The sequence below is a fragment of the Bradyrhizobium sp. LTSP849 genome, from assembly GCF_000938255.1.
Taxonomy (GTDB): domain Bacteria; phylum Pseudomonadota; class Alphaproteobacteria; order Rhizobiales; family Xanthobacteraceae; genus Bradyrhizobium.
In genome coordinates, this window is record NZ_JYMR01000045.1 from 168218 (window position 1) to 225014 (window position 56797).

Consider the following 56797-nt stretch of genomic DNA (forward strand, 5'->3'; position numbering starts at 1 on the left):
AGAATGACGAGACCGAATATCCGCAACCATGCATGCTGATCCGTCGTCTCGGCCCTCTGCTCAGTACCCACCACTTGCCCCATCACGCGCACTTCATCGGCGGCGCATCGTAGTGACACCCACGCCGAGCGCAACGCGCGCGCGAACCAGCTTCCATGGCAAAACGTCGGCTTGTGACGATCAAGTGAAAATCAGAGGCGCTGGTGCCGCAAGAGGGACTCGAACCCCCGACCCCGTCATTACGAATGACGTGCTCTACCAGCTGAGCTATTGCGGCGAACCTGCCGAGACCGGCGAGCCGGTCTCGATACGCGCGCTCCTGATATCGGGCATGGCCCGAATTGGCAAGAACAAGCCGGGTCCGAATTGCGTCTTACGCGCCCCAGCGCGACCAGAATCCGCGCCAGCCGCCAGCCTGGGCCTTTCCGTTGGCCCTGGACGAGTCGATTTGTTCCGTAAATTCATCGCTCGGGCCGTCGTCATCGATCCCGGGATCGTCCGGGGCGCGGACGATCGGGATGACGGCTGGGATCGGCGCAGGAATCGGTGCAGCTGTGGGCTTGCCGAGGTCGGCGCGGGTCCGGAACACGGGCGTTGCCGCCAGCGGCGTCGATTCGGCGGGCTCAGGGGCCGGTTGGACAGGCTCAGCGGGCGCTGCTTCGGGCTGCTCCGCGACCGGAGGTAAGTTGTCCTGCGCGGCCGGAACCGGTTCGGCGACGGCTGGTTCCGCCGGGCTGTTGCTGGCGACCGTCACCCGCTTCGGCGGCGGGGCGGCGAGCATGGCTTCCTCAAAGGCCGAGGAGTCGATCGTGGTGCCCCTGTCGGAGGGCAGGCTCGCGACAGGCGTCTGCCACTGAAAGGCGTCGAGCCGGCCGGTGACCGGGGAGACCGGACGCCAGCGGTCGCTGACATAGCCATCCGCGGTCCAGGCCGGATCGTGGCGGGCGCGCACCGCGCGCAAGGTCCAGGCACGGGCACGGCCGCCATCGCCATGCTCGGTGCGCTCGATCTCGGCCATCAACAGTGCGACACGCTGGGTCGGATCGTTGACGTAGGGCGCGAGAACTTCGCGCGCACGGGCGAATTCCGAGGCATCGATCGCGGCGCGCGCGATTGCGAGCTGGCCTTCGACGTGGCCGGGCCTGTCAGCCGGCGTCTTCGCCGCGAGCGTCTCGACCCGCTGCAGGCGTTGCCGCGCGGCATCGCCAAGCTTCACATGCGCGTAGGCGTCCGCGAGATCGGGATGCGGATTGGCGAGCCAGGCGGCCTCGACCAGCTTCATGGCGCGGCGCACCTGATGCGCCTCGCTCTCGAATTTCGCGGCGAGCACCGCGGCCGGCACCAGGGTCGGCGCGAGCTTGATGGCCTCCATCACGCTCTCGCGCGCGATGTCGCGGTCCATGGTTTCCAACTCCAGCGCGCGTGCGGTGAGCAGCACGCCGCGCTGGCGGCGATAGGCCTGCTTGTCGATCAGGCCCGCGGACAGATTCGAATCGAGGATCGCGAGCGCACCGCTCCAGTCACCGCGCGCGCAGCGGAAACCGAGCACCGCATGGGAGGCCCAGGTCGAGGACGGCGACAACTTGATCGCTTCCTCCGCGATCATCACGGCGCCGACTGCATCGTCGGCGCGTTGCGCCTCGATGAACAGGCCGCGCAGGCCGAGCAGCCGCGTATCCTCGCGCTCGGCCATGGCGCGGAAGGCGCGCTGCGCCTCGTCGCGATTACCATCCATCTGCGCCGATTGCGCGTGCAACAGCAGCGCGAGCGGATCATCCGGCGCGTGGCGCCGTGCTGCTTCGGCATGACGGCGGGCAAGCCCGGTGTCGCCATGGCCGATCGCGAGCAGGCCGTAGGTGATGGCGTGGCGGCCGCGCGCGTGGCGCTTCTCGTGGCGGCGGCGGCGCATCCGTCCAGGCATGCGCCAGATCACGGTCAGGATGCTCCAGAGCAAGACGATCGTGACTGCGAATATGCCGAGGCAGAGCACGAACACCGGAACGCTTGGCGAGGCCCGAAAACCGCCCCAGGTCATCACGACGTCGCCGGGCTGGTCGGCAACCCAGGCCGCGCCGGCGCCTGCAAGCGCAATCAGAACGAGGAAGAGCACGATGCGAAGCATGACGATCCCTATACGCGCAGATTGTTGCGCGAATCTTATTGAGCAGGCTTGACGAGATCGGGCTTGGCGAGACCAGCCATGGCATCATCGGCGAATTTGCGGGAGGCCGCGAGCGCGGCATCGCGGGCATCGGCCTTGTCGAGCCAGGCCTGCGCAGGCGCGCGATCGGCCTCTGGCAGTGTCTTCAGCTCGCGCCGCGCCTCGACGAAATCGTTGCGCAGCGCCGCCGCCGTGACCCGCGCCACGATGGCGCCGCGATCGTTGCCGACCCCATCGGTGCGCTCGATGCGAACGAGCTTTGACGCGCCTGCCTGAAGGCGCTCGACGATACCGGCGCTGCTGCTTGGGGCTTCGGCCGGCGGCGACAGCTTTGGCACGATGTTGAGAAGCTCGCGGCTCAACGCGACCGGCGTCGGGATGCCGGCGGCAGCAAATGCATCGAGCGGCTTCAGCACATCGGGCTTGGCTGCAAGCGACCGCGCGGCGGAAAGCTGCGCCTCATAGGGATCGTTGTGGCGAACGGCAACGTCGAGCAGGGAGGCGGCGACCACGTAGCGCAACGGCTTGTCGTCCATCACCTTTGCATCGGCAATCTTCTCGCCCTGCTGCGCGAGCTCGGCGCGTGCATTCGTGCTGGCGCGCTCGAGCTGGGAGATGCGGTCGCTGAGGGCGGCGAGGTCGGATGAGCCAGCTGCATCGCGCGGCGTGGATTTCGCGTCGTTCAACGCGCTCGCAGTCTTGTCGGACTGCGCGCGCAGATTGGCGATGTCGCTGCGCAGCGTGCCGGCAGATTTCTCCAGCGCATCGAGCCGCGTGACAATCGCCGGATCGGCGGCGGGCTTGCCGGCCTTGGCTTCGACCGCGGCAACGCGACCGCTCAGTGCGTCGACCGCAGCGCTTGTCACTTGCGGCGCGGCCGGCGGCGCCTGCACCGCGGGCCAACCCAGCAACCAGCCGACCCCGATCACAACCGCAGCAGCGACAGCACCGGAAAATGGCGCAATGACCCAGGGAGAAACGGCCGCAGGCGCAACGGCGGTCTGCGCCTCGGCACGCTCCGGCTCAGCCTTTACGTCCTCGAACTTGGTTTCCTCAGACTTGGTGTCCGCGGACTTGGCTTCCTCGACACTGGGCTGCTCGGATTTTGCCTGCTCGGCCGTTGGCTGCGCCTCCGGCTCGCCCGCCAAATCCTGCGGCTGGGTAGAGACTTCGGTCGCCTCAAGGTCGATGGTGGGCGGCGTGCGCTTGGCACGGCCAGACTCGGGGGCCAATCCTGCGTCTTCAGGCTTGTCGTCGGCCATCGTGACGGTTCCTCACACTTGCGTACCTTGCGCAGATCCCTTGCGCGAGCCCGATTGCGTCGGATTCGGCCCGACCTCTTACGCCAAACGGGTCCGCAAAGCACGCTCCAAGGTGTCAAATAAGGCATTTTCATCCGGCGCGGCGGCAACCGCAACCTGCGCGGCGCCGGCCTCGCGCAACACGGCGGCGACCGTCTCGGACAGGCAGCATTGCGGGATCGCCAGCGCGGAAATTTCAACGCCTTCGTCCCGCGCCGCCTCCAGAAAAGCCCGCGCGCTGCGCCGGGAGTAGTGCAGCACCGCTCTTATGCCATGGGCGGCAAAGCCTTCGCAGACCTCACGCGGCAGGTGCTTGACCGGCGCCATCCGATAGGTCGTCTGCGTCACCACACTAAAGCCTTCGGCGCCGAGCTCGCCGCCGAGATCGCGCGACAAATCCGCACCCGCCAGATAGAGCAACGTGCTTTTCTTCTTCACGCGCTTGTCGCGCGCGCCCTGCATCACCTTGTCGCGCAGGGCCGCGGCATCACCTCCGGCGACAATCACCTCGGCAAAGCCGGCGTCGCGCGCAGCAGTGGCGGTATGTTCCCCGACTGCGAACAGCGGCAGCTTCAACAGATCGAGGTCCGGCAATAGTGGCGCGACAGCGCGGATCGCATTCGCCGACGTGACGATGATGGCGCCGTAAGCCGCCTCGCTCTCGTCATGGAAGGCGACAGGCTCGAACTTGAGCAGCGGCGCCAGCAACACCACATGACCCCGTGCGCGCAAACTTTCTGCCGTCGCCTCGTTGTCCGGATGCGGCCGTGTGACAAGAATGGACATCGCTGTGTTCCCAGGGCCGAGTCGTGGGGACGCTTTCACCGCAATTGCGCAAGACGACCCCGGAATGCTACCGGACGTACCAGAACTCTGGTTTACATATGAGCGCAAGGGCGCAAATTGGACAACAATTCGCCAATGCTGGTACTGGGCATCGAAACCACCTGCGACGAGACCGCGGCGGCCGTGATCGAGCGCGCGCCCGACGGACGCGGCAAGATCCTGTCCAATATCGTGCGGTCGCAGGTCGAGGAGCATGCCCGTTTCGGCGGCGTCGTGCCGGAGATCGCCGCGCGCGCCCATGTCGACGTGCTCGACGGCATCATCGACCGCGCCATGCACGAGGCCGGCATCGACTATGCCCAGCTCGACGGCGTTGCGGCAGCCGCGGGCCCGGGCCTGATCGGCGGCGTCATCGTCGGGCTCACCACCGCAAAGGCGATCGCGATGGTGCATGACACGCCGCTGGTCGCGGTGAACCATCTTGAAGCCCACGCGCTGACGCCGCGGCTGACCGACGGAGTCGAATTTCCCTATTGCCTGTTTCTCGCCTCCGGCGGCCACACCCAGATCGTCGCAGTCACCGGCGTCGGCCAATATGTGCGGCTCGGCACCACCGTCGACGACGCGATTGGCGAGGCCTTCGACAAGGTCGCGAAGATGCTGGGCCTGCCCTATCCCGGCGGCCCGCAGGTCGAGCGCGCGGCGGCAAACGGTGACGCCACGCGTTTTGCCTTTCCAAGACCTATGCAAGGGCGCCCCGATGCCAACTTCTCCCTGTCGGGATTGAAGACGGCGGTGCGCAATGAAGCAAGCCGGATCACGGAGATCACGCCGCAGGACATCAACGATCTCTGCGCAAGCTTCCAGGCCGCTGTGCTGGACTCGACGGCGGATCGGCTGAGCGTGGGGCTCAAGCTTTTCCGCGAGCAGTTCGGAGCACCGCGCGCGCTGGTGGCCGCCGGCGGCGTCGCCGCCAATCAGGCGATCCGCGGCGCCCTGCTTGACGTTGCCACGAAAGCGCAGACGCAGCTGATCATGCCGCCGCCGTCGCTCTGCACCGACAACGGCGCAATGATCGCATGGGCCGGCGCCGAGCGCCTCGCGCTCGGCATGACGGATACGATGGAAGCCCAGCCCCGCGCGCGCTGGCTGCTGGATGCCAACGCAACGGCGCCGGCGGGCTACGGCAAGACGCGGGCGGGATTTTGACGATGGCGGAATTCCACTCCGTCGCGGTGATCGGCGCAGGCGCCTGGGGCACGGCGCTCGCGACCGTGGCCGCGCGGGCAGGACGCGCCGTGACGCTCTGGGCGCGCAATGCCGAGCATGCCGCCCGGATCGCGTCGTCCCGCGACAATCCGCGGTTGGCCGGCGTGCGGCTGGCGCCGGAGATCGTGGTGACGAGCGAGCTGGCCACGGCGGCGCGTGCGGACATGCTGCTGATCGCAACGCCTGCGCAGCATCTACGCGGCGCCGTCAACATGCTCGCCTCGCACATCACAAAGCCGACGCCGATCGTCGCCTGCGCCAAGGGCATCGAGCACGGCACCCACAAATTCATGACCGACGTGATCGCGGAAGCCGCGGCGCACGCCCAGCCCGCAATCCTGTCGGGCCCGAGCTTCGCCGATGACGTCGCGCGCGGCCTGCCGACGGCGGTGACGCTGGCGGCGCAGGATGAGGCACTCGCGAGCGCGCTCGTGCAGGCGCTGGGTTCGCCGACGTTCCGGCCCTATCACTCCACCGATATCCGCGGCGTCGAGATCGGCGGCGCGGCCAAGAACGTGCTCGCGATCGCGGTCGGCATTGCGGTCGGGCGCAAGCTCGGCGCCTCCGCCCAGGCTGCGCTCACCACCCGCGGCTTTGCCGAATTGACCCGCCTGGGCCGTGCGCTCGGCGCACGCAGTGAGACGCTCGTTGGCCTGTCAGGCCTCGGCGATCTGATCCTGACCTGCTCGAGCCCGCAATCGCGCAATTTTGCGCTCGGCCTCGCACTCGGCCGTGGCGAGCAGCCGCCTGCCGGTAAACTTGCCGAAGGCGAGTTCACCGCGCCGGTGCTGATCGAGCTCGCGGCTTCGCAGAACATCGAGATGCCGGTATCGGAAGCCGTTGCGGCGATCCTGAGCGGCAGGAGCACGATCGACGCCGCGATCTCGGGGCTGCTGACGCGCCCCTTCAAGGCCGAGGAGTGACATTTTCCGTCATGCCCGCGCTTGTCGCGGGCATCCACGTCTTGATATTGAACGATCGAAGAGGACGTGGATGGCCGGGTCTTCTCGTGGGAAGGCGCTTCGCGCTCTTGCCCGGCATGACAAACGGATGGGTCGCACGATGAATTACTGGCTGGTGAAATCCGAACCGTCGGTGTGGTCCTGGGACCAGCAGGTGGCAAAGGGCGCCAAGGGCGAGGCCTGGACCGGCGTACGCAATTTCACCGCGCGCCTGAATCTCGTGAACATGAAGAAGGGCGACAAGGCCTTTTTCTATCATTCCAACGAGGGCAAGGAGATCGTCGGCATCGCCGAGATCATCAAGGAGGCCTACCCCGATCCGACCGACAAGACCGCAAAATTCGTCTGCGTCGACATCAAGGCCGACAAGCCCTTGAAGACGCCGGTGACGATGGCGGCGGTCAAGGCCGAGAAGAAGCTCGCTGATATGGCGCTGGTGAAATATTCGCGCCTGTCGGTGCAGCCGGTGACGGCGGAGGAGTGGAAGCTCGTCTGCAAGATGGGCGGGATTTAGTTACAGCCGTAGCCCGGATTGAGCGAAGCGCAATCCGGGAAAGTCTTCATTTGGCGCGACCCCGGATTACGCTGCGCTCCATCCGGGCTACGAAATGAAGTCGCTCACACCGCCGCGGTCGCCACCACCTGCTGCAACAACTGCTCGCGCCTTGCCTGCGAACGCTGGCCCTTCATCGTCGCGGCGAAGCGTTCGAGGATGCCGTCCTCGAAGGCGGTGACGATGGTGTCGTGGACGTAGCTCTTGCGGCAGATCGCCGGCGTGTTGGAAAGCTGGTCGGCGGCGGCGCGGATCGCGTCGAGCACCTGCTTCTTGCGACCGCGCTGGCTGGTCGCCGGCGTGATGCGCGACAGCGATTCCACCACGACGGCGGACGCCATCAGCGTGCGAAAATCCTTCAGCGAAATCTTGATGCCGGCGATCTCACGCAGGAATGCGTTGACCTGCGTGGTATTGACCGCGCGCACGATGCCGTAGGCATCGCGATACTGGAACATGCGCTTGCCGGGAACGCCACGCAGGATGCCGATGGCGCGCACCAGCTTGGCCGCGTCGCATTCCTTGCGCACTGCCTTGCCGCCCTTCGCCTTGAAGGTCAGCACGAAGCTATCGTCTTCCAGCGTGACGTTGGACTTCAGCATCGTGGTGGCGCCGCGGGTGCCGTTGAGGCGGGCATAGGATTCATTGCCCGGACGGATCGCGGTGCGCGCGATCAGCTCAATCACGGCCGAGAGCGCGAACTCGCGCGTCGGCTCCTCGCCCGACAGGAACGCCGAGACCTTGCGCCGGATTTTTGGCAGCGCGCCGACGAGCTTTTCCAGGCGATGCGCCTTGCGATGCTCGCGGACCTTCTCCCAGTCGGCGTGATAGCGGTATTGCAGCCGGCCCGCGGCATCGCGTCCCACGGCCTGGAGATGCGAGCTCGGATCGGCCGAGTAGCGGACCTCGCGATAGGCCGGCGGCACCGCCATGGCATGCAGCCGGCGGATGGTGCGGGCGTCGCGGATATGTGCGCCGTTCGGGCGGACGAAGGAATAGCCCTTGCCGCGCTTGATGCGCCGGATTTTCAGCTCGTTCTGGTCGCCGAGCCGCAGGCCCAGTTCCCTTGCGATCGCCTCAACGGAGGTCGGAGGCGCTGTGTCGAAGGTCTTTTTCGGGTTGAGACGGTGAGATGCGGCCGGTTTCGGCCATTGTCCGAGGGCTTTGGCCAGCGCAATAGCGGCAGGATCGGCTGAAGCGGGCCGTATCGTCCCGAGATTCTGCTGATCCATCATAGTCTTACGCCTTAGCCCTGCCTGTTGTCCGTCAATGCCGCTGTTCTGATGTTTGTTCCAAGGGGTCTCTCTGGGCCCGGGTTGGCCATTTAGGGTGTTCCGAACAGCATTGCGAGTCCCGAATCAGTGAGAGGCGGTTTCTAAATACCTTCAACCGGCGCATGGGGCCCTGCGCGGCCTGTTCTGGAGATTTGGGTAAAGAGCGGAAAGCCCACTCTCGGCCTGTTTCAGACCTGCGACAGCCGGTCCGCGCAGCTTGATCCTCCGCATGGCGGGCCACTCACCGAAGGTCCAGCTTGTGCTCCTTGTCGGGCCCGGTTAGGCGGACGCATAATCGGTTCAACGATCAAGTCGCTTGCCAGTCGCTTGGGTTCGGCTTGCTGTATGTGGAGGGAAACATGTCCGAGAAGATTTACGACGTCCCCGCGGATTGGGCCAAGCGCGCCTGGGTCGACCAGACCAAGTACAAGGAAATGTACGCCCGCTCGATCTCGGACCCGAACGGCTTCTGGGCCGAACAGGCCAAGCGCGTCGACTGGATGAAGGCGCCGACCAAAATCGAGAACGTCTCGTTCGCGCCCGGCAACATCTCCATCAAATGGTTCGAGGACGGAATCCTCAACGTCGCCCATAATTGCATCGACCGTCATCTTCACAAGCGCGCCCACCAGACCGCGATCATCTGGGAAGGCGATGATCCCTCGCAATCAAAGCACATCACCTACCAGGAGCTGCACGACGAGGTCTGCCGGATGGCCAACATCCTGCGCACCCGTAACGTCAAGAAGGGCGACCGCGTCACCATCTATCTGCCGATGATTCCGGAAGCGGCCTACGCGATGCTGGCCTGCGCGAGGATCGGCGCCGTCCATTCCGTGGTGTTTGCGGGTTTCTCGCCGGATAGCCTCGCCCAGCGCATCAACGACTGCCAATCCAAGGTCATCATCACCGCAGACGAAGGCCTGCGCGGGGGCAAGAAGGTGCCGCTGAAGGCCAATGTCGACGCCGCACTCGCCAAGGCCGACGGCGTCGATTGGGTCGTCGTGGTCAAGCGCACCGGCGGCAAGGTCGACATGAACCCGACCCGCGACCTCTGGTATCACGACGCCGCCGCGATGGTGACGACGGAGTGCCCGGCCGAGCACATGCACGCCGAGGATCCGCTGTTCATCCTCTATACGTCGGGCTCGACCGGCCAGCCCAAGGGCGTGCTGCACACGTCAGCCGGCTATCTCGTCTTCGCCGCGATGACGCATCAATACGTCTTCGACTATCACGACGGCGACATCTACTGGTGCACCGCCGACGTCGGCTGGGTCACCGGCCATAGCTATATTCTCTACGGGCCGCTGGCGAACGGCGCCACCACGCTGATGTTCGAGGGCGTGCCGAACTATCCGGACAATTCGCGTTTCTGGAACGTGATTGACAAGCACAAGGTCAACATCTTCTACACCGCGCCAACCGCGATCCGCGCACTGATGCAGTACGGCGACGAGCCGGTGAAGAAGACGTCGCGCGCTTCGCTCCGCCTGCTCGGCTCGGTCGGCGAGCCCATCAATCCGGAAGCCTGGGAATGGTATCACCGCGTCGTCGGCGACGACCGCTGCCCGATCGTCGACACCTGGTGGCAGACCGAGACCGGCGGCATCTTGATCACGCCGCTGCCGGGCGCGACCAAGCTGAAGCCGGGCTCGGCGACCCAGCCGTTCTTCGGCGTGGTGCCTGAAATCGTCGATGCCGACGGCAAGGTGCTGGACGGCGAGACATCGGGCAATCTCTGCCTGACGCGGTCGTGGCCGGGCCAGATGCGCACGGTCTATGGCGATCACGCCCGCTTCGAGCAGACTTATTTCTCGACCTACAAGGGCAAATATTTCACCGGCGACGGCTGCCGGCGCGATGCCGACGGCTATTACTGGATTACCGGCCGCGTCGACGACGTCATCAACGTCTCCGGTCACCGCATGGGCACCGCGGAAGTCGAAAGCGCGCTGGTCGCGCATGAGAAGGTGTCGGAAGCCGCTGTGGTCGGTTACCCCCACGACATCAAGGGCCAGGGCATCTACGCCTATGTCACCCTGATGGCCGGCGTCGAGCCGAGCGACGAACTGCGCAAGGAGCTCGTCACCTGGGTGCGCAAGGAGATCGGCCCGATCGCCGCGCCCGACCAGATCCAGTTCTCGCCCGGCCTGCCCAAGACCCGCTCCGGCAAGATCATGCGCCGCATTCTGCGCAAGATCGCCGAGGACGAGCCGGGCAGCCTGGGGGACACCTCGACACTGGCCGATCCCGCCGTGGTCGATGATCTCGTGAAGAACCGGCAGAACAAGAAGTCGGCATAAGCCCACCTCCCGTCGTTCCGGGCGCGCGACAGCGCGGTCCGGAACGACGGCTGTTCACATCCTCACGCACTTGTCAGGGCGCGCCCCGCCGCGCCTGCATCTTTCCCGCCGAGTGTTGTTTTCAAGTCATTTACTTTGTTTCCAACATTTCCTTTGGTCGCCCTGCTGGCTAGCCCTCGGCGGCCGTGCGTGGAAACCATCCGGTTAACAGGTGCGGTTAAGAATCTCTGGGCGAGCCGGCGATTGCCGGGTTTTGCGTCATTTTGAACGATCCGTTTGGGGCAGGGGGAAGTATCGATGTCGATGAAGGTTGCTGTGGCGCTGGCCGCCACCATCGGGGCAGGGGTTTTGATGTCGACGGCGGCGCAGGCGCGGCCGGAGATGGTGGGGACACACGTCGCCGACTATTCGCCGGGCACCATTGTGGTCAAGACCAACGAGCGGCGGCTCTATCTCATCCTCGATAACGGCCACGCCGTGCGCTATCCGGTCGGCGTCGGCAAGTCCGGCAAGCAGTGGGCCGGCACCACCCGCATCGACGGCAAGTACCGAAACCCGGCCTGGTCGCCGCCCGCCGAGGTGAAGCGCGACAAGCCGCAGCTTCCCGACGTCATTCCGGGCGGATCGCCGCGCAATCCGATGGGCGTCGCGGCGATGACACTGGCCGGCGGCGAATACGCCATCCACGGCACCAACGTGCCAGGCTCCGTCGGCGGCTTCGTCTCCTATGGCTGCATCCGCATGCTCAACGACGACATCACCGATCTCTACAGCCGTGTCTCGGTCGGCACGACGGTGGTCGTGGCGCGCTGATCGCCGAGTTCAAAACCGAATTGAAAAAGCCGCGTCGTCGACGCGGCTTTTTTGTTACCAGAAGCGCCAGCCCCGCGCGCACCAGCCGTCGCGATGACCGCCATTGTAGCTGCGCGCATAACCGCCCGCGAGCAGCACGGCCGAAACGTTGGCCGTGCGCCTGGTCGCGACATCGGCCAGGACGCGGCCGTATTTTTCGGTACCGAGATTGTAGATGGTGACGCCGCCCTGGCCGAGCAAATTGCGCAGCGCCTCGGTGGCCGCTTCGGCCTTGTCCAATTCCTCCTGACAGGACGCCTTCATCTCGGGCGCATCGATGCCGCGCAAACGAACGCGCGCAACGAGATCGCGTCCGTCGCGTTGGTGCACACGGGCGAGAAAAGTGTCGCCGTCGATGGTGCGGATGACGTCGACCGGCTGGCGAATGTCCGAATTGCCGGACTGCTGGAGGATGACCTCGGCATCTCGCGATTCACCATCGGTCGCATGCCGGACGGGCCAATTCGTTCCGTGCCGGAAGGTGAGCACGATCGCCACCACCACGCCGACCACGAACATCCACGGCAATAGCCCTGAGAAGCGGCGGCCGAACGGCGAACCGTTATATGAACGCCGATAGGGATGGCTGGGGTCGAAGCGCGACATCCGCGCACGCTAGGGCTGAGTCGGGCGAGCGGGCAAGGGAGCGTCAAAAGTCCGAAGCGATGCCTTTGCGTTCCCAGTCGCCATACCGCGTGGGTTCAGGTCCCTTCGGGCCCTGCAATTCCTTCGGCGACGCTTCGGCATGAGCCGCGGCGGCCTGCCGGCGCGCTTCGGCTTCGGCCAGCGCGCGCTGGGCGGCCGGCGGCAATGGCTTGCGATCGGTAGGCTGGTCACTCATCGCCCGGTGTCCTAGCGCAGGATCAAAGGCTGCGCGACGTGCAATAACGCATTGCTGAAATGGTCGTGACAGGCTGAAAATGCCAGAGACGATTCTTACATTTGGCATATTCGCATGCCACAGCTGCCGTTCTTAAGGCATGCGCCCATATCGGCGGAACTGCCGCTCGCTCAGAACCTTGCTTCCGCATGCCATCTCAACGTTTCGCCCCTCCCTCCGAAGTGCCTGGCCTCGCGGCACGGCGGATCGCTGCCGACATTGTCGACGGCGTGCTGCACAAGCATCGCACGCTTGACGAGCAGCTCGACGGCGTCGGCGCCCATCCCGGGCTGAAGACGCTGGCCGACCGTGACCGCGCGCTGATGCGGCGCCTGGTCGCGACCATCCTGCGTCGGCTCGGCACGCTCGGCCATGTGCTGTCGCGGCTGCTCGACAAGGGCATTCCGTCCGATGCGCCGCGCGCGCAGAGCGCGCTCCTGATCGGCGCCGCCCAGATCCTCTGGATGGACGTGCCCGATCATGCCGCCGTCGATCTTTCCGTCCGCCTGGTACAATCCGACCGCCGTGCCGCGCGCTATGCCGGCCTCGTCAACGCCGTGCTGCGCCGCTGCGCGCGGGAGGGCAAGGCGCTGGTGGAGGAAGTCACCGCGCAATCGCTGGACCTGCCGCCCTGGCTGCTCGCGCGCTGGAGCGCACATTACGGCGAGGCGACCGCAAGGGACATGGCGCTCGCACTCGGCCACGAGCCGTCGCTCGATCTCACCGTCAAGTCCGACGCCGCGCAATGGGCGAGCCGGCTGCACGGCGAAGTGCTGCCGACCGGATCGGTGCGCGCGGTGCTGCACGGCGCAGTGACCATGCTGCCCGGCTTCACCGATGGACAATGGTGGGTACAGGATGCCGCCGCCGCACTGCCGGCCCGGCTGTTCGGCGACATCAAGGGTAAGTCCATCGCCGACCTCTGCGCCGCGCCCGGCGGCAAGACCGCGCAACTGGCCCAGGCCGGCGCGCATGTCACGGCGATCGATCGCTCGCCCGCCCGGGTGGCGCGCCTGCGCGAAAACCTGTCGCGGCTGTCGCTCCAGGCCGAGACTGTCGTCGCCGACGCCGTGGAATGGGCGGGTCCAGCCAATGGCTTCGACGGCATCCTGATCGATGCGCCCTGCACCTCGACCGGGACAATCCGCCGCCATCCCGATGTATCCTGGCTCCGGCAGGAATCCGACATCGCGGCAATGACCACGCTTCAGCAGCGGCTGCTGCGTAAATCCGTGACGCTGCTGAAGTCCGGCGGGACGCTGGTCTACTGCACCTGCTCGCTGGAACCCGAAGAGGGCGAGCATGCCGTCGCCGCGCTGCTGGCCGCGGAGCCTGCACTTCGGCGTGCGCCGATCGAGGCATCCGAGGTCTCCGGGCTCAGCGAGATCATCACCGCCGACGGTGACCTGCGCACCCTGCCGAGCCATCTGCCGCACGCCGACCCGAAGCTCGGCGGGCTTGACGGATTTTTTGCAGCCCGGCTCGTTAAATCCTGATTTTGCACCGGTTTTTGCTGCCGCGGCGTAGATTCGGAGCCTTTCAAGGTGGTGTCAGCGGACCGATTTTGGGATTAATAAGGATTCGTCGGAATCCTCTCCCCCACAAGGCAAGGCGTGTCGGTCGCTCAACGCAGACGTATCTCGACGCTCGTCATGAACCGCTTCGCGCGGAACATGCTCGCGCGCGCGAGCGGCGGCTCCGTTGCGCTGTCACGGGTGTGGCCGGGTCGCACTGACCGGTTGATCATCGCGCCGCACGATCTACGCACGGCGGATGCGACGCGCGCCGCCGAGATCTATGCCGGGCGCTTCGTGTTCGCCGGCAAGATCGTCAACTGCCACGGCCGCTCGATCTTCGATCTCGATCCGCCGTCGGAGGATTGGGAGGTCGCGCTGCTCGGCTTCGGCTGGCTGCGGCATCTGCGCGCCGCCGACACCGCGCTGACGCGGGCGAATGCGCGCGCGCTGGTCGAGGACTGGATTTCCAACCCCGCCAACAAGCGCCGCCCGGTTGCGCGGCGCGCCGACGTGCTGGCGCGGCGCGTGATCTCGCTGTTGTCGCAGGCGCCGCTGGTGCTCAACGACACCGACAACAAATTCTACCGCCGATATCTGCGTGCGCTGGCGCGCGAGATCCGCTTCCTGCGCTTCGCCATGGTCAACATTGCCGACGGGGTGCCGAAGCTCCAGGTGCTGATCGCGCTGTGCTACACGACGCTCTGCCTCGCCAACCAGGGGCGCCATATCCGCAGCGCGTCGAAAAAGCTGTCGGACGAATTGCAGCGGCAGATCCTGCCCGACGGCGGGCATATCTCGCGCAACCCCGGCGCGCTGATCGAGCTCCTGATCGACCTGTTGCCGCTGCGGCAGACCTTTGCCGCGCGCAACATCGCGCCGCCGCCGGCGCTGCTCAACGCGATCGACCGCATGATGCCGATGCTGCGCTTCTTCCGGCACGGCGACGGCAATTTCGCGTTGTTCAACGGCATGAGCGCGACGCCTTCGGACCTGCTCGCCACGCTGCTCGCCTACGACGACACCCATGGCACCCCGATGGCGAACATGCCGCATACCGGCTTCCAGCGCCTCGATGCCGGCCAGACCACGCTGATCATCGACACCGGCCCGCCGCCGCCGGCCGGTGTCAGCCACGATGCCCATGCCGGCTGCCTGTCGTTCGAATTGTCCTCGGGCATCAGCCGCATCGTCACCAATTGCGGCATGCCGACGACGGGCCGCGACAATTGGCGGCCGTTCGCGCGCGGCACTCCGGCACATTCGACGCTGACCTATCACGAAACCTCGTCCTGCCAGTTCGTCGAGATGTCGGCGATGAAGCGGCTGCTGCATGGCGCGCCCGTCACCAGCGGGCCCGTCGAGGTCGAGAGTTATCGCGAGGTCGTGCAGGACGGCACGCTGCTGACGACGTCGCATGACGGCTATCTCGCCAAATTCGGCGTTGTCCATCGCCGTGTGCTGATGATCGCCAATGACGGCGGCCGGATCGATGGCGAGGACACGCTGTCGCCGCCGCAAGGCGCGCGTCTCAAGGGCGCCGATGCCGATTTCGCGCTGCGCTTCCATCTGCATCCGGCCGTGAAAGCGAGCCGGCTGTCGGATGCCCGCGGCGTCATGCTGGTGCTGCCCAACCGCGACGTCTGGACCTTTGAGGCGCTCGACGACAAGGTCGACCTAGAGGACAGCGTGTTCCTGGCCGGCAATGACGGCCCCCGCCGCACCGCGCAGATCGTGATCCGCCAGGATGCGCGTCAGGCGCCCTCGATCCGCTGGAGCTTTGTCCGCTCGACCGCTTCGCCCACGGTCACCAATGCCCGCCGCAACGCCCGGCGCGAGCCGGAACTTCCGCTGTAGAAGCGCGCGTTTCGGCCCCATCTGGTCGTTGTGAAAATGGCTGAAAGCTGCTATCGAGCACGCGTTCGCGCGACTGGCGACCTTGGATGGAGCACCATCGGGAAGCGCGAGACATATCTGCCGCGCGCCTGGGCATAGACACTCCTTAAGACAGAGGATCTTGCTCATGACTGACCATCCCCGCCGCGTCACCCGCGCCCTGCTTTCCGTTTCCGACAAGACCGGCCTGATCGAATTCGCCCAGGCGCTGGCCGCCCATGATGTCGAGCTGGTCTCGACCGGCGGCACCGCCAAGACGATCGCCGCCGCCGGCCTCAAGGTCAAAGACGTTTCCGAGCTCACCGGCTTCCCCGAAATGATGGACGGCCGCGTCAAGACGCTGCATCCGAAAGTGCATGGCGGCCTGCTCGCGATCCGTGACAACAAGGAACATGCGGACGCGATGAAGACGCACGGCATCGCGCCGATCGATCTCCTCGTTGTCAATCTCTATCCGTTCGAAGCGACCGTCGAGAAAGGCGCCGACTTCGAGGATTGCATCGAGAACATCGATATCGGCGGCCCCGCGATGATCCGCGCTGCCGCGAAGAACCATGACGACGTCGCCGTCGTGGTCGAGGCGCAGGATTATCAGGCCGTGCTCGACGAGCTCGCCGCCAACAAGGGCGCCACCACGCTGAAGCTGCGCCGGCGCCTTGCCGCAAAGGCCTATGCGCGCACGGGCGCGTATGATGCCGCGATCTCGAATTGGTTCGCACGTCAGCTAGAGATCGACGCACCCGACTTCCGCGCCTTTGGCGGCAGACTGATCCAGTCGCTGCGCTATGGCGAGAACCCGCACCAGACCGCGGCGTTCTATGCGACGCCCGACAAGCGTCCGGGTGTCTCGACCGCGCGGCAGTTGCAGGGCAAGGAGCTGTCCTACAACAACATCAACGACACCGATGCGGCCTATGAATGCATCGGCGAGTTCGACGCCAAGCGCACCGCAGCCTGCGTCATCGTCAAGCACGCCAATCCCTGCGGCGTTGCGGAAGGGTCCGACCTCGTCAGCGCCTACCGCAAGGCACTCGCCTGCGACTCCACTTCGGCCTTCGGCGGTATCATCGCGATGAACCGCGCGCTCGACGCCGACACCGCGCGCGAGATCACGAAGATCTTCACCGAGGTGATCATCGCGCCGGACGCCAGCGAAGAGGCGATCGCCATCATCGGCGCGCGCAAGAATCTGCGCCTGCTGCTGGCAGGCAGCCTGCCCGATCCACGCGCTCCGGGCCTGACCGCCAAGACGGTCGCCGGCGGCCTTCTCGTGCAAAGCCGCGACAATGCTGTAGTCGACGATATGACATTCAAGGTCATGACCAAGCGCGCACCGACGGATGCCGAAATGCGCGACTTGAAGTTCGCGTTCCGCGTGGCCAAGCACGTCAAGTCCAACACCATCATCTATGCCAAGGATCTCGCCACCGTCGGCATCGGCGCGGGCCAGATGAGCCGGGTGGATTCAGCCCGGATCGCGGCGCGCAAGGCGCAGGATGCGGCGAACGAGCTGAAGCTTGCGGAGCCGCTCACCAAGGGCTCGGTCGTGGCCTCGGATGCGTTCTTCCCGTTCGCCGACGGCATGCTCGCCTGCATCGAGGCCGGCGCCACCGCCGTGGTGCAGCCCGGCGGCTCGATGCGCGACGACGAAGTGATCAAGGCCGCCGATGAACACAGCATCGCGATGGTGTTCACAGGCACGCGGCATTTCAGGCACTGATCTCTCCAAGGGTCGTCCCGGCGAAGGCCGGGACCCATAACCCCAGGGAGTAGTTTGGCGCACGGTACTAGCCGCGTCGCGCCAACGACAGATCACGCGGTATGGGTCCCGGCCTTCGCCGGGACGACGCTGAAATTTATTCTTCCCGCACCCGCATCAGCAGCGCGAACCCCGCGACGAAAAACACGACCAGCACGGCCATGCCGGCCTTCTGGCTCGCGGTCACCGCAGTAATCACGCCGATCAATAGTGGACCGATGAAGGACGTCACCTTTCCGGTCAGCGCGAACAAGCCAAAGTACTGCGCGATACGATCCTTCGGCGCGAGTCGGATCAGCAGCGTGCGCGAGGCGGCCTGAAGCGGGCCGCCGGCCGCACCGATCAGACACCCCAGGATCACGTAGGCCCGCTCGGCGACGCTCGAGAACAGGGGAGCACCCGGCTCGGGCGGCGCGACCTTGAAGAAGAGAACGCTGTCCTTGTCGACCAGAAGAATCGCCGCCACCGAGAGCAGCAGGATCAGCATGCTGCCGGCGATGACGCGCTTCGGCCCCAGGAAATCGTCGAGCTTGCCGCCGAGCCACGCGCCAAACGTGCCTGCGATGGCGAGGATGATTCCAAACATGCCGATCTGGATCGTGTGCCAACCGAAGGTGCCGGCCGCATAGATGCCGCCGAAGGCAAACAGCGACACCAGCCCGTCGGTATAGATCATGTTGGCGAGCAGGAACGCCGCAAGCGACTTCTGCTCCGGCAAACTCTTAAGCGATTTCTTGAGATCGGAGAGGCCCTCGCGGAGCGCCGCGCGCACCGGACGCTTCGCCGGATAATCCGGCGTGAACAAAAACATCGGCGTGACGAAGATGATGAACCACAGTCCGGTCAACGGCCCGGCGGCGCGGTCGCCCTCGTGGCTGGCGGGATCGAGCCCGAACAGCGGCGTGAATCCCAGCAGCGTGCGCCCGGTGTCAGGATTGGCAGCGAGGAAGCCGAGCACGATGACCAGGCTGACGATGCCGCCGATGTAACCCGTGGCCCAGCCGGTGCCGGAAAGCCGGCCGATGCGCTCCGGCGGCACCAATGTCGGCATCATCGCATTGTTGAAGACGGTGGCGAACTCCGCGCCGACGCTGGCGAGCGCGACTGCGGCGAGCAGCGGCGGAATGATGGCGGGATCGCCGGGCTTGCCGATCCACAGCGTGCATGAGGCCACCACAAGAAGTGCACCGAACGCGGCGATCCAGGGCTTTCGGCGGCCCGAGGCATCCGCGATGGCCCCTAACACCGGCGACATCAGCGCGATCGCTAAGCCCGCAGCGGCCATCGCAAAACCCCACAGCGATTGTCCGGTGGCGGGATCTGGCGCGATGCTGGTGGCGAAATAGGGTGCGAACACGAAGGTCGTGATCAGTGTGAAATAGGGCTGCGCGGCCCAATCGAAGAAGATCCAGCTGATGACGGCGGCGCGCGGCGGATAGGTCCGCTGCGCGCCGGCCATGCGCGCATCCGGGGCGATCGTCGTCATCACGCAGTCCTCATCACGAACAGTTTTGCTACACTTAGCGTAAACCGTATAGCATTACTGCGACGCGTGTGAATTGGCTCGAAGCCAGGGCGGAAATTTGATGATGGCGTCATTTTCGACACGGCGCACATTTTTCGCGCTCATCGCCACTCTGGCGATTGGTCTTGCATCTGCGACCGCGCAGGATGCGCGTCGACTCTATATGCCGCCCGCGCTCGACACGGTTCATGCCATCCCTGCCGAGCACGGCATGGTGGTGGCGCAGGAGAAGATATCCGCACAAGTCGGCGCCGATATCCTGCGACGCGGCGGCAATGCGGTCGATGCCGCGGTCGCAACCGGCTTTGCGATGGCGGTGACTTATCCACGCGCCGGCAATATCGGCGGTGGCGGCTTCATGCTGATCCATTCCGCCGAACGCAACGAGGACATCGCGATCGACTATCGCGAGACCGCACCGGCGGCGACCACACCGCAGATATTCCTCGGCCCCGACGGCAAGCCGGATGCCGCGAGGTCCCGCGATTCCGCGCTCGGCATCGGCGTGCCCGGCACCGTCGCGGGACTCGCGCTGGCGCTGGAGAAATACGGCTCGGGCCAATTCACGCTGGCACAGTTGCTGGAGCCCGCGATCGCGCTTGCCCGCGACGGCTTTGTGATCAGCGACGACATGGCCGACACGCTGCCGGGCTTGTACCCGCGGCTGGCGCACTGGCCATCCTCGGCCAAGATCTTCTCGCGGCCTGATGGCAAGGCGCTCGGTGAAGGCGACAGACTGGTGCAGAGCGATCTCGCCGACACGCTGGCGAGCGTCGCCGCGCAAGGCCCGCGCGGCTTCTATGAGGGGCCGGTGGCGGACAAGCTCGCCAAGGCGGTGTCGGACGCCGGCGGCATCATGACGCCGGCCGATCTGAAAGCCTATCAAGCCGTGACCCGTTCGCCCGTGCGCGGCAGCTATCGCGGCTACGACGTCGTCTCGATGCCGCTGCCTTCCTCTGGCGGCGTGGTGCTGGTGGAGACGCTCAACATCCTCGAAGGTTTTCAACTCGCCGATCTCAAGCAGGGCTCGCCGGCATCGCTGCATCTCCTCATCGAGGCCATGAAGCGCGCCTACGCCGATCGCGCGCGCTATCTCGGCGATCCCGCCTTCGTCAACGCGCCGATCGAGACCCTCATCGCGAAGGACTACGCCGCGAAGCTGCGGGCGGGCATCTCCATCGATCGCGCCACGCCGTCGAGCAAACTGGTATCGGCCGCCACCTCACCGCGCGAGGGCAGCAACACCACGCATTTTTCCGTCGTCGATGCCCGCGGCAATGCCGTCAGCAACACCTATACGCTGAACTTCAGCTACGGCGTCGGCCTCGTTGCCGATGGCACCGGCGTGCTGCTCAACAACGAACTCGACGATTTCACCGCCGCGGTCGGTGCCTCCAACGCCTATGGTCTCGTCGGCTACGAGGCCAATCTGCCCGGGCCCGGCAAGCGGCCGCTGTCCTCGATGTCGCCGACCATCGTGCTGAAGGACGGTAAGCCCGTTCTGGTGACGGGCTCGCCCGGCGGCAGCCGCATCATCTCGACCGTGCTCCAGGTGATCGTCAATGTGCTCGACTACAAGATGGATGTCGCCGCCGCCGTTGCCGCACCGCGGCTGCATCACCAATGGCTGCCGGATGAAGTGCGCGTCGAGCGCGGCTTTCCCGACGATGTGCTGTTCGAGCTGAAGACGATGGACCATCTGATCGTCGAGCCGATGGGACAGACCTCCGCCAACTCGATCGCGGTGACGCCGAATGGCCCGCTCGGCGCGCCCGATCCGCGCACGCGCGGCGCGGAAGCGGCGGGACAGTAACTCTGCCTTTGCATGGCGTGACAGCGCGCGCCGGCTTGCGCTGGCCGCCGCCCATGCTACCACCGCCGGACACAAGAAACTGCCGGGGAAACGCACATGACCGCAGCCGATCCGACTGGGCGTATCGAACGCGCCGAGATCGAAGACACCAGCCTTCTCGCTTTCTATCGCGACATGAATGCGCCGGAGCGGCGGACGTTCTGGGCCTGCGCGGCAGGCTGGGCGCTCGACGGCATGGACTTCATGATCTACCCGCTGGTGATCGGCACCATCATCGCACTGTGGAAGGTCGATGCCGCCTCGGCCGGTCTCGCCGGAACGGTCACGCTGCTGGCCTCTGCCATCGGCGGGTGGCTTGGCGGCTATCTCTCCGACCATATCGGCCGGGTCAGGACGCTCCAGATCACCATCATCTGGTTCTCGGTGTTCTCGCTGGTCTGCGCGGTCGTGCAGAATTTCGAACAGCTTTTGATCGCGCGCGCCGTGCTGGGCCTCGGCTTCGGCGGCGAATGGGCGGCAGGCGCGGTGCTGATGGGCGAAGCGATCCGGCCGCAATATCGCGGGCGTGCGGTCGGCTCTGTGCAATCAGGATGGGCTGTCGGCTGGGGTCTTGCGGTGCTGTCGCAGGCGATCCTGTTCTCGGCTTTGCCCGCCGAGACGGCGTGGCGCTGGATGTTCGTCATCGGCGCGCTGCCGGCGCTCTTGGTGTTCTACATCCGCCGCTCCGTCACCGAGCCGGAGATCGCGGTTGCGGCGCGCGCCAAGCAGGCTGCGAGCGGAGATCGCCCGGCGCTGTGGGAGATCTTCTCCGGCCCGATCCTGAAGACCACGATCCTGGCGTCGCTGATGGCGACGGGCTGCCAGGGCGGCTACTACGCCATTACTTTCTGGGTGCCGCAGTTCCTGACCAAGGAGCGGCATCTGTCGGTCGTCGGCTCGACCGGCTATTTGTCGACGCTGATCATCGGCTCCTTCATCGGCTATCTCACCGGCGCGTGGCTGGCCGACCGGATCGGACGGCGCAATCTGTTCCTGATCTTCTCGATCGGCGCGATGGCGATCGTGCTGCTCTATACGCAGCTGCCGCTCACCAACGAGGTCTTGTGGGTGCTCGGTTTCCCGCTCGGCTTCTTCGCCTCGGGCTATTTCTCGGGGATCGGCGCGTTCCTCACCGAGCTCTATCCGACAAGGCTGCGCGGCTCAGGCCAGGGCTTTTGCTACAATTTCGGCCGCGGCATCGGCGCGCTGTTTCCGTTCCTCGTCGGTGCGCTGTCGGCGACGACGTCGCTCGCCAATGCAATCGCAATGTTTGCGGTGGTGGCTTACGTGGTGTTCTTCATCGCCGCGTTCGCGCTGCCGGAGACGCGCGGCCGCGTGCTGCACGCAGATTAGTGGCGCGCTGTCATTCCGGGGCGGTGAGGAAACTTACCGCCCGACCTGATACGGCCCGCCCTTTTCCAGCGCGCGGCTGTACGCCGGCCGCGCGTGGATGCGTTCGAGGAACGCCATTGCCTTGGGATGGCCCTGCTCAAGCCCGCCGCGTGATTGCGCTGCTTCGAGCGGGAAGCTCATCTGGATGTCGGCGGCGGTGAACTCGTTGCCGGCGAACCACTCGGTCTTGCCGAGCTCGCCTTCCCAATAGTCCATGTGCTGCTTGAGCTGCGGATTGACCAGCGCCGTCAGCGCCTGGTTGGAGACCTTGCGCACCAGCGGGCGCAGCAAAGCCGGCGCGCGCTTCGGCATCAGCGTGAACAGCAGCTTCAGCAGCAGCGGCGACATCGCGGACCCTTCGGCATAGTGCAGCCAATAGGTGAAGCGCAGCCGCTCCGGCGTGTTCGGCGGCGGGATCAGCCGGCCGTTGCCGTAGGTGGCGATGAGATATTCGATGATCGCGCCTGACTCGGCGATGGTGTTGCCGTTGTCGGTGATGACGGGCGACTTGCCGAGCGGATGGATGGCACGCAGTTCCTTCGGCGCGCGCATGTCGGGCTGACGCTGATAGCGCACGATCTCGTAGGGCACGCCCAATTCCTCGAGCAGCCATAGCACTCGCTGCGAGCGTGAATTGTTGAGGTGATGAACGGTCAGCATCGCGAGGCCCCCAGCTTGGCGTGGTCGATCGGCCGCGCGTTCGTGCCAGCCCGGGACAGCAATGTCGAGCCATCCGGACAGATATTTTCACCCGGGTATATTGACGTCAGCAATTTACCCGGATATTAAGCTGCCGACGCGATCAAATATGGCAATGATTCCAATGCAGAGAACATTCACCGCCTTCCAGGGCCAGCGCCGCCTGGCGTCCGGGCCGGCAGGAGAGGTCGCGCTGGTCGTCAAGCGGATGGCGCCACGGCCGGACGAGCCCATCATCATCTTCGAGGACGCCACCGGCCGATCAATCGACTTCGATCTGCGCGGCGGGGATCGCGAGGTGCTGGCGCGGTTGGTGAAGCTTATCCCGCCCCCGGTGGAGGAGACCGCACCATCGAGTGAGCCACGCGGCCGCGGCCGACCGAAGCTCGGTGTGGTCGCACGCGAGGTGACGCTGCTGCCGCGGCACTGGGAGTGGCTCAGCGCTCAGCCCGGCGGCGCGTCGGTCGCGTTGCGAAAGCTCGTCGAGGAGGCGCGGCGTGCGAGCGGCGACAAGGACCGCGAGCGGCAGGCGCGCGATGCGGCCTATCACTTCATGTCGACCATGGCGGGCAATCTGCCGCAATTCGAGGAAGCTTCGCGCGCGTTGTTTGCGGATGACCGGCGGCGCTTCGCCGGACTGATCGCCGACTGGCCCGCCGACATCCGCGATCACATCGTCAAGCTCGCCTATAGCGATCGCGCTTAGGCGCGCCGGGCCATGTGCACTTCATCAAGATATTATGATCATCATTAAACGGTGGACCTGTGGCACGCCCTGCGCCACAATGTGAGAAAAGCCACGTCAGGGAGCACGATTTTGACCCGCACAGCCCCGCAGTTCCTGTTCGATTTCGGCAGCCCGAACGCTTATCTCAGCCATCTGGCGATTCCGGCGATCGAGAAGCGGATCGGCGTGAAATTCGAATATGTGCCGATCCTGCTCGGCGGCATCTTCAAATCGACCAACAACAGATCGCCGGCCGAGACGCTCGCCGGCGTCAAGAACAAGCGCGAATTCCAGGCGGTCGAGACCGAACGCTTCGTCAAGCGTTTCCAGGTCCCGCCCTATGTCATGAATCCCTTTTTCCCCGTCAACACGCTGAACCTGATGCGCACGGCGATCGCAGCGCAAGCCGAAGGCGTGTTCGAAAACTATGTCGAGGCCGCCTTCCACCACATGTGGCGCGAGCCGAAGAAGATGGACGATCCGGAAGTCGCCATGAAGGCGCTCGCATCCTCCGGCCTTGATGCCCAAAAGCTGTTCGCCCGCGCGCAGGAGCCCGAGGTGAAGGGCAAGTTGATCAAGAACACCGAGGAGGCCGTCGCACGCGGCGCGTTCGGCTCGCCGACCTTCTTCGTCGGCGATGAGATGTTCTTCGGCAAGGAGCAGTTGCGCGAGGTCGAGGAGATGGTGTCGGGGAAGTGATTTTCGTACCGTGGGGAAAGCGAGCTATTTCCCCAACGTCGTCCTGGCGAAAGCCAGGACCCATAGCCACCGAACGTTATTGATGTGACGAGCTGGAGCTCCAACTTGTCCGACAACGAACAGTTGGGGTAATGGGTCCTGGCTTTCGCCAGGACGACGGTAATAAGCAACAATAAGGAATTTCCCATGCGTATTTTCGTGGTCGGCGCCGGCGCCATCGGCGGCTATTTTGGTGGCAGGCTGTTGCAGGCCGGCCGCGACGTCACGTTCCTGGTCCGGCCACGGCGCGCCAGCGAGCTCGCCAGCGCCGGCCTCGTGATCAAGAGCCCGAATGGCGACATCACGCTGAAGGATCCGCCGCGGGTTGAGGCCGACAAGCTCAAGGACAAGTTCGACGTTGTGCTGTTGAGCTGCAAGGCGTTCGACCTCGACGACGCCATCAAGTCGTTCGCCGCTGCGGTTGGTCCCAACACGGCGATCATTCCAATGCTCAACGGCATGAAGCATCTCGACACGTTGGACGCCAAGTTCGGCAAGGAGCGCGTGCTCGGCGGTCTCTGCGCCATCGCCGCGACCTTGAACGAGAAACGCGAGGTGGTGCAGCTCCAGCCGATGCAGGCGATCACTTACGGCGAGCGCGACGGCAAACTGTCGGATCGCGTCAAGGCGATCGACGAGGCCTTCAAGAGCGGCATCAATGGCGCCACCGCAAGCCAGAACATCATGCAGGACATGTGGGAGAAGTGGGTGTTCCTGTCCTCGCTCGCCGCAAGCACCAGTCTGATGCGCACCTCCGTCGGTAACATTCTGGCTGCCCCCGGCGGTCGGGATTTCCTGCTCGGCATGCTCGATGAAACCAGCGCGATTGCCACCGCGTCAGGCTATACGCCGGGCGGCCCGTTCTTCGAACGGGTGAAGGGCAATCTGACGACCGAGGGCTCGCCGATGACGGCGTCGATGTTCCGCGACGTCAAGGCAGGCTTTCCGGTCGAGGCTGATCACGTGATCGGTGATCTGATTGCGCGTGGCGACGCCGCCAAGGTGCCGGTGCCGAAGCTGCGCATCGCCTACACGCATTTGAAGGCGTATGAGAAGCAGCGGGCGGGGTAGGTAGTAACCCCGACTCCGCGCTATTTGAAATACGCGAGATAATGCGAGACGGCGGTGATTTCCTCATCGCTCATGTGATAGGCGACATCGGCCATCGCGGCGCCGCCGCCGCCGACGCGCTGGCTGGTCTTGTAGTCGCGCAGCGCCTTGACCAGATATTCCTCGCGCTGACCGGCGAGCCGCGCGACGGCCTTGGTACCGGCAAAGCTATCCGTGTGGCATGAGGCGCAGCGGCGGCCGACGGCAACTTGCGCGCCTTTTTTTGACAGGTCCGGATCCTTGTCCTCGGCTGGCGTCGGCGGCGTCATGGCCGCGAAATAGGCGCCGAGACTGCGGACGTCCTCGTTGGTGATCTCCGCGGCAATCGGCTGCATCTGTTCGTTCTTGCGCGAGCCGGCGCGGAAGAAGACGAGCTGCCATTGCAGGAATTGATCGGGCTGACCGGCCAGCGAGGGAATGTTTTCGGTCTGCGAGATACCGTTCTCGCCGTGACAGCCGGAGCAAACGGCAGCCTTCTCCTGGACGGCGGAATTATCGGCGGCGCTTGCGGAGAGAGCTCCGAGTGCGAGGAGCAACGCAGCCGCGCTGATTGCGTGCGAGATGAACTGCCGGCGCATGATGGGAATTCCACTCTGACAATCTGGTCATTCCGGGGCGCCCGAAGGGCGGGCCCGAAATCCATAACCCCGTTTCGTGGTGATGGGTTCCGGACTTGCGCGCAAGTTCGGAACGACAGCGTGGGAATTTGAAATGAAAGAGGCTGCGGCCGCCTCATGGCCACCGCAGCCTCGTGTCGTCGTGCGCTACTTCTTGCTGTAGCTGATGCGATAGATCGCGCCGGCCCAATCGTCGGCAACGAGGATCGAGCCGTCCTTGGCGAGGATGATGTCATCGGGGCGGCCGAGATAGCCCTGGTCACCCTCGATCCAGCCGGAGGCGAACACCTCCTTCTTGGCGTTCTTGCCGTCGGGCCCGACGATCACGCGCGTGATATTGCCGCCCTGATACTTGTGGCGATTCCAGGAGCCGTGCTCGGCGATGAAGATGTTGTTCTTGTACTCGGCGGGAAATTGATCGCCGGTATAGAACTTCATGCCGAGCGGAGCGACGTGGGCACCGAGGTTCAGCACGGGCGGCGTGAACTCGGAGCACTTGTGGCCCATCGCGAACTTCGGATCGGGAAGGTCGCCCTGGTGGCAGTAGGGATAGCCGAAATGCTCGCCGAGCTTGCTGACCATGTTCAGCTTGTCCGAGGGCAGATCGTCGCTGACCCAATCGCGTGCATTCTCGGTGAACCAGTACTTGCCGGTACGCGGATCGACATCGCCGCCGACCGAGTTGCGAACGCCGAGCGCATAGACTTCAGCGTTGCCGGTCTTGGGATCGACGCGCCGGATCTGCGAGACGCTGGTCGGAGGAACGCCGACGTTGAAGGGCGGTCCGAACGGAATGTAGAACCAGCCTTCCTTGTCGGCCGCGAGGTACTTCCAGCCATGCGCGGCGTAGGACGGCATGTCGTCATAGACGACCTTGCCCTCACCGAGATTGTCGAGCTTGTTTTCGACGTCGTCGTAGCGGATCAGCTTGTCGACCGCGATGACGTAGAGCGCACCGTCCTTGACGGCCAGACCCGTGGGCATGTTCAGCCCCTTGAGGATGGTCTTGACCTCTTTCTTCCCGTTGTTGTCCTTGATGGCATAGACGTTGCCGAGGCCGAACGAGCCGACGAACAGCGTGCCCTTGTCACCCCAGGCCATCTGCCGCGCGGCGAGCACGCCCGAGGCATAGACATCGATCTTGAAACCCGCCGGCAGCTTGATCTTCTTGATGAGGCTGGCAAGCTCGGCGTCGGAAGCGCCGGTCGGCGGACCCGAGGGCGGCGCCAGGCCCTTCTGCGCTTCGGTCTCGTCGCCGAGGAACCAGTCGTCCGGCGGATGGGTCCAGAACTCCTTGGTTCCGGATTCGTATTTCTTCAGCTGCCGGCTCTTGTCCTGCTGCTGCGCACTGGCGACGCTAGTCCCTGCAAGAAGGGCCACGGCCGCAAGCGCCAAGACGGATTGATGGAATTTCATCGCGTCACTCCCCTAAGGCAGCCATCTGGGCTGCACGTTATTTGTTTTGGTTTGTCGAGTCGGCGAAGGTCGGAGTCTGTCGAGAGGCAGACGCAAAAAGGTTAGCACATCTGCGAGCAGTGAGAAGCGCGTCACGTGCACTGCCGTAGTGCTCAATAAAAATTGAGACGGATTTTCTCCGAGAGCGAATGCGGCGATAGCAACACTCTCGCTGCAACGCGGAATCGCAATGAAGCGCGCCTCATTTGCAGGCAGCAAAATGGGCGACCAATGCAAAACCGCGAAAACAACCCCATGCACGGTAGAACGTCAGACGCCGGATGGTGTGCGGTGACACCGGCCACACATCTGAAACATCGTGCGAATTGATAAAAGCGGCGACTATTTGGCGACGGGGTACGGCCCATCGTCAAATTGCATGTCGTGATAGCCTTTCGCTCCCACCTCGCGCGCGAGCGCGCTGCGAAAATCGCGCCCCTCGCGCAGGCTGCTCAGCATATGGGCGAAATCGAATTCGGGATGCCATCCGAGCTCGCGCCGCGCGCGGTCGTTGACATAGACCCGGTCGATCCCGGGAAATAGCCGCCAGCCGCGCGCCGCATAGAGTTGCTCACAATTGGGCTAGAGCGTCCGCATCACGCGGCGGCGCCGCGAGATGACGCCGCTCGAACGGGGTTGTAGCCGAGACGATATAACGGGCGAAACCGATCTCCGGTGCACGCGCCACGGCGAGCAGATGGGCACTCACGGCGTCCGCTATATCCAGCCGGCGATAGAACAGTTCGTTGACCTGCGCATTGTCCAGCGGGTAGGCCGACCGCATTGCGGGATCATCATCGTCCTCCGGAAAGAAGCGCGAGGTCCGCAACACCACGACCGGCAGACCGCGCTCGCGGAAGAACAGCTCGCACAGATGTTCCGCCATCAGCTTGGTGGTGCCGTAGATGTTTTTGGGAACCGGCGGCAGGTCCTCGGTGACCCACACCGCCGGCTGCCCCGCCTCCGGCCGGAGCCGGGAACCGAACGCACTGGTGGTGCTGGTGAAAACAAAACTCTTCACGCCGGCGGCCACGGCCGCCTCGAGCAGATTGAGCGTGCCGGTGACGTTGGTGTCGACGAAGTCCTGCTTGCTGTGGGTCGCCACATGCGGCTTGTGCAGGGTCGCGGTGTGGATGATTGCGGTGACCCCGGCCGTCTGGTTCCGCACAAAGTCCGGATCGGTGATCGAGCCGATGGCGTCGGTGAAAGCTGATTTCTTCAAATCAACCCCATGCACAGGTGAGCCGCGCCCGCGGAGCGTCCGGGCAATGGCCTCCCCGAGGTGGCCCGCGCTGCCGGTGACCAGAATTGTCATTGCAGACCCAACCCAGCCGCCAGCGGTGCGGCGAACGACGCTATGTGCCCGTTTGGCTGGACGCTTGGGAAAAATTGGAGCGGGCGAAGGGGCTCGAACCCTCGACCCCGACCTTGGCAAGGTCGTGCTCTACCACTGAGCTACACCCGCATCCTGTGTCGGCCGCATGACGCGCCCGGCAACGGCTGTCGTATGCCAAAAGCGGGCGGCGAATGCAACAGCTACGGGCAGCATAGATTCGGATTTGGGACCCCATATGGGCCCAATCCTGGCAAAATCGACCCAAAATCGCCCTGAGCGGCCGAATCGGTTCCCATGGATTGAAATTCGGCCGCACCGGCCCAATTTTAGGGCCGACAGCGAAGCATATGAATTGGCGACGTGCTAAAGACCCGCCATTCCAGACATAGACGAGGGGATTCCGTGACGATCATCGACCAGGGTAACGGAGCCGCAGTCCCGGCTGCGGCGGATCTGATCAAGGACACCACCACCCAGACCTTCGTGAAGGACGTCATCGAGGAATCGAAGCGCCAGCCGGTGCTGATCGACTTCTGGGCCGAGTGGTGCGGCCCCTGCAAGCAGCTCACCCCCGTGCTGGAAAAGGCGGTCAAGGCGGCCAAGGGCAAGGTCAAGCTGGTCAAGATGAACATCGACCAGCATCCGGCGATCCCGGGCCAGATGGGCATCCAGTCGATCCCGGCCGTGATCGCCTTCGTCAACGGCCAGCCGGCCGACGGCTTCATGGGCGCGGTGCCGGAGAGTCAGATCAACGCCTTCATCGAAAAGCTGACCAAGGGCGTGACCGCACCGGGCGAGGCCAACATCGCCGAGATCCTGCAAGAGGCCGAAGCCGTGCTCGCCGAGGGCGACGCTGCGGCCGCAGCGCAGATCTATGCCGAGGTGCTCCAGCACGATTCGACCAACATCGCCGGACTTGCCGGGCTCGCAAAATGCTACGCCGTCTCCGGCGCGATGGAGCAGGCCAAGCAGACGCTCGCCATGGTGCCGGAATCCAAGCGCAACGACCCCGCGGTGAAGGCCGTGCAGACCGCGATCGATCTCGCCGAGCAGGCGCAGTCGCTCGGACCCGTCGCCGAGCTGGAACAGAAAGTCGCCGCAGACCCGCTCGATCATCAGGCGCGATTCGACCTTGCGACCGCGCTCAACGCGCAGGGCAATCGGGCGGCGGCCACCGAGCAGCTGCTAGCGATCATCAAGCGCGACCGCAAATGGAACGACGACGGCGCCCGCAAGCAGCTCGTGCAGTTCTTCGAAGCCTGGGGCGGCGCCGACGATGCGACCGTCGAGGGCCGTAAGCGCTTGTCGATCATCCTGTTTTCGTAAGCACGAGCTGGCGACGTCAGCGGGGACCAGATGCCGATCAATATCGAATATCGCGGCCCCGCCGACCTTCCGGAAATTCTCCCGGTATTTCCGCTGCCGGGTGCGCTGCTGCTGCCGCGCGGGCAAATGCCGCTTAACATCTTCGAGCCGCGCTACCTCGCGATGGTCGACGATTCCTTCCGTGATGGCCATCGCCTGATCGGCATGATCCAGCCCGACATCGCGCATTCGCCGAAGAATTCCGACAAGCCGACGCTGTTCCGCGTCGGCTGCGTTGGCCGCATCACCCAGCTGGCTGAATCCGGCGACGGCCGCTACATCCTCGAGCTCACCGGGGTCGCGCGGTTCAAGGTGGTCGAGGAGCTTGAGGTGCTGACCGCCTACCGGCAGTGCAGGGTCGACATCTTCGCCTTCGCCGACGATTTCACCGCCCGCGTCGGCGAGGACAAGGTCAACCGCGAGGCCCTGCTGGTGGCGCTGGCGGATTTCTTGAAGGCCAACAATCTCAAGGTCGACTGGGAAGGCGTCGAGAGCGCGCCCAACGAAGCGCTGGTCAATGCGCTGGCAATGATGTCGCCCTATGGTCCGGCCGAGAAGCAGGCCATGCTCGAGGCGCCGGACCTCAAGACCCGCGCCGAGATCCTGATCGCGGTCACCGAGATGGATCTCGCCAAGAAACGCACCAGCGGCGATCCGCCCCTGCAGTGAGGGTGTGCTGCGACATTTCGCTTTCAGAAATATCTTGAACACGATGATTGCTGCCACAACGGTGGCGCGCTCCCCTCTCCCGCTTGCGGGGGAGGGTTGGGGAGGGGGTGTCTCCACAAGCGAGAACCCCGATGAGGAGAAAGCCCTCACCCGGCGCTTTGCGCCGACCTCTCCCGCAAGCGGGAGAGGTTAACTGAGCCCGCGGCGCGAGTCGTTCAATCCAACTTCACGAACGACGGCGGATGCGTTTGCGTCCGGTGAACATCGCGCGGATCAAATTCTCGCGCTGAAGAACGCCCATCAGCACCACGCCTACGACGTGCAGAACGACCAGGACGATGACCGCGTCCGATGCATAGGCATGGGTATCCTCGATCCACCAGACGCCGAAGAATGTGACGGTGACCGACAGCGCGCCGGTGATCGACGAGACCGCGAGCGACACGAGCAGTGCCACCAGCATCAGAGTGCCGGCAGGATTGAGCCCGATATAGCGTCCAGTGATGCCGCGGCGAAGATTCCAGAGATAGCGGGGCGCGGCACGGAGCCTGACGCCGACCATGCGAAAGCGCGAATAGCGGCTTCCTAGAAATCCCCATATCAGGCGGAAAGCCAACAGCCCGATCACGCCATAGCCGACGATGCGGTGAAGGCCGTCATAGACGGTGGGCGTGAACCACGCGATCAGGACGCTCGCTGCGAGAGCCCAGTGCCACAGGCGCAGCGGGAGGTCCCAGACATCGACCGTCCGCGAAACGGTCTTGTCCGCGGGGGCCCGGATGGGCTCCCCGCGCGCGTCTGGTACCGCTTCGTCCATCGGCCTCAGTTCATTTGGCGCAGTTCATTTGGCGCAGTTTATTTGGCACAATTTATTTAGCGATCGTGTGCTTCAGGCTGAGATCTTCAGGGCTGTAGAACAGCTCGTAGATCTTGCCTTCCTTGACGCCGTAGACCTCATAGCACGAGCCTTCGATCTTGGAGCGCCGCACCTCGTAGCCGGCCGCCTTGGCCTTGGCTTCGGCATCGCCCGCCGGCTTCCATGACGCCTTGTCGAGCTTGGTGCAGTTCTTGAAACCGTCGGCCATCGCCGTCGACCCCATGCCGATCCCGACCGTCAGTGCAATGGCAACAACACGAATGACCTTCACGAACGTCTCCTCCTCTGTCGTGTGCGCGACGCTTCGCGCGAAACGCGACCGAAGGAAGCAAAGGGGATCGCGAAGTCAACTCGGGTTCGGGCGAGGGAAGCTTTAGAGATATTCTAACGGTCGCGAAAAGATCAGCGCGCTCCGCATGCAGCGCGTGTTTGGAGCTTCGCTGCGGCCTTACGCCTCACGGCCTGGTGTCGAAGATATCGACCTGCGCCTCACCCGCGGGATGACCGACGTCGCAGCCAGTCGGCCCACGAGAGCCGTCCACGCACGCCATGGCTGACGACGAAGCCCATGCCACGCGCCTTCGCGTCTGAAAGACTCACCGGCAGGATTTTACGACGCAGTCCGCGCGCATCCTGGTACTGGCCGGCGAGCGCGGTAAGACTGAGGTCTTCGGGACCGCCGATCTCCGCGCGCTCACCACGCGCCCCATCGAAAGCGCATGTCACGACGTGATCGGCGACATCCGACGTATCGACAGGATTGAACGATGTCGTCGGCACCGGCCACACCGGAAGCCAAACGAGGCCCGAGAGCAACCTGTCGAGCAAATAGTAGAACGGCATTGCGCGAACGACGGACCAGGACAGCGCGGACGAGCGGACCAACCGCTCGCCGGTAAGCTTGACCCGGCCATAAGGCAGCGTCGCCTCGTCGAGTCCGACGATCGAGGTGTGCAGGAAATGCCGCACAGACTGTTCCTGGCACAGCGACAGCAATCGCTCCGTGCCTTCGACATCCACGGCGGAAGGGGACCTGAAGAAGTCTATCGGACGAACCCCGCCGCGCCGCGCGATCGGCGAATACGTCGCCGCATTGATGACCGTGTCGACACCATGCAGCGCTTGACGCAGCCCGGCTCCCGTAGCGAGATCGCCGACGGCCCACTCGATATCCGATCGCGTGCCCCGTGATCGCGCAAGGACCCGGACGCGACGGCCGTCGCGGACAAGGCGATCGACGATGTCACGGCCAAGATGGCCCGTGCCTCCGGTGACGAGCGTCAGCGCCATGCATCAGCCTCCCGTACGTGCCGGCTCTCCCATGGGAACGAGCACGGTCTCGCCGGTCGCGACGAGAGACAGTTCGCCCTGCTCATCAGCAGCGAGAAGCTCGGCCCAGGCGAATACCTGCCTGCGCCCGGCGCGCACCGTCGTTCCCCTGGCGATGAAGTGAGAGCCGACGGCCGGCTTGAGGCAGTTCATCGAGAAGTGCGACGCGGTGACTGAGCCCACCAAGGTCGCGGCAGCAAAACCGCAGGCGGTGTCGAGCAGGGCCGCGATCAAGCCGGCATGCAGGTGTCCGGAATATTGGGCAAAGTCGTCGCGCCAGCTCATGCGGATGGCGACCTCACCTTGGCCGGCCTCAACGACTTCGAACTCCGCCATGCGGTTGAACGCAGCGGATGAATTGACTGCCTTGAGAGCCGGCAGATCGAAACCGTCAGTCGTGCTCATGCGCAGCTCCATCGTGGTGGACGCTTCTCGAGATTGCTCCTGACGGCCTCGACATGATTGGGCGAACCGAGCAACGCAGCCTGCTCGGCGGTTTCGGCCGCAAGACCGGTGGCCGCGTCGCAAGTCGCCGCGAGATTAAGGAGCCGCTTGGCGGCGCGAATGGCATCCGAACTTCGGTTTGCGATCTCCTGCGCAGTCGACAATGCGGCCGCCAGCGGATCATCGGCGAGTCCGGTCGCAAAGCCATAAGCCAGCGCCTGCTGAGCCGAAAACACACGGCCGGTGTAAGTCAGTTCGCGTACGACATCCTCACGCGCAAGGTGGCGCATAAGTTGGGTGCCGGCCATATCGGGCACCAATCCCCATTTGGCCTCGATGACGGCGAGCTGCGTTGCCGGTGCGAGATAGCGAAGGTCGGCACCTAGCGCGAGCTGGAAGCCGCCGCCGAAGGCGACGCCGTGGACGGCTGCGATCACGGGCATCGGCAGCTCGCGCCACAGCCAAACGAGATGCTGCGCATAGTTCGCGATCCCGTGGGTTCGTTGAGTGAGGTCGATCGATGGGATCAGCCGTTCGCCGTTTGCCGTGGCCAGCAGGCGGTCCAGGTCGAGGCCCGCGCAAAACGCGCGTCCTTCGCCGGAGAGAACGACGGCGCGGACATCCTTGCAAGCGCCAAGCTGTGTTCCAACGGTGATGATCGCTTCGAACATCGCCGGGTCCAGCGCGTTCATCTTGTCCGGGCGATTCAGCCGGACATGGGCCACACCTTCCTCGATGGTCAGGCGAACACGATCTTCCATAGCCACTCCACTTTGAAGGCCTTGGGTTTTGAGACCTTGGGTTCGTTTCGACGTTCAGTAGCCGGCAACCGCCATGACCACGACGGCACTGAGCGCCATCCAGCCAAAGTGCCGGCCGCGTGTCGCCCATGCATTGGCCAGGGCGGAAAAACCGAACACGCAGGCCATGGTGATCACGATCCAGTGGCGCGCCGGCGCGGAGTCCATCCAGGGCGTCGCGATCAGGAGCACACCACCGCCGATCCAGGCGACGGTCGAGGCCTGCCAGACTAGGCGGATCAGGGTGCGGAGCCGCTCTGGCTCGATCGTGGCACGCGCAAAGACCTTGGTCTCGCCGAGGATGCCATGGATGATCGCCACGACAATGGTCAGGACGCCGGCACACTGGAGCAGAAGATCACGCATCAACGCCTCCGTACAGTTATGTATGGTGGATTAAGCGCTGGCCCGTCGCCTGTCAATACACTAGTGTATGGCCCGACCCTCGGAACCGGACATGACCGAACAGCTCTCCGCCGACGACTGGATCAACGCGGGACTCAAGGCGCTCGCCAAAGGCGGCTTCACGGCACTGAAGGCCGATCCACTCGCCAAGGCCATGGGCGTCTCACGCGGCAGCTTCTATTGGCACTTTGCCGATCTCGGCGCGTTCCACGCGGCCATTCTGAAGCGCTGGCGCGAGATCGCGGCCGAGCAGATCATCGCCGACGTCGAGGCCGGCAGCGACGAGCCGCTGAAAGCGCTGCTGCGCCGGACGTTTGGCGCGCGGCTCGATCTCGAACGTGCCGTGCGCAACTGGGCGGCGTTCGATCCGGCCGCGCAAGCGGCGGTCCGCGCGATAGACCGCCGCAGGCTCGACTATATCGAGACGCTGCTGGAGCGACGCGGGCTCAATGCCACGATGGCGCAGGGGCGCGCGCAGATCCTGTACTGGACGTTTCTCGGCTTCGCGCTCTCCGGCGCGCCGGTGCCGCCGCCACGACTCCAAGGCCTGCTCGACGAGCTCCTGCGAATGATCGCCGGTTAGCCAAAAAGCCGGTGGCGCCCGCGATGGGCGGCCGCGATTTTCTATGCTAGAGCCCCATTCCGATGGAATCGGAACGGGACGCTAGATTCTTTTTTGACGCGTTTTCTTTACGCGAACCGGTATCCACTTCGCTCGAAAACGCTCTACAGGCAGCCGATCGCCGGAGACCATGATGACCGCGCCCACCGAACGCCCCGAAAACAGCGTCGATCCCAAATTGCTGGAGATTTTGGTCTGCCCGCTGACCAAGGGTCCGCTGGAATTCGATTCCGCCAAGCAGGAGCTGATCTCGCGCTCCGCAAAGCTCGCTTATCCCATTCGCGACGGCATCCCGATCATGCTGCCGGAAGAGGCGCGGAAGATCGATTGAGGATTAGCGTGAGGACCGCGCAACACTCTCGGTGTCGCCCCGGCCTAGTGCGCAATTGCGCACGGGGGGCCGGGGCCCATAACCACAGGGAGCGGTTTGGCGCGAAGCTGGTAACTCCGAGTCTTCGCAAAACTATTGCTGCGGCGTATGGGTCCCGGATCTGCGCTGCGCTTGTCCGGGACGACAGGGGCGAGCTAGGCGACAGCGAGAATTACAACGCCTCGCCCTTCAGCAACTTCGGCACCTCGCCCGTGAGCCCCGCAGCCTGGCGGATGAAAAGATTCTTCAGCGGCGGGGCGCGGTCGACGAGGCCGAGGCCGATGTCGCGGACGGTGCGCAGCAGCGTCGACTTGTTGGAGAACAGGAAGTTCAGCGAGTTGGTGGCAACGCCCATCGCCATGGTGTCGAAGCGGCGCCAGCGCTGGTAGCGCTCGAGCACGTCGGCTCCGCCGATATCCATCCCAAGCCGCGCGGCATCGACGACGACCTCGGCCAAAGCGGCGACATCCTTCAGCCCCATGTTGAGGCCCTGGCCCGCGATGGGATGGATGACATGGGCGGCGTCCCCGACCAGCGCGAGGCGCTCGGCGATGAAGGAGCGCGCCACGAAATAGGACAGCGGAAACGCGCGCGGCTTGTCGAGCGCCTTCACCTCGCCGAGATGCAGGCCGAAGCGCTGCTCCAGCTCGCTGTGAAATTCGTCGTCGCTCAGGGCGACAATGCGCGCGGCCTCGCTGCGGCGCTCGGTCCACACCAGCGAGGAACGCTTTCCGGTAAGCGGCAGGATCGCGAACGGACCCGCGGGCAAGAAGTGTTCTTCGGCGCGGCCCTCGTGATCGCGCTCATGGCCGACGGTGACGACGATGCCGGATTGATCATATTCCCAGCCATGGGTGGCGATGCCGGCGCGCTCGCGCAGTTTTGACTTCGCACCGTCAGCCGCGATCAACAGGCTCGCGGCAACAACGCTGCCGTCACTGAGCGTCACGTCGATGCCGTCAGCACGGGCGTCATAGGAGGCAACGGCCGTGGCGCGGAGCTCGACGCCGGCCGCTTCGGCGCGGACGACCAGCGCATCAATCAGGCGGCGGTTCTCGACCATATGCGCGAAGGATTCGCCGGGCGCGACATCGCCGGCAAAATTCAGGAACACCGGACGCGTCGCGTCCTCCAGCTTGGAATCCGTGACCACCATGTCGAGGATCGGCTGCGCCTCGCCCTTGACGTCGTCCCAGGCGCCGAGCGCCTCGAAAAGCCGGCGGCAGGCCGCCACGATCGCAGTCGCTCGGGGATCACGGCTCGGACGGACGCTGAGCGCCGGATCGGCGACGATGACGGGAATCTCGGGCCCGAGCCCCTGGCGCAGCGCCAGCGCCAGCGCCAGGCCCGCAAATGCGCCGCCGCCAATGACTATGCTACTCTGTGACATCTAAAATTCCCGGCCAACTCTTGGTCTTGCTAGCAGACTTGAGGTGGGCGAAACAGTGCGGTGAAACAAGGGCGGAACGGCCCCCAAGAACTGCCTATTGTGTCATTCCAGAGCATCCCGCCCGGAATGACGGCAAGAAAGTTCAGTCCATGTCCAGAAGCCTGTTCGACCTGATCTCGATCCTCGACCTCGAACAGCTCGAGGTGAATTTGTTCCGCGGCAACAGCCCGAAGACGGACTGGCAGCGGGTCTTTGGCGGCCAGGTGATCGGGCAGGCGATGGTTGCGGCCTGCCGCACCGTCGAGGGCCGGCTGCCGCACTCGCTGCATTGCTATTTCATCCTGCCGGGCGATCCGCAGATTCCGATCATCTACCAGGTCGAGCGGCTGCGTGACGGCAAGAGCTACTCGACCCGCCGCGTCACCGCGATCCAGCACGGCAATGCGATCTTCTCGATCATGGTGTCGTTCCATGCCGAGGAGGCGAGCGCGTTCGATCACCAGGACAAGATGCCGGACGTGCCGCCGCCGGAAAAGCTGACCGCGGAGGAGGTTGCAAAACAGCCGCAGTTCAAGGAGATGCCGGAGTTCATCCGCCGCTACTATGAAATGGATCGTCCGATCGAATTGCGTCCCGTCGAGATCGGCCGCTATTTCGGTCAGAAGGTCGACGACGGCCGCATCAATATCTGGATTCGCACGGCCGCAAAGCTCCCCGACGATCCCGCGTTGCATCTGTGCGCACTCGCCTACGCGTCGGACTTCTCGCTGCTCGATGCGATCATGGCGCGCTACGGCCGCACGCTGTTCGACAAGCGCATGATGCCGGCGAGCCTCGATCACGCGATGTGGTTCCACCGCCCGTTCCGCGCCGACGAATGGCTGCTTTACGCGCAGGATTCGCCGAGCGCGCAAGGCGGCCGCGGCTTGAGTCGCGGCCTCATCTTCAAGCCGGACGGCACGCTGGTGGCCTCAGTGGCGCAGGAAGGCTCGGTGCGCGAGCGTCGCACCTAAAGCGCGATGAGATTGGGATGAATCGTCATCGCGCTTTAGGTTGTTGTTGGAGCATGATCTTTCCGGAAAACCGCTGCGCACTTTTCCGGATCATGCTTTAGCCGCCCTGTAAACCTGTCGACTTGATCACCGGCCCCCATTTGAGCCGCTCTTGCGCCTCGAATCGGGCGAGGTCCGCCGGCGTTCCGCCGGCCGGATCGAATCCCAGCTCCTGGAGCCGCTTCCTCGTCTCGGGCAGGGCCAGCGCCTTGGCGAACTCGCCGTTCAGAAGCTCGATGACGGCTTGTGGCGTGTCGCGCGGCGCGTAAAAAGCGTTCCATCCTGCCATCTCGAAATCAGGCACGCCCTGCTCGGCGATGGGTTTTACGCCCGGCAGAAGTTCGCTCGGCTTCAGCACGGTGATGCCCAGCGCCTTCAACTTGCCGTCGTCGATCTGCGTGCGCAGTGCCGTGACCGTATCGATGAGCAGTGGCACCTGTCCGCCGAGCACGTCGGTCATCGCCGTCGCCGATCCCTTGTAGGGAACGCCGAACATCGGCGCGCCGGTCTTCTCCTTGAGAAACTCGAAGATGACACGCGCCGTCGTGCTCGGCAGGGCGATGTCGATCCTGTCGGGCTTCGCTTTCGCCGCGGCGATCAGATCAGCCACATTGTTTCCGGCAAACGACGGACTGGCCGAGATCACCAGCGGCAGCTTGCCCACCAGGATGATCGGGGCAAAATCCTTGTCCGGCGCGAAGCCCAGCGAGGGATACATGAACTCGTTCATGGTCTGGGTGGCGTTGGTGCCCATCAGGAGCGTATAGCCGTCGGGGTCCGAATGCGCCGCCTGCTCGGCACCGATATTGCCGCCGGCACCGGGCTTGTTTTCGACATAGAAGCGCTGACCCAGCGTCCGCGACAAATGGTCGGCCAGGTATCGCGCCACGACGTCGGTGCCCTGGCCCGCCTGATAGGGAACGATGATCCTGACCGGCCGGGTCGGATAGGTTTGCGCAAGGCTTGCGCAACTCCATAACAGGGCCAGCCATCCGGCGGCCCATCTCACGGATTTCAGCATGCTCGTTTCCTCCGATTATGATTCTTTTGATCGTCTTCTTGTTGGTAGCCTTCTTATCGTTGCGCGGTGCCCTTCCCTGGCGGCGTGACGACGCCGGCTTCGATCAGGCCGTCGATCGTCGCTTCGTCGAAACCGGCGTCCGCCAGGATTTCGCGGGCATGCTCGCCAAAGCGAGGCGGCCGTCGCGTGGTGCTGCCGGGCGTCTGCGCGAGCTTCACGGGAATGCCGGGTGCGCGATGGCCCTCGCTTTCGACCAGCATGTCGCGGTGGACGACGTGGGCTTGCGCGAACGCCTGCGGCACGGTGTTGACGACGCCTGCGGGAACGCCGGCCTGCATCAGGTCGCGGCAAAGCGCCTCCGACTTGAAGCCGGCCAGCGTGCGCTCGAGCTCAGTGCGAAGCGCTGCAACGTGACTGAGCCGGTCGGCGTTGGTCCGAAAGCGCGGATCATCGAGCAAGTCGCCGCGTTTCACCTTCTGGCAGAAGCGGCGAAATTGGCCGTCATTGAGGATGCCGAGAAAAATCTCGCCGTCAGCCGCCGCGAACTTGTCGTAAGGCGCGATGTTGGGATGGGCGCTGCCGAGCCGGCCGGGCACAGTCCCTGAGCAAATCCAGTTCGCCGCGTGTGGCACGAGAAGGGCCAGCGCGGTGTCGAACAACGTCACCTCGACGCGCTGCCCGCGTCCGGTCCGTTCGCGCGCCGCGAGCGCGAGCAAGACGCCCGTGAGCGCGTTATAGCCGGTGACGTAATCGACGATGGGAACGCCGACGCGCGTGGCGCCTGAGTCCTGCGTCCCGTTGATGCTCATCAAGCCGCACATGGCCTGGAGCACTGCATCGTAGCCGGGCAGGCCGCCGAGCGGCCCGTCGGCGCCGAAGCCGGAGATGGCGCAATAGATCAATCGCGGAAAGCGTTCGGACAAATCGGCCTCGTATCCGAGCCCCCAGCGCTCCATGGTGCCAGGCAGGAAATTCTCCACCAGCACGTCGGCATCTTTCAACAGGGCTTCGAGCACCGCGCGCCCCTCCGCGCGCGACAGGTCGAGCGCCATACCCCGCTTGCCGCGATTGACGGCGCCGAAATACGCCGCTTGTCCTGCCGCATCGAAGGGCGGCCCGAGGCCGCGCGTCTCATCGCCCGATGGCGGCTCGATCTTGACGACGTCAGCGCCATGATCGGCCAGCATCTGCGTACACAACGGGCCCGCCAGCACGCGCGAGAGATCGACGACCTTGAGGCCGGTCACCGCTCCGCGCGTGAGATCAGATGCGGGCATGCTGATAGGCCCAGTTGGTTGTCGTCAGGTGCGGCTAGGCAGTTCCACGATGCCGGTTCCGAGCACCGAGAGTTCATCGTCCTGGTTGCGCGCTTCCTGTTCGATCTCGACGAGGTGACGGCCGTTCTCGACGAATTTGCGCTTCACCTTGCCCTTGATGAACAGGATGTCGCCCTCGGGATTGTGCCGGCGGATCTTGCAGGTCGCACGGCGCAGGAAACCATCATCGCCCATCCAGTTGGTGAGGTGATGGGTCAGCCAGGAGCAGCGCTCGGGGCCGTAATCATAGGCGCCGGGCGCGCCGACCTCGAGCGCGAACTCCTCTTCCCAGTGCACGCGCTCGGGACAATCGGGAATATTGAAACGGTTCGGAATGCCGAGGCCGCGATGGGCGTCCTGCAGTTTCCAGGCGAGCTTGTTGGCGCGGATGTAGAGACCGCCCCAGCCCTGGGCATAAGCGATGAATCCGGTAACCGTCATCGGCCCCTTCAGCATCACCGGCAGTGCCTCGCCTTCGGTGACGTCCTGCCAGTAGCGCGGACGCGAGCCCTGAATCCTCTCGTCAGCATAGTGCTTGTAGGCCGCAGCCAGTTCCTGCTCGCTGTAGCGGCGCTGCGGACGGGCCTTGACCTCGCTGTATTTGGTACCCTGCTCGCGCGCGTGGTCGCGCTCGGTCCGGAAGCACCAGCTATCCGCTTCGGCGACGAGGTCGCCCTGCTGGTTGAAGAAATCGACGTGATAGGTCTGCTGGATCGCGCGGCCGGCGAACCGCGTCTGATGCTCGACGAGGTCCTTCAACTTTGCCTCGGTCGAAATGACGTCGTTGCGCCGGATAGCCTTGTGCCAGGTCCAGTCGGCGCCCGACCACATGGCGTGGACGCCGGGCAGGCCGCCGACATAGCCCGACACGATGCGGCTGGTGCTGAAGAGGAAGCTCGGAAGCGCGATGAGGCCGCCATAGCTGGTCTTGGCGGCGTATTCGGGATCGCACCAGAGCGGGTTGTCGTCGCCGATGCCGTGCGCGTAGTGACGGATGTTGTCGCGCGTTGCCTCGTAGCACCAGGGCTCGGCGGTTACGCCGATCGAGACGCCGATGCGCTTGCGCAGATCGTCGAGGCCCTCTTCGGTGATCTTCGGAAACCTGGTTTCGGTCGTGTCCAGCATGTGGCGTTCCTTTCCTCTAACTCGTCGTTTCTGATTGTTTGACGGCCTGCTCCCGATCGCGCAGCACCTTGCGGTTGACCTTGCCGGCAGGCGTCTTGGGCAACTCCGTGACGAAGCTGACGAGACGGGGATACTCATGGTGGCTGAGGCGCTGGCGCACGAGGTTCTGGATCTCGTGCTCGAACGACGTATCGCCGGGTCTGTCGGTGACCACGAAGGCCTTCACCACCTGCCCACGCAGGGAATCAGGGACGCCAATGGCCGCGGCCTCCCGCACCTGCGGATGCTTCAGGATCGCGTCCTCGATCTCGACGGCGCTCATGGTCCAGCCGGCGGAGATGATGACGTCATCGGCCCGGCCGCCATGATAAAAATGCCCGTCCTCGTCGATGCGCCCGAGATCCTTGGTTGCGATCCACTCGCCACGGCGCCAGACCTTCAGCTCGCCGGTGACGCCGGGCGCACACGGCCGCCCGTCGGCGTCCTGCACTTCGACGCGCCCGCCGGGGATCGGCTTGCCCAGCGATCCCGGCTTGACGACGAAATCGGACGCGCCGGGATAGCTCACCAGGATCACACCGATCTCGGTGGTGCCGTACATGCTGCACACCTGACGGCCGAAGGTTTCGTTGACGAAGGCTGCCGTCTCGCTGTCGATGGGTTCACCGGTGAACGACAATTTCTCCAGCGCATAGCGGTAGCGCGGCGCGGCGCCCGAATTCCGCAGCATGCGATAATGAGTGGCCGCCGCGGAGATGTTGTTGAACTGATAGCGCCCGAGCGCGGCCAGCAGACGCTCCGGATTGAACTTGCCGGCATAGGCCCCGATGGTGATGCCGAGCGCCAGCGGCGCCAGCGTGCCGTGCCAAAGCCCATGTCCCCATGCCGGCGATGACGGACAAATGAAGCGGTCGCCCGGACGCAGACCGGTGCCGTACAGCGCTGCCACCATCAGCGTGACGATCGAACGATGCGTGTGCTTGACCGCTTCGGGCAATTCGCGCGTCGTGCCCGACGTATATTGAAACAGCGCCATCGCGTCGGCCGCGGTATCCGGCGTGAAGTGCGGCGCAAAATGTTGCAGCTCGCTCAGGAAGGCGTCATCGGCGACCACGATTTCGGTGCCGATCCCGGCGAGAAGCGGCGCCTTCTCCGCGTTGGTCACGATCAGCCGCGGCTTGCAGTCGTCGACGCGCAGCTTGACGCCGTCGGGTCCGAACAGCGTGAACAGCGGCACCGCGACGGCGCCGGCCTTCATGGTCCCGAACACCGCCACGTAGAAGGCGCGCGAGGGCTCGAGCATGACCGCGACGCGATCGCCGGGCTTGATCCCGCGGCTCACCAGATAATGCGCGAAGCGCGCGGAAGCTTCCGCGAGCTCGCCGAAGCCCAGCACCTCGTCCGGCCCTTCCGAGCGAACGACGATCACCGCCGGGTTGGAGCGACCGGCATGCCGGTCGATACATTCATGCGCGATGTTCAGGCGCGCGCGATTGCCCTCGAACAACTCCCAGAGTTTCTCCGGAGAGAAATTGGCCTGCGCGTCCGCGTAGCTCGTGTGGTCGGTCAGCGTGCTCATGGCCGGCAAGATACCGACGACGCGCCAATTGTCAAATAGCACTATCGATTGTATATATACAATTGAATACAGATCGCGAGGGGCCTCACTGTGCGTGCGGCGCGCCAAGGAGGATCAAAAGCTGTACTGGCGCGGTCGTGACGAGATGGTGTTGTTGCACCCCGGCCGCTGTTGTACCGATACAATCATGCCGAATCCCAGATCACCCCGTGTCCGCGCCGTGCCCGCGGTCACGCGCGCCGTCGCCATCCTCCGCATGCTCAGCCGCAGCCCCACGCCGCAGGGTCTCAAGGCGATTGCGGAGACTCTCGACCTGGTGCCGAGCACTGCGTTGCACATCGTGCGCGCGCTGCTGGCGGAAGATCTGCTGCAAGTCGATCCGCACACCAAACGCTACAGCCTCGGCGTCGGCATGCTGCCGCTGGCGCGCGCGGTGCTCGAGCACGCCGACTTTCCCAGCCTGATGCGACCGAAGCTCGAGGAGATTTCAGGCCGCTACGGCGTCATGGCGATCGGCGTCGAGGTCCCGAATCTGGACAACATGATCGTCGTAGCACTGGCCCGCAGCCAGGCACCGGTGCGGCTTCATGTCGATATCGGGAGCCGTTTTCCGGCGTTGATCAGCGCCACCGGCCGTTGCGTCGCCGCCTTCAGCGGCCAGCCGGAGAAGGAAATCGAGAAGCGTTTTCGTCTTCTGCGCTGGCACAACGCGCCGACCTTTGAGGCCTGGCGCAAGGAGGTCGATCAGGTGCGCAAGCAGGGTTTCAGCATCGATCGCGGCAATTACATTGCTGGCGTGACGATCGTCGCCGTGCCCGTCCTGAACGCGAGGGGGACGATCTCGCACACTGTCGCGGCCGTCGGCCTCGGCAGTCAGCTCGATCGCGCAACCGCGCTGGCGCTGGCGCGCGATATGCGCGCCGTCGCTGAAGCGATCGCCGCACAGCTGTCGATTCACGCCTGATAGATCGTGCGCGAGCGGAAGGCCTGATTGCCTCAAGCGCGATTTATCGCGCTTGAGGCTTTCCAGATCAAGCTTAGAGCGACCCGCGCGGAGCGAGCTCGGTCTGCGACGCGAACCAGTTCATTATCCAGCGATACACCCACGGGATCGGGATGATGAAGCCAGACAGGATCGCAGCCACGATTCCGCGCCAGAGAATCCCGAGGCCGCTACCCCTGAAGATGATGTCGCGTCGTGTGCCCTGGATGTTGCGGCACATCCAGCGGATCTGGGCCGCGGCGACCCAGGCCCAGCCGACGATGGTGATGATGGAGATCGCGAACAGCAGGTTCCAGCCGATATAGGCCCACACCGAGCCGGTGAAGCTGAGGCCGAGCGGCTGCTCGTTGGAGGCGAGATTAGCGACCATCCATTTGAGCAGGAGCCAGTAGAGAACGACCTGGACGATAAAGATCACATTGTTCAGCGACGCGCTGCCGAAGAGTGCGATAGCGATCGCCAAAACGACGAAGCCAAAATACCAGGGCACCAGCGTCATCGCATTGCCGGTGAAGCTGAGGTTCGGCCGCCCCGGAACCTTGACGCAGGACACGATCCATTTCGTGTACCAGACAAACACCCAGGGCACCGGGATGATGAAGCACATGCCGATCAGCATCACGATGCTGCGCCAGGTGAACTCGAGGATGCCGAAATCGACTGACAGCGATCCTCCGCCACCGGCTCCGGTATAGCCAGCACCGGCATAACCGCCGGCGCCCATCATCGGCGGACCGCCCGCGGGGACCATCGGCGGCGCGCCGCCGCCTCCGACGAGGCCGGGAATTTCAGCCGCCTTCTGCCAGCCCGCCATGCCCTCGGACCAGACCAGCGTATCGGGGCGCACGACGCCCTGCGCGATGAGATCGCGGAATTGCCCTTCCGGATAGGGCCCTTGCTGCTTGCCCTCGGATGCGTAGAACCAACTCGCCATGACGCGCCCCCAAAATACTTATGTACCGTTCGGCAGGCGCGGGTTCACCGCATCCGTGCCAAAAATGCATTGTGAAGGATGAACGGCTGCCCTGTACAGAGGCGGCGGTTCACAAGCGCACGCGTTTTTCCACTTCAATCTGCAAGTTTCTTATGCCATTTGCCCGGAAAGATGCCAGATTGACCCGGCGCCGGGGACATGCGGCGCGGCGCATCTCGGGGAATAGGCCTGACCATGAAACTCGTCGTCGCGATCATCAAACCCTTCAAGCTCGATGAGGTCCGTCAGGCGCTCACGGCGATCGGCGTCCACGGCATGACCGTGACCGAGGTGAAGGGCTACGGCCGGCAGAAGGGCCACACCGAGATCTATCGCGGCGCCGAATATGTCGTGAACTTTCTGCCCAAGCTGCGGATCGAGATCGCGGTCGCCTCCGACATCGCCGAGAAGGCGGTAGCCGTGATCACCGCGTCGGCGCGCACCGGGCAGATCGGCGACGGCAAGATCTTCGTCACGCCGATCGACCACGCCCTGCGCATCCGCACCGGCGAAACCGATAGCGACGCACTCTAGTCGCGAAGAGCACGCGACCGACTACCTCATTCGGGCTTGCGCGACACATAAGTGTATGCTTATGTGTTGTCATGATCGAAGCCGACATCTTCAAGGCGCTGGCCGACCCCACGCGCCGAAAGGTCTTTGAGAAGCTCGCAGGCGGAAGCCTGAATGCCAGCACTCTGCGCGACGGATTGGAGATCAGCCAACCGGCGATGTCGCAGCATCTCGCGGTGCTGCGCGCGGCAGGCCTGGTGCGCGAACAGCGGCAGGGCCGCTTTGTGAACTACGAAGTCGACCCGGACGGAATCGTGGCCATCGGGGCATGGCTTGCGCGCTACCGCGCCTACTGGCCGAAGCGCATGGAAGCACTCGCCGATCTCTTGAAGGATATGGATCAATGAGCGATGCCGTGAAACCCGATCCCTCCGACGCAGACTTGGTGCCCGAAACAGACTTGGTGCTCGAATATGATCTCGATGCGCCGCCGGCAAAGGTCTGGCGCGCCGTGACCATTCCGGCGCTGCGCGAACGCTGGCTGCCGGATCGTGACCTTGCGGGCGCCGAGCCGGAATCATCGATCGCGGGCGAAGAGGTGCGCTATCGGCTTCGTGATTCAGAGCCGCCGTTTCGCGAGAGCCACGTCATCTTCCGGATTGAACCGAACGAGGACGGCGGCACGCGCTTCCGCATCATCCAGCAAGCCTGCGACGATCGCGCGAAGCTGCCGCAGGCGGCCAACAGCAATTGCTGCCTGATGCGCGCGGCGGCCTAGAGCATGATCCGGAAAAGTGTGAAGCGGTTTTCCGAAAAGATCATGCTCAAGTAGCGGCAAACAGACTTCATCATCCGCAGACATGGAGGTCGCCGATGCGCGACATGCTTCAGCTCGTCCCTATGGTCGTCGAACAATCCGCCCGCGGCGAACGATCCTTCGACATCTACTCGCGGCTCCTGCGCGAGCGCATCATCTTCCTCAACGGCGAGGTCAATGATGCGATGTCCGGACTGATCTGCGCGCAGCTGCTGTTCCTGGAGGCGGAGAATCCGAACAGACCGATCAATCTCTACATCAATTCCTATGGCGGCGTGGTCACCTCTGGACTGGCGATGTACGACACCATGCAGTTCATCAAGGCGCCGGTTCATACGCTGTGCATGGGCACCGCACGCTCCATGGGCTCGTTCCTGCTGATGGCCGGCGAACCCGGTCACCGCGCCGCCCTGCCCAATGCAAGCCTTCACGTGCATCAGCCACTCGGCGGCTTCCAGGGACAGGCCTCCGACATCCTGATCCACGCCACCGAAATGCAGGAAACCAAGCGGCGCATCACCCGGCTCTATGCCCAGCATTGCGGGCGCCGTGAGGAGGAGGTGGAACGGACCCTGGACCGCGACCACTTCATGACCGCGCAGCAAGGGGTCGAATGGGGATTGATCGACCGGGTCTTTGTGGAGCGCGACGCCGCGTGACGGGCTGACAGTGGCGTTCAGCCGGATATCCGTCCGGCAAGCCTCGTCCTGTCCAAGCGGCCGGTCTTTTACGCGTATCGCATGAGCACGAACGCGACGGGCTCGATATTTCGCCTCACGGCGAAGCACTTCCGTAAGCTTCACCTATAATTAGATACCTTTCAGCTGCCCGACGCGTGAGCAACATTGTGTCGGCAGCCTGTCTTGCCTTTATTTTAATCAGATATGGTCACGTATTGAGCGCGACGTAATAGCGCACTGCAGCGCAATACCCGCCAAACGCGAAAACACCCGTCTTCATAGTCCGTTAGGCAACGCGCCCGATCTGGCACGGCATTTGATTCTAGAGGTCGTGGCTGTGCCCGCGTAGTGAACTTCTCCCTCGTGGCGAACCAGTCGAGAAACGCCCGGCCACGTCCGGACCGGGCCCAAGCGGGGATAGGACCCATGAAAATTGTTATGGCGATTATCAAGCCATTCAAGCTGGAAGAAGTCCGTGACGCCCTGACCGCCATTGGCGTTCACGGTCTCACGGTGACGGAAGTCAAGGGATATGGCCGTCAGAAAGGCCATACGGAAATCTATCGCGGCGCTGAATATGCCGTGAGCTTCCTGCCCAAGATCAAGATCGAAGTGGCTGTCGCCTCCGACCAGGTCGACAAGACCATCGACGCCATCACGTCCGCTGCGAAAACCGGACAGATCGGCGACGGCAAGATCTTCGTCATCAGCCTCGACCATGCGGTTCGCATCCGCACCGGCGAAGCCGACGCCGCGGCCCTTTGATTTCGCGCTCAACCAAAATCCAATCAGGAGTAAATGAAATGACGTTTAAGCGTCCCTATGGCGCGGGATTGGCGGCTCTCGCAGTCGGCCTGTTCGCTGCGACCGCAGCCTATGCCGAGCCAACGGTCAACAAGGGAGATAACGCCTGGATGCTGACATCGACAGTGCTCGTGCTGTTGATGACGATCCCGGGTCTCGCGCTGTTCTACGGCGGCCTCGTTCGTTCCAAGAACATGCTCTCGGTCCTGATGCAGGTGTTCTACACCGTCTGCGTCGTCACCGTGATCTGGGCCGTGTACGGCTACAGCCTCGCCTTCACCGGCGGCTCCGACTTCATCGGCGGCTTCTCCAAGGCCTTCATGATGGGCGTCACCACCGACTCGAAGGCCGCGACCTTCAGCGTCGACGCCAACATCTCGGAGCTCGTCTATGTGTGCTTCCAGATGACCTTCGCGGCCATCACGCCCGCCCTCATCGTCGGCGCCTTCGCCGAGCGCATGAAGTTCTCGGCGGTCGCCCTGTTCATCCCGCTCTGGGTGACCCTGATCTACTTCCCGATCGCACACATGGTCTGGTACTGGCCCGGCCCGGACGCGATCCAGGATGCAGCCAAGGCGCTTGCTGCTGCGGCTGATGGAGCGGCAAAGACCGCGGCTCAGGCCAAGCTCGACGAGATCAATGCCGACGCCGGCTGGATCTTCAAGAAGGGCGCGATCGACTTCGCTGGCGGCACCGTGGTGCACATCAACGCCGGCATTGCAGGTCTCGTCGGCGCTCTGCTGATCGGCAAGCGCACCGGCTACGGCAAGGAGCTGATGGCTCCGCACTCGCTGACCATGTCGATGATCGGCGCCTCGCTGCTCTGGGTCGGCTGGTTCGGCTTCAACGCCGGCTCCAACCTCGAAGCCAACGGCGGCGCAGCCCTCGCCATGACCAACTCCTTCGTCGCCACCGCAGCCGCCGCGCTGTCGTGGATGTTCGCGGAGTGGATCGTGAAGGGTCATCCGTCGGTGCTCGGCGTCATCTCCGGCGCTGTCGCGGGCCTCGTGGCCGTCACGCCTGCCGCCGGCTTCTCCGGCGTGATGGGTGCGATCGTCCTCGGTCTCGTGGTCGGCGTGGTCTGCCTGTTCTTCTGCACCGTCGTGAAGAACGCGCTCGGCTACGATGACTCCCTCGACGTGTTCGGCGTGCACTGCGTCGGCGGCATTGTCGGCGCCCTCGGCACCGGCATCCTGGTCAACCCGGCTCTCGGTGGCGCGGGCATCATCGACTACACCGCGATCCCGCCCAAGGTTGCCGATTACGACTTCGCGGCGCAGATGATCTCCCAGATCGAGGCGGTCTGCACCACGCTGGTGTGGTCGGGCATCGGTTCGGCGATCCTCTACAAGGTCGTCGATGTGATCGTTGGCCTCCGCGCCAATGTCGAGACCGAGCGTGAAGGTCTCGACATCACCGAGCACACCGAGCGCGCCTACAACATGTAGCTGTCCTCCCGGGGCGCGATCCCCTCGGGGATCGCACCCACAACTACGGTTTGGGCACATACCCGGCAATGCCCCGACCGTTGAGGGGCTCCAGCGCAAGTTGGAGCCCCTTTCTTTTTGCCCGGCGGGCAGCCGCGGCCGCGGGACCGGCGCAGAGCCAAATTGCATTGTCGCGACACCGGCGAGTATGATGCTCTCCTTGGAGCGCCATTTTATGCGTTTGTTGCATTGCCTGGCCCTGTGTCTTCTTTCGCTGGCCTTGTCGGCCCCCGACGCCAAGGCTGATAAGCGCGTCGCACTGGTGATCGGCAACGGCGCCTACAGGAACGTTCCCACACTCGCCAATCCGACCAATGATGCGGTCGATGTCGGTGCGGCCCTGAAGCGATCGGGTTTCGATCCTCTCATCGCGATCGATCTCGATCAGGCAACCATGCAGGAGACCGTGCTTCGCTTTGCGCGTGAAGCCCGCGGCGCCGACGTTGCCTTGTTTTACTATAGTGGACACGCCCTCCAGTTCGCCGGCGTGAACTATCTGGTGCCGGTCGATGCCGTCGTCCGCGACGAGGTCGATCTGCGGCGCCTGGTGCGCGCTGACGAGATTCTCGCTGACCTGCAACAGGCAAAGAACCTGCGGATTCTCGTGCTCGATGCCTGCCGCGACAACCCGTTTGCCGACGAGCTGCGGCGGAACGTTGGACAGGGTCGCGGCGTAACCGTCGCACGCGGCCTCGCCAAGATGGAGAGCCCGGAAGGCACCATCATCTCCTATGCGACCCAGGCCGGGCGCACGGCCGACGACGGCAACGGCCGCAACAGCCCCTATACCAGCGCGTTCCTCGAGCACATTCGTGACAGGGACAATATCAATACGGTGTTTCAGATCATCAGCGCCGGCGTCTACCAGCGGACCAAAGGCTCGCAGGTCCCCGAGCTTTCACTGTCGTTCTTCGGCGAGTTCTATCTGAACGGCAAGCCAGAGACGGCGGCGCTATCCCCAGCAGCGCCTCAGGCCGATCCTTGTGCCGATGCCGGAGATCATTGGCGAAGCGCGGAAGCGCTTGGCACGCTTGCCGCATTCAAGGACCACCTCGTACGATTCCCGACCTGTACGTTCGTGGATCTCGCAAAATCCCGCATCGCCGCGCTGACAAAACCCGCAGACGACGTGAAGCGCACCACCGCCTTCGACGGAACCTGGATCGGCAAGGAAACCTGCGAGAGCAGACCTCCGTTTGCGGAGGGCTATTACCAATACGCCCTGCGCATCAAGGACGGGGTGCTTCAAGCCGCCTTTGGCGACGAGGGCAAACCCGGTTCGACCATCTATGATGGAAAGATCGAGACCGACGGCAGCGCCAGCATCACTGTCAAAGGCGTTATTGGCGAGAACGACCCGCTGCGTCGGCTCGCCGGCAGCTCCTATCAGTACAAGATCGCCCTCGCGTTGAAGGATTCGAGCGGGACCGGCGTTCGTACCGAAACTGCGCGGCCATGCCGGATGGAACTGTCGAAGCTAGCGCCGCAGAGCCCGGGGGCAAATCCGGGCCAAGCCGATCCGAAGCGCGCCACCAAGCGCGACGACAAGTCAGCCGTGGTCGCGCCCGAACAGCGCGACGGTGGGCAACCTCGGCAGACCGGAAGCGGGCTGAGCTGCTCAGCGATGCGAGGCAGGTGCGCCGTAGCTTGTGTCAGTCGCGGCGGCCGTCCGGATTGCGCCTCGACCGCTTGCCCGCGGCTGGAAGCAGAGTGCATGAGCAGCGGGTGCTGGCGCGGCCGAGGATTTAACGGCTGCGGGCTTGCCAAGAGATAGTGTCCGCAGGACGATCGCCAGGCGACCTCTTTTGTCCGCTTGGACAGAAGAAAAAGATTGCCATTCCAGGTCACCGGCGCAGAAATATCGACCACAACGAACAACAAACCGGGAGGTCGTCATGCGTTTGGAAGGCGGATGCTATTGCGGTGAAGTGCGCTACGTGGCCGAAGGCGATCCAATGATGCAGGCCCAGTGTCACTGCCGCGAGTGCCAGTACATCTCGGGCGGAGCGCCCAACACGTTCATCGCGATGCCGGCGGCGGGCTTCACCTACATCACCGGACATCCCAAGCAGTTCACGCGCAAGGACCTCGCGCGCGCCGTCACGCGGGAATTCTGCGCCGAGTGCGGCACCCATCTGGTGACGAAGGTTCCGGGACTGCCGGCGACGATCGTGAAGGTCGGCACGCTGGACGAGCCCAAGCAGTTCCATCCGCAGATGGCGATCTACACCTGCGACAAGCAGGAGTTCCATTCGATCCCGTCAGGTATGGCAACATTCGAGAAGCTGCCGGCGCATTGAAGGTCGGATCGAGCGGTGCACTCCCTCTCCCGCAAGCAAGCGGGAGAGGTGAGAACCGCCGCCGCCATCCCGTTGTTATCCGGCCTAATTATTCCGCTCTGGACGGGCCCGCCGGTCGATGGTTAATCGCGTCTTAACCTCGCCCTATCTATGGTGAACTGAACCGTTTCCCGCCGGCGCCTTGGTGCGACCGGCTGTTCCAAGAGTGCTGGCGCCCAGAATGGCAATGACCGCTTCATCCCGTGCGCCGCTGGAAGGTGGAAGCTCCGATACCGAACGCTCGCCCTTCGTCCGGCTGAACGAGCTGTTGGCGCCGCATCAGCCCGGCAAGCCCTTGATTTCGCTCGCGGTCGGCGAGCCGCAGCATCCGGTGCCTGACTTCGTCGGGCCGGTGCTGGCCAAGCACATCGCCGATTTCGGCCGTTACCCGATGAATCAGGGCACCGAGCCATTCCGCAAAGCAGCGGGCGCCTGGCTGTCGTCGCGCTTCAAGCTGCCGCGACCGCTCGACCCCAAAAGCGAGATTCTCGTCCTCAATGGCAGCCGCGAGGGGCTGTTCCTGGCCGCGATCACGGCCGCACGCTATGTCGGCCCGCGCCCCGGCAAGCCCGCCATCCTGATGCCTAACCCGTTCTATCCGGTCTATGGCGCCGGCGCCCGCGCCGCGGCCTGCGAACCGGTCTATCTGCCAACCACGGTCGAGAACGGCTTCCTGCCCGATCTCGACGCCATCGACGAAGCGACGCTGGCGCGCACGGTGGCGTTCTATCTGGCCTCGCCTGCCAATCCGCAGGGCTCCGTCGCGTCGCGCGATTATTTCACGCGCCTGAAGAGCCTCGCCGATCGCTACAACTTCGTGATCCTGAGCGACGAGTGCTATTCCGAGATCTACACCCGCGAAGCGCCGGGCAGTGCGCTGGAATGCGCCGGCCCCGACTTCACCCGCGTGGTTGCGTTCCAGTCGCTGTCGAAGCGCTCCAACTTGCCGGGCCTGCGTGTCGGCTTCGCCGCTGGCGACAAGAAGTTCATCGGCATGTTCCTCGAGCAGCGCAACATCGCGGCGCCCCAGGTGCCAGTTCCGCTCCAGCATGTCGCGACCGTTGCCTATGGCGACGAAGCGCATGTCGAAGAGAACCGCAGGCTTTACCGGATCAAGTTCGATCTCGCCGACCAGATCATCGGCAATCGCTACGGCTATCGCCGGCCCGACGCCGGCTTCTGCGTCTGGCTCAATACGTCCGAGATCGGCGACGACGTATCGGTGTGTCTGAAACTCTTCACGGAAGCCGGCGTGCGCGTGGTGCCCGGCAGCTTTTTGGCGCGGCTCCAGCCCGACGGCTTCAATCCCGGTGCGGGCTATATTCGTCTGGCATTGGTGCAGGATGGTGAGACCACGGCGCAGGCGCTGCACCGGCTGGTCGAGACTCTGGGTTAGGCGGGGCCCGTGAGCATGTCGGCAATCGAACGTGTCATTCCCCTGGTCGGCCATCTGCCGCCATCGATCCGCGAGGCGCTGAGCCGGCGCGTGCGCGAGCTCACCGGCTTCGGCCTGATCATCTTGTCGGGCACAGCTTCCGCCGCGCTGATGACCTGGTCGGTGCAGGACCCGAGCCTCAGCCACGCGACCTCACGGCCGATCCGCAACATTCTCGGCTATGCCGGCGCAATCGGCGCCGATCTCGCGATGCAGATCCTCGGGCTCGGCGCGATCATGCTGATCCTGACGGTCGCGGTGTGGGGCTGGCGCATGATGACCCACCGCCCGTTCGACCGCGAGGCCTTGCGGCTCGGCTGCTGGATTCTCTGCACGGTGATCGCGGCGGGCTTCGTGAGCTGCTGGCCGCACGGCGGCGCCTGGCCGCTGCCAACCGGGCTCGGCGGCGTGGTCGGCGATGCGCTGGTGCGCGCGCCCGCGGTGATCTTCGGGCCGCCCGGCGCGATCTATCGCATGGTGCTCGGCATCATTCTGTTCGTCGCGCTCGCCGCGACCTTCCTGATCTCCTGCGGTCTTGGCGCACGCGAACATGACGAAGATCTCGCGGAGATCGAAGACGACGACAAGCCGCTTGATGAAGACGAGGAGAGCGACCGCGGCTCGGTCTCGCTGGGTTGGCTGTTCCACGCGCTGATGAGCACCAAGGCGCGGCTGATCTGGCTGCTCGGCACCGCCTATCGCTCGCTGGTCTCGAGCGGACCGAAGGCCAAGGCCGTTTCTTTCAGCCGCCAGGAACCCAATCTCGGAGGCCGTGCCGCGCCTTCGATCTCGCCGCAGTCCGAAGACGAGGACTACGACGACGAGCACGGCGAGGAAGAAGGCGAAGACGAGGAAGAGGAGCAGCCTGCCGCGCGCGCACCGCGCAAGAAGGCCGCGCCGAAGGCGGCTTCCAAGAAATCCTCCGACAAGTTCGAGCTTCCGTCCGTGTCCGTGCTGGCCGCGCCCAAGGCCGGCGATCGCCAGCCGCTCAGCAAGGCCGAGCTGGAAGCCAATTCGCGCTCGCTCGAAGGCGTGCTGCAGGACTTCGGCGTGCGCGGCGAGATCGTGAAGGCCCATCCGGGTCCCGTCGTCACGCTGTACGAGCTGGAGCCGGCGCCCGGCATCAAATCGTCGCGCGTGATCGGCCTCTCCGACGACATCGCCCGCTCGATGAGCGCGCTGTCGGCGCGCGTCGCCGTCGTGCCCGGCCGCAACGCGATCGGCATCGAGCTGCCGAACGCGCATCGTGAAAAGGTCTATCTGCGCGAGCTGCTGGTCGCCAAGGAGACTGTCGAGACGGTGGCAAAACTGCCGCTCTGCCTCGGCAAGACCATCGGCGGCGATCCCGTCATCATCGATCTCGCCCGCACGCCGCACATGCTGATCGCCGGTACCACCGGCTCCGGCAAGTCGGTCGCGATCAACACCATGATCCTCAGCCTGGTCTACCGGCTGCGTCCCGATCAGTGCCGGTTGATCATGGTCGATCCGAAGATGCTCGAACTCTCCGTCTATGACGGCATTCCCCATCTGCTCACGCCCGTCGTGACCGATCCGAAGAAGGCGGTGGTCGCGCTGAAATGGGCCGTGCGCGAGATGGAAGAGCGCTACAAGAACATGGCCAAGCTCGGTGTGCGCAACATCGACGGCTACAATGCGCGCCTGCTCGAAGTGAAGGCCAAGGGCGAAGAGCCGACGCGCACGGTGCACACCGGCTTCGACAAGGAAACCGGCAAGGCGATCTACGAGGAAGAGAAGCTCTCGCTGGAGCCGCTGCCCTACATCGTCATCATCGTCGACGAAATGGCCGACCTGATGATGGTCGCCGGCAAGGACATCGAAGGCGCAGTGCAGCGCCTGGCGCAGATGGCGCGCGCCGCCGGCCTGCACGTGATCCTCGCCACGCAGCGTCCGTCGGTCGACGTCATCACCGGCACCATCAAGGCGAACTTCCCGACCCGCATCGCCTTCCAGGTCACCTCAAAGATCGACAGCCGTACCATTTTGGGCGAGATGGGCGCCGAGCAGCTGCTCGGCCAGGGCGACATGCTCTATATGGCCGGCGGCGGCCGCATCAGCCGCGTGCACGGTCCCTTTGCATCGGATGAGGAAGTCGAGAAGGTGGTGCGTCACCTCAAGACGCAGGGCCAGCCGGAATATCTCGAGGCGGTCACAGCGGAAGAGCCCACCGAGGACGAGGACGGCGCGGTGTTCGACGCGTCCGCCATGGGCGCGGACGGCGGCGGCGATTTGTTCTCGCAGGCCGTTGCCATCGTCAAACGCGACCGCAAGGCTTCCACCAGCTACATCCAGCGCCGCCTCCAGATCGGCTATAATCGCGCCGCATCGCTGATGGAGCGTATGGAACTGGAAGGCATTGTCGGACCCGCCAACCACGCCGGCAAGCGCGAGATTCTGGTCGAGGAAGAAGACAGCCATATGTGAGGCGCTGCCTCGAAATGACCTTTTCACGCAAAAACGATCTCCGCTTTTACCCGAAATCACGCTAAAACGACGCCCAGCCACACAGGACGACGCGTTGATCAGACATCCGGACATTCGATTCGCTGCCTCCATCGCTGCGCGTAGCGCGCGCGTGGCCGGCGTGCTTCTCGTCACCGCCGCGATGGTGACCGCAGCGTCGTTCGCGCAGACCGTGCCCGTGCCAAAGCCGGCGCCGAAGGCCCGCGACAATGCTCCGCCCTCGGGGGGACCGTCGATTACGGGCGCAACACAGGCGCCGCCGAATCCAGTCATTCCCGATCCGCGCCGCAACGTGCCGAGCAGCATCTTCCAGACCTTCGATGCCAACCAGAAGGCGCAGGCGGCCAAGGTCAGCGCCTACCTGTCGTCGCTGTCGACACTGGTCGGAAACTTCGTCCAGGTCGGCCCCGACGGCAGCAAGACGCAGGGCGATTTCTACATCCAGAAGCCGGGCAAGGTGCGCTTCGAATATGATCCGCCGAGCCCGATCGACATCGTCGCCGACGGATCGTCGGTCGTGGTGCGCGACCGCAAGCTCGCCACGCAGGACGTCTATCCGCTGTCGCAGACGCCGCTGCGTTTCCTGCTCTCGGACCGCATCGATCTGATGAAAGACACCAACGTCGTCAACGTCACCGCCGACGACGTCTTCGTCAGCGTGACGATCGAGGAGAAGCAGGCCCTGGTCGGCACCAGCCGCCTCATGCTCATGATCGGCGCCAAGGACGGCCAGCTGAAGCAATGGACCGTCACCGACCCGCAGGGCTACGACACCACGATCGCGGTGTATAATCTGGATGCTGGCAAGAAGCTCGATCCCGGCATGTTCAAGATCGATTTTACCAATTACGGCCCGTCGCCGGGATAGGCGCGGTGCGTAGGGTCGGCAAAGGCGCAAAGCGCCGTGCCCACCATCTCTCCGCGATTGAACAAG

Annotated in this window: 53 protein-coding genes, 2 tRNA genes, 1 pseudogene and 1 riboswitch (1 of these 57 only partly in view); of the genes and pseudogenes, 30 read left to right on the forward strand and 26 right to left on the reverse strand. The window is 64.4% G+C overall.

Annotation, left to right across the window (positions count from 1 at the left end):
* From UB31_RS25155 to UB31_RS25175, 5 genes are all read right to left on the reverse strand, one after another.
* On the reverse strand, positions 1-71 hold the start of the coding sequence (locus tag UB31_RS25155; protein WP_245306056.1) for a hypothetical protein. Its footprint begins 1582 nt before the window's first position; 71 of the gene's 1653 nt are visible here — the first part of the coding sequence; the start codon lies at positions 69-71; the stop codon falls past the left edge of the window.
* A 130-nt stretch (positions 72-201) separates the two neighbouring features.
* A tRNA-Thr gene (locus UB31_RS25160) sits at positions 202-277 on the reverse strand.
* Between the two features lie 96 nt (positions 278-373).
* Complete coding sequence (locus UB31_RS25165) at positions 374-2122, reverse strand: heme biosynthesis protein HemY (protein ID WP_045012816.1); 1749 nt, start codon at positions 2120-2122, stop codon at positions 374-376.
* A 35-nt stretch (positions 2123-2157) separates the two neighbouring features.
* Positions 2158-3423, reverse strand: coding sequence for a COG4223 family protein (locus UB31_RS25170; RefSeq protein ID WP_045012817.1), 1266 nt, complete (start codon positions 3421-3423; stop codon positions 2158-2160).
* A gap of 78 nt (positions 3424-3501) precedes the next feature.
* A complete protein-coding gene (locus UB31_RS25175) occupies positions 3502-4248 on the reverse strand; it encodes a uroporphyrinogen-III synthase (protein WP_045004541.1) in 747 nt (248 codons plus the stop codon).
* A gap of 135 nt (positions 4249-4383) precedes the next feature.
* Here UB31_RS25175 and tsaD point away from each other — a divergent pair, with 135 nt between their 5' ends.
* The 3 genes from tsaD to UB31_RS25190 all read left to right on the forward strand — a co-directional run bounded on the left by tsaD (position 4384) and on the right by UB31_RS25190 (position 6993).
* Positions 4384-5457: a tRNA (adenosine(37)-N6)-threonylcarbamoyltransferase complex transferase subunit TsaD gene (gene tsaD, locus UB31_RS25180; protein WP_045012818.1), complete on the forward strand. Its 1074-nt coding sequence runs from the start codon at positions 4384-4386 to the stop codon at positions 5455-5457.
* A gap of 2 nt (positions 5458-5459) precedes the next feature.
* Positions 5460-6440 carry an NAD(P)H-dependent glycerol-3-phosphate dehydrogenase gene (locus tag UB31_RS25185; protein WP_045012819.1) on the forward strand — a complete coding sequence of 327 codons (981 nt, stop codon included), beginning with the start codon at positions 5460-5462 and terminating at the stop codon, positions 6438-6440.
* 139 nt (positions 6441-6579) lie between these two features.
* Positions 6580-6993, forward strand: coding sequence for an EVE domain-containing protein (locus tag UB31_RS25190; protein ID WP_045004997.1), 414 nt, complete (start codon positions 6580-6582; stop codon positions 6991-6993).
* A 104-nt stretch (positions 6994-7097) separates the two neighbouring features.
* Here UB31_RS25190 and UB31_RS25195 read toward each other — a convergent pair whose 3' ends face one another.
* Entirely contained in the window at positions 7098-8267 is a 1170-nt protein-coding gene (locus UB31_RS25195) for a DNA topoisomerase IB (protein ID WP_045012820.1), read from the reverse strand.
* Positions 8268-8665: 398 nt separating this feature from the next.
* Here UB31_RS25195 and acs point away from each other — a divergent pair, with 398 nt between their 5' ends.
* Together acs and UB31_RS25205 are read left to right on the forward strand one after the other, a co-directional pair.
* The gene (acs, locus tag UB31_RS25200) at positions 8666-10612 is read left to right on the forward strand and encodes an acetate--CoA ligase (protein WP_045012821.1); all 1947 of its coding nucleotides are present in this window, start codon (positions 8666-8668) and stop codon (positions 10610-10612) included.
* 297 nt (positions 10613-10909) lie between these two features.
* On the forward strand, positions 10910-11425 hold the full coding sequence (locus UB31_RS25205) for a L,D-transpeptidase (protein WP_045004546.1): 516 nt from the start codon (positions 10910-10912) through the stop codon (positions 11423-11425).
* Between the two features lie 54 nt (positions 11426-11479).
* On the opposite strand, the gene UB31_RS25210 is transcribed toward UB31_RS25205, so the two are convergent.
* Together UB31_RS25210 and UB31_RS40665 are read right to left on the reverse strand one after the other, a co-directional pair.
* Positions 11480-12070 (reverse strand): thermonuclease family protein, encoded by a 591-nt coding sequence (locus UB31_RS25210; protein ID WP_045012822.1) that lies wholly within the window; start codon positions 12068-12070, stop codon positions 11480-11482.
* 43 nt (positions 12071-12113) lie between these two features.
* Positions 12114-12305, reverse strand: a complete 192-nt coding sequence (locus tag UB31_RS40665; protein WP_082078613.1) for a DUF1674 domain-containing protein — start codon at positions 12303-12305, stop codon at positions 12114-12116.
* 188 nt (positions 12306-12493) lie between these two features.
* Here UB31_RS40665 and UB31_RS25215 point away from each other — a divergent pair, with 188 nt between their 5' ends.
* The 3 genes from UB31_RS25215 (at position 12494) to purH (ending at position 17474) form a co-directional block, all read left to right on the forward strand.
* Positions 12494-13840, forward strand: coding sequence for an RsmB/NOP family class I SAM-dependent RNA methyltransferase (locus UB31_RS25215; protein ID WP_045012823.1), 1347 nt, complete (start codon positions 12494-12496; stop codon positions 13838-13840).
* Positions 13841-13996: 156 nt separating this feature from the next.
* A complete protein-coding gene (locus UB31_RS25220) occupies positions 13997-15715 on the forward strand; it encodes a heparinase II/III family protein (RefSeq protein WP_045012824.1) in 1719 nt (572 codons plus the stop codon).
* A gap of 59 nt (positions 15716-15774) precedes the next feature.
* Positions 15775-15856: riboswitch (ZMP/ZTP riboswitch) on the forward strand.
* A gap of 25 nt (positions 15857-15881) precedes the next feature.
* Positions 15882-17474, forward strand: coding sequence for a bifunctional phosphoribosylaminoimidazolecarboxamide formyltransferase/IMP cyclohydrolase (gene purH / locus UB31_RS25225; protein ID WP_045012825.1), 1593 nt, complete (start codon positions 15882-15884; stop codon positions 17472-17474).
* A 136-nt stretch (positions 17475-17610) separates the two neighbouring features.
* Here purH and UB31_RS25230 read toward each other — a convergent pair whose 3' ends face one another.
* Positions 17611-18999: an MFS transporter gene (locus tag UB31_RS25230; RefSeq protein ID WP_045012826.1), complete on the reverse strand. Its 1389-nt coding sequence runs from the start codon at positions 18997-18999 to the stop codon at positions 17611-17613.
* Between the two features lie 100 nt (positions 19000-19099).
* On the opposite strand from UB31_RS25230, the gene ggt reads away from it, so the two are divergent.
* On the forward strand, positions 19100-20851 hold the full coding sequence (gene ggt / locus UB31_RS25235; protein ID WP_082078614.1) for a gamma-glutamyltransferase: 1752 nt from the start codon (positions 19100-19102) through the stop codon (positions 20849-20851).
* A 96-nt stretch (positions 20852-20947) separates the two neighbouring features.
* Complete coding sequence (locus UB31_RS25240) at positions 20948-22243, forward strand: MFS transporter (protein WP_045012827.1); 1296 nt, start codon at positions 20948-20950, stop codon at positions 22241-22243.
* Positions 22244-22276: 33 nt separating this feature from the next.
* Here the strand turns inward: UB31_RS25240 and UB31_RS25245 are convergent, their stop codons facing one another.
* Positions 22277-22942, reverse strand: coding sequence for a glutathione S-transferase family protein (locus UB31_RS25245; RefSeq protein WP_045012828.1), 666 nt, complete (start codon positions 22940-22942; stop codon positions 22277-22279).
* Between the two features lie 148 nt (positions 22943-23090).
* Between UB31_RS25245 and UB31_RS25250 the strand changes: the two genes are divergently transcribed.
* The 3 genes from UB31_RS25250 (at position 23091) to panE (ending at position 25517) form a co-directional block, all read left to right on the forward strand.
* The gene (locus tag UB31_RS25250) at positions 23091-23687 is read left to right on the forward strand and encodes a DUF2239 family protein (RefSeq protein ID WP_156163049.1); all 597 of its coding nucleotides are present in this window, start codon (positions 23091-23093) and stop codon (positions 23685-23687) included.
* A gap of 111 nt (positions 23688-23798) precedes the next feature.
* The gene (locus UB31_RS25255; protein WP_045012829.1) at positions 23799-24407 is read left to right on the forward strand and encodes a 2-hydroxychromene-2-carboxylate isomerase; all 609 of its coding nucleotides are present in this window, start codon (positions 23799-23801) and stop codon (positions 24405-24407) included.
* Positions 24408-24593: 186 nt separating this feature from the next.
* Entirely contained in the window at positions 24594-25517 is a 924-nt protein-coding gene (gene panE / locus UB31_RS25260; RefSeq protein ID WP_045012830.1) for a 2-dehydropantoate 2-reductase, read from the forward strand.
* Between the two features lie 20 nt (positions 25518-25537).
* On the opposite strand, the gene UB31_RS25265 is transcribed toward panE, so the two are convergent.
* The 4 genes and pseudogenes from UB31_RS25265 to UB31_RS25280 all read right to left on the reverse strand — a co-directional run bounded on the left by UB31_RS25265 (position 25538) and on the right by UB31_RS25280 (position 29093).
* Positions 25538-26134: a c-type cytochrome gene (locus UB31_RS25265; protein WP_045012831.1), complete on the reverse strand. Its 597-nt coding sequence runs from the start codon at positions 26132-26134 to the stop codon at positions 25538-25540.
* 186 nt (positions 26135-26320) lie between these two features.
* Positions 26321-27589 (reverse strand): PQQ-dependent sugar dehydrogenase, encoded by a 1269-nt coding sequence (locus tag UB31_RS25270; RefSeq protein WP_045004558.1) that lies wholly within the window; start codon positions 27587-27589, stop codon positions 26321-26323.
* A 381-nt stretch (positions 27590-27970) separates the two neighbouring features.
* Positions 27971-28943, reverse strand: a pseudogene (locus tag UB31_RS25275) (NAD-dependent epimerase/dehydratase family protein).
* 75 nt (positions 28944-29018) lie between these two features.
* A tRNA-Gly gene (locus UB31_RS25280) sits at positions 29019-29093 on the reverse strand.
* Between the two features lie 273 nt (positions 29094-29366).
* Here UB31_RS25280 and trxA point away from each other — a divergent pair.
* Positions 29367-30290: a thioredoxin gene (trxA, locus tag UB31_RS25285; protein WP_045004559.1), complete on the forward strand. Its 924-nt coding sequence runs from the start codon at positions 29367-29369 to the stop codon at positions 30288-30290.
* 30 nt (positions 30291-30320) lie between these two features.
* Positions 30321-30998: an LON peptidase substrate-binding domain-containing protein gene (locus UB31_RS25290; RefSeq protein ID WP_045012832.1), complete on the forward strand. Its 678-nt coding sequence runs from the start codon at positions 30321-30323 to the stop codon at positions 30996-30998.
* A gap of 226 nt (positions 30999-31224) precedes the next feature.
* Here UB31_RS25290 and UB31_RS25295 read toward each other — a convergent pair whose 3' ends face one another.
* The 6 genes from UB31_RS25295 to UB31_RS25320 all read right to left on the reverse strand — a co-directional run bounded on the left by UB31_RS25295 (position 31225) and on the right by UB31_RS25320 (position 34814).
* A complete protein-coding gene (locus UB31_RS25295; RefSeq protein ID WP_045012833.1) occupies positions 31225-31815 on the reverse strand; it encodes a cytochrome b/b6 domain-containing protein in 591 nt (196 codons plus the stop codon).
* 52 nt (positions 31816-31867) lie between these two features.
* Positions 31868-32146 (reverse strand): PepSY domain-containing protein, encoded by a 279-nt coding sequence (locus UB31_RS25300; protein ID WP_045004563.1) that lies wholly within the window; start codon positions 32144-32146, stop codon positions 31868-31870.
* A gap of 218 nt (positions 32147-32364) precedes the next feature.
* Positions 32365-33165 carry an SDR family oxidoreductase gene (locus UB31_RS25305; protein ID WP_045012834.1) on the reverse strand — a complete coding sequence of 267 codons (801 nt, stop codon included), beginning with the start codon at positions 33163-33165 and terminating at the stop codon, positions 32365-32367.
* Positions 33166-33168: 3 nt separating this feature from the next.
* Positions 33169-33609 carry a PaaI family thioesterase gene (locus UB31_RS25310; protein ID WP_045012986.1) on the reverse strand — a complete coding sequence of 147 codons (441 nt, stop codon included), beginning with the start codon at positions 33607-33609 and terminating at the stop codon, positions 33169-33171.
* Positions 33606-34409: a crotonase/enoyl-CoA hydratase family protein gene (locus UB31_RS25315; RefSeq protein WP_045012835.1), complete on the reverse strand. Its 804-nt coding sequence runs from the start codon at positions 34407-34409 to the stop codon at positions 33606-33608. Before UB31_RS25315 ends, UB31_RS25310 begins: the two co-directional genes overlap by 4 nt.
* Positions 34410-34463: 54 nt before the next feature.
* Entirely contained in the window at positions 34464-34814 is a 351-nt protein-coding gene (locus tag UB31_RS25320) for a hypothetical protein (RefSeq protein ID WP_045012836.1), read from the reverse strand.
* A gap of 91 nt (positions 34815-34905) precedes the next feature.
* Between UB31_RS25320 and UB31_RS25325 the strand changes: the two genes are divergently transcribed.
* Entirely contained in the window at positions 34906-35436 is a 531-nt protein-coding gene (locus tag UB31_RS25325; protein ID WP_045012837.1) for a TetR/AcrR family transcriptional regulator, read from the forward strand.
* Between the two features lie 172 nt (positions 35437-35608).
* Positions 35609-35806, forward strand: a complete 198-nt coding sequence (locus tag UB31_RS25330; protein WP_045005009.1) for a Trm112 family protein — start codon at positions 35609-35611, stop codon at positions 35804-35806.
* Positions 35807-36017: 211 nt separating this feature from the next.
* On the opposite strand, the gene UB31_RS25335 is transcribed toward UB31_RS25330, so the two are convergent.
* A complete protein-coding gene (locus tag UB31_RS25335; protein WP_045012838.1) occupies positions 36018-37235 on the reverse strand; it encodes a ubiquinone biosynthesis hydroxylase in 1218 nt (405 codons plus the stop codon).
* 149 nt (positions 37236-37384) lie between these two features.
* Here UB31_RS25335 and tesB point away from each other — a divergent pair, with 149 nt between their 5' ends.
* Positions 37385-38248 carry an acyl-CoA thioesterase II gene (tesB, locus tag UB31_RS25340; RefSeq protein ID WP_045012839.1) on the forward strand — a complete coding sequence of 288 codons (864 nt, stop codon included), beginning with the start codon at positions 37385-37387 and terminating at the stop codon, positions 38246-38248.
* Positions 38249-38345: 97 nt separating this feature from the next.
* Here the strand turns inward: tesB and UB31_RS25345 are convergent, their stop codons facing one another.
* From UB31_RS25345 to UB31_RS25360, 4 genes are read right to left on the reverse strand one after another with little or no spacing between them, the layout of a single operon-like run.
* Positions 38346-39308, reverse strand: coding sequence for a Bug family tripartite tricarboxylate transporter substrate binding protein (locus tag UB31_RS25345; protein ID WP_045004577.1), 963 nt, complete (start codon positions 39306-39308; stop codon positions 38346-38348).
* A 53-nt stretch (positions 39309-39361) separates the two neighbouring features.
* Entirely contained in the window at positions 39362-40585 is a 1224-nt protein-coding gene (locus tag UB31_RS25350) for a CaiB/BaiF CoA transferase family protein (RefSeq protein ID WP_045012840.1), read from the reverse strand.
* Between the two features lie 24 nt (positions 40586-40609).
* The gene (locus tag UB31_RS25355) at positions 40610-41749 is read right to left on the reverse strand and encodes an FAS1-like dehydratase domain-containing protein (RefSeq protein WP_045012841.1); all 1140 of its coding nucleotides are present in this window, start codon (positions 41747-41749) and stop codon (positions 40610-40612) included.
* Positions 41750-41765: 16 nt separating this feature from the next.
* Positions 41766-43328 carry an acetate--CoA ligase gene (locus UB31_RS25360; protein WP_045012987.1) on the reverse strand — a complete coding sequence of 521 codons (1563 nt, stop codon included), beginning with the start codon at positions 43326-43328 and terminating at the stop codon, positions 41766-41768.
* On the opposite strand from UB31_RS25360, the gene UB31_RS25365 reads away from it, so the two are divergent.
* Positions 43327-44292: an IclR family transcriptional regulator gene (locus tag UB31_RS25365; protein ID WP_245306057.1), complete on the forward strand. Its 966-nt coding sequence runs from the start codon at positions 43327-43329 to the stop codon at positions 44290-44292. The genes UB31_RS25360 and UB31_RS25365 overlap by 2 nt on opposite strands.
* 73 nt (positions 44293-44365) lie before the next feature.
* Here the strand turns inward: UB31_RS25365 and UB31_RS25370 are convergent, their stop codons facing one another.
* Positions 44366-45265 (reverse strand): DUF4339 domain-containing protein, encoded by a 900-nt coding sequence (locus tag UB31_RS25370; RefSeq protein WP_045012842.1) that lies wholly within the window; start codon positions 45263-45265, stop codon positions 44366-44368.
* A gap of 234 nt (positions 45266-45499) precedes the next feature.
* Here UB31_RS25370 and UB31_RS25375 point away from each other — a divergent pair, with 234 nt between their 5' ends.
* From UB31_RS25375 to UB31_RS25425, 11 genes are all read left to right on the forward strand, one after another.
* Entirely contained in the window at positions 45500-45838 is a 339-nt protein-coding gene (locus tag UB31_RS25375; protein WP_045004588.1) for a P-II family nitrogen regulator, read from the forward strand.
* Positions 45839-45909: 71 nt separating this feature from the next.
* Complete coding sequence (locus tag UB31_RS25380) at positions 45910-46224, forward strand: ArsR/SmtB family transcription factor (RefSeq protein ID WP_045004589.1); 315 nt, start codon at positions 45910-45912, stop codon at positions 46222-46224.
* A complete protein-coding gene (locus UB31_RS25385) occupies positions 46221-46595 on the forward strand; it encodes an SRPBCC family protein (protein WP_045012843.1) in 375 nt (124 codons plus the stop codon). Before UB31_RS25380 ends, UB31_RS25385 begins: the two co-directional genes overlap by 4 nt.
* Positions 46596-46690: 95 nt before the next feature.
* On the forward strand, positions 46691-47293 hold the full coding sequence (locus tag UB31_RS25390; protein ID WP_045012844.1) for an ATP-dependent Clp protease proteolytic subunit: 603 nt from the start codon (positions 46691-46693) through the stop codon (positions 47291-47293).
* A gap of 447 nt (positions 47294-47740) precedes the next feature.
* Positions 47741-48079 (forward strand): P-II family nitrogen regulator, encoded by a 339-nt coding sequence (locus UB31_RS25395; protein WP_027525082.1) that lies wholly within the window; start codon positions 47741-47743, stop codon positions 48077-48079.
* Positions 48080-48117: 38 nt separating this feature from the next.
* A complete protein-coding gene (locus tag UB31_RS25400; RefSeq protein WP_045004593.1) occupies positions 48118-49566 on the forward strand; it encodes an ammonium transporter in 1449 nt (482 codons plus the stop codon).
* A gap of 214 nt (positions 49567-49780) precedes the next feature.
* Positions 49781-51379, forward strand: a complete 1599-nt coding sequence (locus UB31_RS25405; protein WP_045012989.1) for a caspase family protein — start codon at positions 49781-49783, stop codon at positions 51377-51379.
* 121 nt (positions 51380-51500) lie between these two features.
* Positions 51501-51905 (forward strand): GFA family protein, encoded by a 405-nt coding sequence (locus UB31_RS25410; protein WP_045004594.1) that lies wholly within the window; start codon positions 51501-51503, stop codon positions 51903-51905.
* A 220-nt stretch (positions 51906-52125) separates the two neighbouring features.
* A complete protein-coding gene (locus tag UB31_RS25415) occupies positions 52126-53340 on the forward strand; it encodes an aminotransferase class I/II-fold pyridoxal phosphate-dependent enzyme (RefSeq protein ID WP_045012845.1) in 1215 nt (404 codons plus the stop codon).
* Positions 53341-53349: 9 nt separating this feature from the next.
* Complete coding sequence (locus UB31_RS25420) at positions 53350-55824, forward strand: DNA translocase FtsK (RefSeq protein WP_045012846.1); 2475 nt, start codon at positions 53350-53352, stop codon at positions 55822-55824.
* Positions 55825-55975: 151 nt separating this feature from the next.
* A complete protein-coding gene (locus UB31_RS25425; RefSeq protein WP_045005012.1) occupies positions 55976-56731 on the forward strand; it encodes an outer membrane lipoprotein carrier protein LolA in 756 nt (251 codons plus the stop codon).
* The last annotated feature ends 66 nt before the right edge of the window (positions 56732-56797 follow it).

Coding starts and splice junctions, on each gene's coding strand:
- UB31_RS25165 (WP_045012816.1), bottom strand. CDS start 2,122: ATGCTTCGCATCGTGCTCTTCCTCGTTCTGATTGCGCTTGCAGGCGCC.
- UB31_RS25170 (WP_045012817.1), bottom strand. CDS start 3,423: ATGGCCGACGACAAGCCTGAAGACGCAGGATTGGCCCCCGAGTCTGGC.
- UB31_RS25175 (WP_045004541.1), bottom strand. CDS start 4,248: ATGTCCATTCTTGTCACACGGCCGCATCCGGACAACGAGGCGACGGCA.
- tsaD (WP_045012818.1), top strand. CDS start 4,384: ATGCTGGTACTGGGCATCGAAACCACCTGCGACGAGACCGCGGCGGCC.
- UB31_RS25185 (WP_045012819.1), top strand. CDS start 5,460: ATGGCGGAATTCCACTCCGTCGCGGTGATCGGCGCAGGCGCCTGGGGC.
- UB31_RS25190 (WP_045004997.1), top strand. CDS start 6,580: ATGAATTACTGGCTGGTGAAATCCGAACCGTCGGTGTGGTCCTGGGAC.
- UB31_RS25195 (WP_045012820.1), bottom strand. CDS start 8,267: ATGATGGATCAGCAGAATCTCGGGACGATACGGCCCGCTTCAGCCGAT.
- acs (WP_045012821.1), top strand. CDS start 8,666: ATGTCCGAGAAGATTTACGACGTCCCCGCGGATTGGGCCAAGCGCGCC.
- UB31_RS25205 (WP_045004546.1), top strand. CDS start 10,910: ATGTCGATGAAGGTTGCTGTGGCGCTGGCCGCCACCATCGGGGCAGGG.
- UB31_RS25210 (WP_045012822.1), bottom strand. CDS start 12,070: ATGTCGCGCTTCGACCCCAGCCATCCCTATCGGCGTTCATATAACGGT.
- UB31_RS40665 (WP_082078613.1), bottom strand. CDS start 12,305: ATGAGTGACCAGCCTACCGATCGCAAGCCATTGCCGCCGGCCGCCCAG.
- UB31_RS25215 (WP_045012823.1), top strand. CDS start 12,494: ATGCCATCTCAACGTTTCGCCCCTCCCTCCGAAGTGCCTGGCCTCGCG.
- UB31_RS25220 (WP_045012824.1), top strand. CDS start 13,997: ATGAACCGCTTCGCGCGGAACATGCTCGCGCGCGCGAGCGGCGGCTCC.
- purH (WP_045012825.1), top strand. CDS start 15,882: ATGACTGACCATCCCCGCCGCGTCACCCGCGCCCTGCTTTCCGTTTCC.
- UB31_RS25230 (WP_045012826.1), bottom strand. CDS start 18,999: ATGACGACGATCGCCCCGGATGCGCGCATGGCCGGCGCGCAGCGGACC.
- ggt (WP_082078614.1), top strand. CDS start 19,100: ATGATGGCGTCATTTTCGACACGGCGCACATTTTTCGCGCTCATCGCC.
- UB31_RS25240 (WP_045012827.1), top strand. CDS start 20,948: ATGACCGCAGCCGATCCGACTGGGCGTATCGAACGCGCCGAGATCGAA.
- UB31_RS25245 (WP_045012828.1), bottom strand. CDS start 22,942: ATGCTGACCGTTCATCACCTCAACAATTCACGCTCGCAGCGAGTGCTA.
- UB31_RS25250 (WP_156163049.1), top strand. CDS start 23,091: ATGGCAATGATTCCAATGCAGAGAACATTCACCGCCTTCCAGGGCCAG.
- panE (WP_045012830.1), top strand. CDS start 24,594: ATGCGTATTTTCGTGGTCGGCGCCGGCGCCATCGGCGGCTATTTTGGT.
- UB31_RS25265 (WP_045012831.1), bottom strand. CDS start 26,134: ATGCGCCGGCAGTTCATCTCGCACGCAATCAGCGCGGCTGCGTTGCTC.
- UB31_RS25270 (WP_045004558.1), bottom strand. CDS start 27,589: ATGAAATTCCATCAATCCGTCTTGGCGCTTGCGGCCGTGGCCCTTCTT.
- UB31_RS25290 (WP_045012832.1), top strand. CDS start 30,321: ATGCCGATCAATATCGAATATCGCGGCCCCGCCGACCTTCCGGAAATT.
- UB31_RS25295 (WP_045012833.1), bottom strand. CDS start 31,815: ATGGACGAAGCGGTACCAGACGCGCGCGGGGAGCCCATCCGGGCCCCC.
- UB31_RS25305 (WP_045012834.1), bottom strand. CDS start 33,165: ATGGCGCTGACGCTCGTCACCGGAGGCACGGGCCATCTTGGCCGTGAC.
- UB31_RS25310 (WP_045012986.1), bottom strand. CDS start 33,609: ATGAGCACGACTGACGGTTTCGATCTGCCGGCTCTCAAGGCAGTCAAT.
- UB31_RS25315 (WP_045012835.1), bottom strand. CDS start 34,409: ATGGAAGATCGTGTTCGCCTGACCATCGAGGAAGGTGTGGCCCATGTC.
- UB31_RS25320 (WP_045012836.1), bottom strand. CDS start 34,814: ATGCGTGATCTTCTGCTCCAGTGTGCCGGCGTCCTGACCATTGTCGTG.
- UB31_RS25325 (WP_045012837.1), top strand. CDS start 34,906: ATGACCGAACAGCTCTCCGCCGACGACTGGATCAACGCGGGACTCAAG.
- UB31_RS25330 (WP_045005009.1), top strand. CDS start 35,609: ATGACCGCGCCCACCGAACGCCCCGAAAACAGCGTCGATCCCAAATTG.
- UB31_RS25335 (WP_045012838.1), bottom strand. CDS start 37,235: ATGTCACAGAGTAGCATAGTCATTGGCGGCGGCGCATTTGCGGGCCTG.
- tesB (WP_045012839.1), top strand. CDS start 37,385: ATGTCCAGAAGCCTGTTCGACCTGATCTCGATCCTCGACCTCGAACAG.
- UB31_RS25345 (WP_045004577.1), bottom strand. CDS start 39,308: ATGCTGAAATCCGTGAGATGGGCCGCCGGATGGCTGGCCCTGTTATGG.
- UB31_RS25350 (WP_045012840.1), bottom strand. CDS start 40,585: ATGCCCGCATCTGATCTCACGCGCGGAGCGGTGACCGGCCTCAAGGTC.
- UB31_RS25355 (WP_045012841.1), bottom strand. CDS start 41,749: ATGCTGGACACGACCGAAACCAGGTTTCCGAAGATCACCGAAGAGGGC.
- UB31_RS25365 (WP_245306057.1), top strand. CDS start 43,327: ATGGCCGGCAAGATACCGACGACGCGCCAATTGTCAAATAGCACTATC.
- UB31_RS25360 (WP_045012987.1), bottom strand. CDS start 43,328: ATGAGCACGCTGACCGACCACACGAGCTACGCGGACGCGCAGGCCAAT.
- UB31_RS25370 (WP_045012842.1), bottom strand. CDS start 45,265: ATGGCGAGTTGGTTCTACGCATCCGAGGGCAAGCAGCAAGGGCCCTAT.
- UB31_RS25375 (WP_045004588.1), top strand. CDS start 45,500: ATGAAACTCGTCGTCGCGATCATCAAACCCTTCAAGCTCGATGAGGTC.
- UB31_RS25380 (WP_045004589.1), top strand. CDS start 45,910: ATGATCGAAGCCGACATCTTCAAGGCGCTGGCCGACCCCACGCGCCGA.
- UB31_RS25385 (WP_045012843.1), top strand. CDS start 46,221: ATGAGCGATGCCGTGAAACCCGATCCCTCCGACGCAGACTTGGTGCCC.
- UB31_RS25390 (WP_045012844.1), top strand. CDS start 46,691: ATGCGCGACATGCTTCAGCTCGTCCCTATGGTCGTCGAACAATCCGCC.
- UB31_RS25395 (WP_027525082.1), top strand. CDS start 47,741: ATGAAAATTGTTATGGCGATTATCAAGCCATTCAAGCTGGAAGAAGTC.
- UB31_RS25400 (WP_045004593.1), top strand. CDS start 48,118: ATGACGTTTAAGCGTCCCTATGGCGCGGGATTGGCGGCTCTCGCAGTC.
- UB31_RS25405 (WP_045012989.1), top strand. CDS start 49,781: ATGCGTTTGTTGCATTGCCTGGCCCTGTGTCTTCTTTCGCTGGCCTTG.
- UB31_RS25410 (WP_045004594.1), top strand. CDS start 51,501: ATGCGTTTGGAAGGCGGATGCTATTGCGGTGAAGTGCGCTACGTGGCC.
- UB31_RS25415 (WP_045012845.1), top strand. CDS start 52,126: ATGGCAATGACCGCTTCATCCCGTGCGCCGCTGGAAGGTGGAAGCTCC.